Here is a 57,671-nt window from a genome sequence, read left to right as displayed (position 1 = left end):
GCTGCTTTTTTTATGCCATTTTTTGGTTAACTCAATAATTTTATAGATTTATCGCTAATGTTATCCATTCAATAATGCGCCCTTCTTCGCTCATCTTCAAGCGTTACCCGCCACTTTCCCGGCCTTTCTCACAATTAAGCGGCATTGACAAAATGTGACATTTCAATGTGATCTAGATCACACATTTTCTTAATATCCGCGGTATGCTGGTCCTACCCAGACGGAAATGACAGAGAGGTTTAACTATGATTCTGAACATTACCAGCAAACAAATGGAAATCACCGAGGCCATCCGTAATCACGTTGAAGAGCGTCTCGCCAAGCTGGAAAAATGGCAAACACATCTGATAAACCCTCACATTGTGTTATCGAAAGAGCCGAAGGAGTTTGTGGCAGATGCCACTATTAATACGCCTAACGGAACGCTGGTTGCCAGCGCGAAACATGATGATATGTATACGGCCATCAATGACTTGATTGCCAAGCTGGAGCGACAACTCAATAAAGCGCAACATAAACCCGAAGCCCGTCGCGCCAACAGCAGTGTGAAAGATTTCATGCCAACGGAATAAAAATACATCTTCAGTAACGCGCCTTCGGGCGCGTTTTTTATTGACAGCTTTAAATCACTGCGGTTACTCTCAAACCACCTCATCTATGGAAACAACCATGAAACATCTACCGTTCTTCTTCGCATTCTTTTTTACCTTCCCCTGATTGGGAGGCGATTCGTCATGTGAAAATGAATGCGAAGACGAACAACAAAGCCTCCCAAATGGGAGGCTTTTTTATTGGACATTTTACAGGTGAGCCCTATGAATCCCGAAAATCCACTACTGGCGTTACGCGACAAAATCAGCGCAGTTGATGAAAAACTATTAGCGCTATTGTCGGAGCGTCGCACCCTGGCCGTTGAAGTCGCACAAGCCAAACTTGCCACACATCGCCCTATCCGCGACGTTGAACGTGAACGTGCTTTACTGGAAAACCTGATTTCTCTGGGAAAAAAACATCAGCTTGATGCGCACTACATTACCCGTTTATTCCAACTGGTAATTGAAGATTCCGTTCTTACCCAACAGGCTTTACTGCAGAAAAACCTTAATCATCCACATGCGCACGCTCCGCGTATTGCATTCCTGGGCCCGAAAGGTTCTTACTCGCATCTTGCAGCGCGTAAATATGCCACACGTCACTTTGACTCCATGGTGGAGATCGGCTGCCTGAAGTTTCATGACATCATTCATCAGGTGGAAAGTGGTCAGGCAGATTACGCGGTGATGCCCATCGAAAATACCAGCTCTGGCTCTATCAACGACGTTTACGATCTGCTCCAGCAAACCACTTTATCAATTGTTGGCGAACTGACCATTCCCATTGAGCACTGTGTATTGGTAAATGGCACCACCGATCTGCAGCAGATAGAAACGGTTTACAGCCATCCACAGCCGTTCCAGCAATGCAGCCAATTTATTAATCGCTTCCCGCAGTGGAAAATTGAATACACCGAAAGTACTGCTGCTGCGATGGAAAAGGTTGCAGCGTTGAATTCACCGAAGGTTGCCGCATTAGGCAGTGAAGCGGGCGGTGAACTGTATGGATTGCAGGTTTTAGAGCGTAATCTGGCCAATCAACAGCAGAACCATACGCGTTTCATCGTGCTGGCTCGTAAAGCGATTGAAGTATCCAATCAGGTACCGGCGAAAACTACGCTGATTATGGCGACTGGCCAACAAGCCGGTGCACTGGTTGAAGCACTGATGGTGCTACGCAATCATGGTCTGATTATGAGTAAACTTGAGAACCGTCCAATCAACGGTAATCCATGGGAAGAGATGTTTTACATTGATGTGCAGGGCAATCTGCAATCTGAAAGTATGCAGTTAGCGTTGGCTGAGTTAAGCGGCTTAACCCGTTCATTAAAAGTACTCGGCTGTTATCCGGGCGAGAATGTGGTGCCAGTAGAACCACGTCTCTAAGTAAAAAAGGCATCCATCTGGATGCCTTCTGTTTTACTGACGGCTGTCGTTAGCCGATCGCAGCATGCTTCTACTTTCAACCAGGAAACGCTTAGCGTAATCACCAAACCAATGCTCGACACGCTGGAAGCTGTCGATGAAAGCTTGTTTATCGCCTTGCTCCAACAGTTTGATGGCATCGCCAAAGCGCTGATAGTAACGTTTAATCAGTGCCAGATTGCTCTCAGACGACATAATAATGTCAGCATAAAGCTGCGGATCCTGTGCAAACAGACGTCCAACCATTGCCAATTCGAGGCGATAGATGGGCGAAGACAGCGCTAATAGCTGATCCAGATTGACATTCTCTTCGGCCAGATGCAGGCCATAAGCGAAGGTCGCAAAGTGACGCAACGCCTGGATAAACGCCATATTCTGATCATGCTCCACCGCACTGATGCGGTGTAAACGCGCGCCCCAGACCTGAATCTGCTCAAGAAACCACTGATACGCCTCCGGCTGACGACCATCACACCAAACCACAACCTGCTTCGCCAGGCTGCCGCTATCCGGACCAAACATCGGATGCAGGCCAAGTACCGGCCCAGTGTGCGCGGCAAGCATGGCCTGCAACGGCCGATTTTTCACCGAGGCCAAATCGACCAGAATGCAGTCTTCTGGCAACTTCGGTAATTCACCGATAATTTGTTCTGTGAGATGGATCGGCACACTGATGATCACCATGCCTGCATCTCGCAGCAACGCGTCTGATCGATCCCAATCGCCTTTGTCCAGAATGCGCACCTGATAACCAGACAGCGTAAGCATCTTTTCGAACAGACGTCCCATCTGGCCACGACCACCGACGATCACCACTGGACGCAATGTTGGGCAGAGTGTTTTGAAGCCTTTATCATTCTCATGCGCGTAGGATTCGCGCATTAAACGACGCAGCACATCTTCAATCAAATCCGGCGATACGCCGAGTGCCTCAGCTTCCTGACGGCGTGAAGCCAACATGCTAGCCTCACGCTCAGGAACATAGATTGGCAAACCGTAGCGGCTTTTGACTTCCCCTACTTCGGCAACCAGCTCTAGTCTTTTTGCCAGTAAGCCAAGCAGGGCTTTATCTACTTCATCAATTTGATCGCGTAGCGCGGTCAGTTCAGCCACCATGACTCATTACACCTCGTGTGACAGACGCGCCGACAGCACTCCCTGCAGATCCTGATGGATTTCACGCAGCAAGGTTTCAGTGGTTTCCCAGTTAATGCAGGCATCAGTGACGGACACACCGTATTTCATGTCACTGCGTGGCTGCTCGGAGGACTGGTTACCTTCATGAATATTGCTTTCCAGCATCAGGCCAATGATGGAACGGTTGCCATCTTTAATCTGCGCGATAGCCGATTCGGCTACGCCAGGCTGGCGGCGATAGTCTTTGTTAGAATTACCATGGCTGCAATCTATCATTAAGGCCGGACGCAGTCCCGCTTTCAGCATCTCTTTTTCACACTGAGCGACATCTTCTGGGCCATAGTTTGGCGCTTTTCCGCCGCGCAGAATCACGTGTCCGTCAGGATTACCCTGCGTTTGCAACAGACAAACCTGCCCGGCTTGATTGATACCGACAAAACGGTGCGGCATCGCGGCGGCGCGCATCGCGTTAATAGCGGTGCCGAGGCTGCCATCCGTGCCATTCTTAAAACCAACTGGCATAGAAAGGCCCGATGCCATCTCTCGGTGGGTTTGTGATTCGGTGGTACGCGCACCGATAGCCGACCAGCTGAACAGATCGCCAAGATATTGCGGGCTGTTTGGATCCAGCGCTTCAGTCGCCAACGGTAAACCCATTTCCACCAGGTTGACCAGCAGCTGACGCGCAATGTGCAGCCCGGCTTCCATATCAAACGAGTTATTCATATAAGGATCGTTGATTAACCCCTTCCAGCCGACGGTGGTACGAGGTTTTTCAAAATAAACGCGCATAACGATGTACAGCTGATCCTTCAACTGTGCAGAGAGAGATTGCAACTGACGGGCATAGGCAAGTGCAGCTTCGGTATCGTGAATCGAACAAGGACCACAAACCACCAACAGGCGCGGATCGCGGCCCGCAATAATGTCAGCAATGGTTTGGCGAGAAGACGCAATTTGCGCTTCCTGCGCCGCAGTGAGCGGGAATTTTGCTTTCAGCTCTTGCGGAGTGATTAAAATCTGTTCGTCGGCGATATGCACATTGTTCAGCGCGTCTTTTTGCATGATTGCGATCCTTTTTTACTCGTTTATGCGGTTTGGGATCCTCACTGAGGATGGCGCTCACTTTATCACACTCTGTACATCATGCAATCCATATATGTACAGTTTTGTTACCACCAAAAATACATAATCATGATTCAACATAAATGATTATATATATCAGCAACATATAAATGCGCGCGCAACGCAGCAGTGTAAACCAATGGTTACACAAACCTTTTTACCAACTGTATTTATTATTCAACGTGTAGCTAACATTTTGTTATTCTGACATTTTTCAGGAGCCGTACGATGCCTATTCCCATTGTGAAATTACGTCCCTTTACCCTGCAAGATATCGATGCTTTTACTGAGGCCGTTAATGAATCCTTGAGCACTCTTAAGCCCTGGTTGGCGTGGGCGCATGATGATTATCTTTTAGAGGAAGCGGTTAGTTGGATCAATTTCACGCACATCCAGCGAACCAAGGGTGAGGCTGAAGAGTTCGCCATTGTCGATGGCAAGGATCGGTTATTGGGTGGCGCCGGTATACGCTTCGCCAGGCATCCGGGCGAATTTAGCGCATTAGGATATTGGGTACGAAGTGATGCTCAGCGGCAAAGCGTAGCAACCCGCGCGGTAGCGCAGTTAGTCGAGTTTGGCTTTCAGCATCCACATATTAATCAGCTTGAGATTCTGGCTGCAGAAGAGAACCACGCGAGTCGTGCAGTGGCATTGCGTAGCGGCTTTTCGTTTGTCGATTATCGCTACGGATTGATCGTATTAGCCAATGGCGCGGTCAATACGGCGATTTATCATTTAAAACGACCATAAAAAAGGGGCTGACCAAATGGCCAACCCCTTGTTTGCTATTAACTTTGAGAAGTCGCTTACGCGCCAAGACGCTCTTTGATACGAGCAGACTTACCGGTACGCTCACGCAGGTAGTACAGTTTGGCTTTACGCACAGCACCACGACGTTTAACAGCAATGCTGTCAATTACTGGTGAGTGAGTCTGGAATACACGCTCAACACCTTCGCCGTTAGAAATCTTACGAACAGTGAATGCAGAATGCAGACCGCGGTTACGAATAGCGATAACCACGCCCTCGAATGCCTGCAGACGCTTCTTAGAACCTTCTACGACCCATACTTTCACTTCCACGGAATCACCCGGACGGAATGAAGGTACGTCCTGCTTCATCTGCTCTTGTTCAAGTTGCTTGATAATGTTGCTCATAATTAAATCTCTTATCCTGGGTAAACTGATAGTGAGGGAAGATTACTCTCCCGCCTCATCGTTTTGTTGCTGCTGATGTTCACGCTGGAACTCATTTAGCAACCGTGCTTGCTCTTCAGTCAGAGCCAGGTTTTCCAGAAGTTCAGGTCTTCTTAGCCAGGTACGGCCTAACGACTGTTTCAGACGCCAGCGGCGAATATCGGCATGGTTGCCCGACAGTAGAACTGGCGGAACCTCCATCCCTTCTAACACTTCAGGTCGGGTGTAGTGCGGGCAATCCAGCAAACCGTCCGAGAACGAATCCTCATCGGCTGACGCCTGTTTCCCCAATACGCCGGGAATAAACCTGGCGACTGAGTCAATCAACGTCATGGCTGGTAGCTCACCGCCACTGAGAACGTAATCACCGATTGACCATTCTTCGTCAATCTCAGTGTGAATTACGCGCTCATCTATCCCTTCGTAGCGACCACAAACCAGAATCAACTTCTGATTCGTCGCCAGTTCGCAAACGCCCTGTTGGTCCAGTTTGCGACCCTGAGGTGAAAGATAAATCACCTTAGCGCCTTCTCCCGCCGCCGCTTTCGCTGCGGAGATGGCGTCCCGTAAGGGTTGCACCATCATCAACATTCCCGGTCCGCCGCCGTAAGGACGGTCGTCCACGGTACGGTGCCGGTCATGCGTGAAGTCACGAGGACTCCAGCTTTGAATGTTGAGCAGGCCATTTTTTACTGCCCGGCCAGTTACCCCGTACTCGGTAATAGCGCGAAACATCTCTGGAAACAGGCTAATAACACCAATCCACATCGCGTTCGCCGTTACGTTACCGGATTGTCCGGAGATCAAAAACCAGGATCCCAATCTACTTCAATAAGGCCAGTAGAGAGATCGACTTTCTTGATAACCTGTTCATCAAGAAACGGAATTAACCGCTCTTGCGCACCGAATGCATCCTTCAGGTTTGCCTTAACGACGAGAACGTCGTTCGATCCGGTTTCCATCAAATCAATGACTTTGCCCATCTCGTAGCCTTCGAGGTTAACGACTTTCATACCCATAAGGTCTTTCCAGTAGTAATCACCTGCTTCCAGCGCTGGCAGCTGCGTGGAGTCAACCGTAATTTCGCAATTGGTCAACTGCGTTGCAGCGTCCCGATCGTCAATGCCTTTAACTTTGATGATCAGGTCCTGATTGTGGTGCTTCCAGCCCTCGAGTTCGACCTGCTGCCATTTACCGGCGCGCTGGATAAACCAGGGTTGGTAGTCGAAGATGCTTTCAGCGTCTTCAGTGGAGGAAAACACTTTGAGCCAACCTCGAATGCCGTAAGCCGCGCCCATTTTTCCCAATACGATCGGGTTAACGGGAGGCTGCCCGGCAGGTTTAATGCTCATGCTCACCACCGTGACAGATTAAGCTGCTTTTTTTGCTTCTTTGATCAGCGCGTTAACGCGATCAGAAAGCGTTGCGCCCTGGCCAACCCAGTGCTCAATACGGTCCAGATCCAGACGCAGACCTTCAGCCTGACCAGAAGCGATCGGGTTGAAGAAACCTACGCGCTCGATGAAACGACCGTTACGAGCATTGCGGCTGTCAGTAACGACGACCTGATAGAACGGACGCTTTTTAGCGCCGTGACGTGCCAAACGAATTGTTACCATAACATCCTCATTAGTTAATAAAGCGCTCGGGCCCCATCGAGGAACGGGGCCCGAGCGCGATATAAAAAGCCCGAAAATTTTACTCATTTTGGCGCAAAAAGCAACCTAAGCGTGCCAAATTTCCGGCTTTTTGACGGCCGCATTAGCGACCAGGGAATCCAGGTGGCATCATGCCTTTCATGCCACGCATCATTTTGGCCATGCCACCTTTCTTCATTTTCTTCATCATGCGCTGCATATCATCGAACTGTTTCAGCAGTCGATTGACGTCTTGCACCTGCATGCCCGAGCCCAGCGCAATACGACGTTTGCGCGAACCCTTGATAATTTCTGGCTTCTCACGCTCTTTACGCGTCATCGAATTGATGATGGCTTCCATGCGAACCAGCACTTTGTCATCCATCTGCGACTTCACGTTATCAGGCAGTTGACCCATGCCCGGCAGTTTGCCCATCAGGCTCGCCATACCGCCCATGTTGCGCATCTGCTTCAACTGCTCAAGAAAATCATTGAGGTCAAAACCGTCGCCGGTTTTCAGTTTTTTCGCCAGCTTCTCAGCCTGATCGCGGTCAACTTTGCTCTCGATATCTTCGATCAGCGACAGAACATCGCCCATGCCGAGAATGCGCGAGGCGATACGTTCTGGATAGAAAGCTTCCAGCGCTTCGGTCTTCTCGCCCATCCCCATGAATTTAATCGGCTTGCCGGTAATGTGACGAATCGACAGCGCCGCACCACCGCGCGCATCACCGTCGACTTTCGTCAGTATTACACCGGTCAGCGGCAGCGCTTCATTGAAGGCTTTTGCCGTATTCGCGGCATCCTGACCGGTCATGGCGTCGACCACAAACAGGGTTTCCACCGGATTAATCGCGGCGTGCACCTGTTTGATTTCGTCCATCATCGCTTCATCGACGTGTAAACGACCGGCGGTATCCACCAGCAGCACATCGTAGAATTTCACTTTGGCTTCTTTCAGCGCGTTCTGAACAATATCGACCGGCTTTTGGCTCAGATCGGACGGGCAGAAATCGACGCCAACCTGCTGTGCCAGGGTTTCCAGCTGCTTGATCGCCGCAGGGCGATAGACGTCAGCAGAAACAACCAAAACTTTCTTTTTGTGCTTTTCGCGTAAAAACTTACCCAGCTTCGCGACGCTGGTGGTTTTACCGGCACCTTGCAAACCCGCCATCAACACCACGGCCGGTGGTTGCGCATTCAGATTGAGCGCATTATTTTCAGCCCCCATCGCTGCAACCAGTTCATTGCGAACGATTTTGATGAACTCCTGACCTGGCGTCAGGCTTTTGTTCACATCGTGGCCAACTGCAGCTTCTTTCACGCGATTAATAAAATCACGCACTACCGGCAGCGCAACGTCAGCTTCCAGCAGCGCCATGCGCACTTCGCGCAGCGTGTCTTTAATGTTGTCTTCGGTCAGCCTTCCGCGGCCACTGATATTGCGCAGGGTTTGCGACAAACGATCGGTTAAATTATCAAACATGCTCTCTCACTTAGAACCGTAGCGAGGCCGCCCCAGGCGACACAATGCGGCGGATTATAACACGAAGACGGAGCGATCTCTGCAATTGACCTTCAGATCGTTTGGAGCCTGCTGCTGCTGGCGCTATACTGCTTTTTTCCTTATCTGACCGATACCTGAAAGGATCTATGTTCGTTTTCGCGATCGTGGCGCTGTTCGCCTACTCCCTCAGTCTTGCACTCATCATTCCCAGCCTGCTTAAACGCAACGGTGGCTGGCGCCGTTTTGCCGTGCTTTCTGCCTGCGTGGCGCTGATTGCGCACGCCGTTGCCCTGCAGCAGCGCATTTTTGCCGTGGATAACGGGCAAAATCTCAGTCTGCTCAATATCGGTTCGCTAGTTAGCCTGCTGATCTGCGCCATCATGACGATTGTTGCCTCACGTAATCGTGGCTGGCTGCTGCTGCCCATTGTGTACGGCTTCGCATTGATTAACCTGGCCTTCGCCACTTTTGTGCCGAATGCCTTTATTACGCATCTTGAAACCACGCCGGGCATGATGGTTCACATTGGTCTGTCGCTGTTTGCCTATGCCACGCTGATTATTGCCGCGCTCTATGCGTTACAACTGGCGTGGATTGATTACCAGTTGAAAAACAAGAAGCTGGCTTTCACTCAGGATATGCCACCGCTGCTGAGCATTGAGCGCAAAATGTTTCACATCACGCAAATTGGTGTCGTGCTACTGACGCTGGTGCTGTGCACCGGACTGTTCTTCATGCATAACCTGTTTAGCGCGGAGAATGTAGATAAAGCGGTTCTCTCCATCATTGCCTGGTTTGTCTACATTGTTTTGCTCTGGGGGCACTATCACGAAGGCTGGCGCGGACGCCGCGTCGTGTGGTTCAACTGTGGCGGTGCGCTGCTGCTAACCATGGCCTACTTCGGCAGTCGCGTACTTCAGCACCTGCTCACATCTCACTAAGGATTTTGTGTTGGAACACGTTTCAACCACCACGCTGATCATTACGCTGGTCATCATGGTGCTGGTCTCTGCTTATTTCTCCGGTTCAGAGACCGGCATGATGACGCTCAATCGTTACAAACTGCGCCATAAAGCCAAAAGCGGTAATCGCGGTGCGCGTCGGGTGGAAAAACTTCTGCGTCGGCCGGATCGCTTGATCAGCCTGGTTTTAATCGGCAATAACCTCGTTAATATTCTCGCCTCCGCACTCGGCACCATTGTTGGCATGCGCCTGTATGGCGATGCCGGCGTCGCGATTGCCACCGGTATTCTGACATTTGTGGTGCTGGTCTTTGCCGAAGTATTGCCCAAAACGGTCGCTGCGCTCTATCCCGAAAAGGTAGCGTATCCCAGCAGCGTGTTATTGGCTCCGCTGCAATATGTGATGCTGCCGCTGGTGTGGCTGCTGAATACCATCACAAGAATTTTGATGCGCATGGTGGGCATTAAAACCGATGGTTCTATCAGCTCAGCATTAAGCAAAGAAGAGCTACGCACCATCGTTCATGAATCACGCTCACTGATGTCACGCCGTAATCAGGACATGCTGCTGTCAGTGCTCGATCTGGAAAAAGTTAGCGTGGATGACATCATGGTGCCGCGCAATGAGATCGTCGGCATCAACGTCAATGACGACTGGAAATCCATCGAGCGCCAGCTCAGCCATTCTCCACATGGACGCATCGTTCTGTTCCGTGATTCATTGGATGATTGCGTCGGTATGCTGCGCGTACGCGAAGCCTGGCGCATGATGACCGAGAAGAAAGAGTTCAACAAAGATCGTCTGTTGCGTGCTGCCGATGAAATTTACTATGTGCCTGAAGGTACGCCGCTAAACGTACAGCTGGTAAAATTTCAGCGTAATAAAAAGAAAGTCGGTTTGGTGGTCGATGAGTATGGCGATATCAAAGGGTTAGTGACCATTGAAGATATTCTGGAAGAGATTGTGGGTGATTTCACCACCTCAATGTCACCGTCGCTGGCAGAAGAAGTCATGCCGCAGAATGATGGTTCGGTACTGATTGAAGGCAGCGCCAACGTGCGTGAAATCAATAAAGCCTTTAACTGGACGCTGCCGGAAGAGGATGCGCGCACCATTAACGGCATGCTGCTTGAAGCTCTGGAGGAAATTCCGCTGGTCGATACCCGCATAACGCTCGGCGCCTATGATATCGATATTCTCGATGTGCAGGATAATATGGTGAAGCAGGTGCGTATCACGCCGCATCACGCGCTGAAATCTTCTATCGGCTCCTGAAGCCTGTAAACAAAAACGCCGCGATGATCGCGGCGTTTTTTTATGGTGCCTAAGCAACAACTAACTAGATATGCAGCTCTTTCAGCTTTTCAGCAGGGAGCTTCAGATCTTCGTTGCGGTTCACGCCAATGTCGTGAGCCAGCACATTACGCGCGATCTGCTGCGCTTCATCCAGTGAGTGCAGCTTGTAGCTACCGCACTGATACTCGTTCAGCTCTGGAATCTGGCCCTGCTCTTTCACTTTCAGCACATCTTCCATCGCGCCTTTCCAGGCTTTCGCCACGCGCTGCTCGTCAGGCGTGCCAATCAAGCTCATATAGAAGCCGGTACGGCAACCCATCGGCGAGATGTCGACGATTTCTACGCCATCACCATTCAGGTGATTGCGCATGAAGCCGGCAAACAGGTGCTCCAGCGTATGAATGCCACGCTCAGTCAGAATTTCAATATTCGGACGGCAGAAACGCAGGTCGAAGACGGTGATGGTATCGCCATGCGGAGTCTTCATGGTTTTTGCTACGCGCACTGCAGGCGCGCCCATGATGGTGTGATCAACAGTAAAACTATCCAGTAGTGGCATACGTCACCTCCTGTTTTGAGATTTTTTTTAAAACAATGAAACTTTTCTGTTCGCCCAACGTCTGAATATATGAAAGACGCGCATTTGTTATCATCATCCCTGACAACAGAGATGTTTATTTTGGCCACATTGATGTGGCCATTTTCTTTTCTAACCTTCGCGACCTGCAAGGTAGCTTTCGAAATCCAGCGTATCGCTCTGTTCCAGCTGCTCTTGCGCTTGCAGCGACTCACGCGCCTGACGACTAAAATCATCTTCAGTCAGAATCTCTAACGACTCCTCGCACAGCAGATGACGATATTGCTCCGCTAATGCCACGCCTGCGCCGGTCAAACCATTTTCTTTAATGGCATGAAGGATGCGCGCCGAATAGGTTAGCTCAGGATCGTCAAAGGATGCCACCAGTTGATCGCAAACCTGTTGATATTGCGTATTGCCGTGATTACTGTCGAGCACCTCGGCCACGCGACGCAGATCGGCAAACAGCGCTTTACCCACTTCAACCAACGTATGCTCAGTTTCGCTACAACCCACCGCAATAACCTGCCCCGGCTTACGTCCTTCCATCACCACACGGTTCCAGTTTTTACGCGTACACAACAGCTCATCGGCGCTCATTTCAGGCGCATCAGCCAGCGTACACCAAATCAGGAACAGGTCGAGGAAGCGAGCCTGATCGGCATCAACACCAATCGCCGAGAACGGGTTGATATCCAGTGAGCGCACTTCAATGTATTCGATACCACCGCGCAGCAGCGCATCGGATGGCGCTTCGCCTGAACGCGTAACACGCTTAGGACGAATGGGCGCATACAGCTCATTTTCAATCTGCAGAACGTTGGTATTCAGCTGTAGCCAATTGCCATCGGTATCTTTAGTGCCCATTGCCGCATACTCTTCCGACGGCGTTTTGATTGCCGCTTTAAGCGCCGCAACGTAGCCTTCCAGCGAGTTAAAGGTAATCCCTAATCCACTCTGCGATTTATTGGTGTAACCAAGATCGCTCAGGCGCAACGACGTGGCGTGCGGCAGCCACAGCGTGCCTTTACCGTCAGTTTCAAACGGCAACTTGCTCTCTTCGCGCCCTTGCAGGAATGAGGAACAGATAGCAGGTGATGCTCCGAACAGATAAGGAATTACCCAGCCAAAGCGATAATAATTTCGAATCAAACGCAGATAGCCGGCGGATATGGTCTCTTTGCCGCTTTCCAAATCTTTCACATCTGCCCACTCTTGCCAAAATGACAAAGGCAGCGAGAAATTGTAATGCACGCCTGAAATAATCTGCATCAGCGCGCTATAACGATTTTTGAGGCCCTGACGATACAGGGTTTTCATTTTACCGATATTGGAGCTGCCGTACTGCGCTAGCTCAATACTATCAACGTCATCGATATAGCCAGGCATGCTAAAGGGCCACAAACGCTCTTCGCCCAACTCTCGCGCGACATGGCGGTGAATGTCACGCAGGAACGCCAGTGAACGATCGATGCTCTGATCAACAGGCGTGATGAACTCCATCAGCGTTTCGGCAAAATCGGTAGTAATCCAATCATGCTTGAGTGCTGAACCCAAAGACTCGGGGTGCCCTGTGGTTGCCAGGTGACCATCGGGTTTAACGCGTAATGATTCGCGCTCAATACCACGGCCGATACCCTTTAACGCGTCAGGATGCGCTTCCAGCCAGGAAAGTGCCTTAGATACGTCCGGGATCACATTAACCTCCCGCTGTGTGAATAATTTATTTTTGTTCAGCATAATGTTAACCGTAGCCTCGAATCTGTGCGAATCAATGCCACCATTGCAATGTTTGTAATGTGGCGGTCGCGATAACGATATAACGCAGCGTTTTACCTATGGCGAGGAACAGCACCGAGGGCAGCCAGGCAAAGCGCAACCAACCCGCGAGCACGCAGAGTAAGTCGCCCACTACCGGCAGCCAGCTAAAGATCAGTGCTGCAGGTCCCAATCGATGTAACCACGTCATTGCTGTGTCGTGCCATCGCCCTTGCCTTTTCAGCGGCATCAGGCGACCAAGAAGAATGTTGGTCAGGCCACCCAGCGTGTTTCCCACTGATGCAGCCAATAACAATCCATAAACCGAACCCTTTTGGGCGATCAGCAGTGCAATCAGCACCGCCTCCGAGCTCCCCGGTAACAGGGTTGCACTCAGGAAGCTACTGCCGAATAACGAACCATAGGTCAGAAATTCATTCACAGTAAACGGACATCAACCACGTCCATGCCTGCTGCTTTTGCCGCTTGTACGCCAAATTCAGCATCCTCAAACACCACACAGCGCTCGGGCGCAATCCCCATCATTTCAGCGCAGCGTAAAAAGGTATCCGGTTGCGGTTTATGACGCTGTACGTCATCAGCCCCGACAACCGCATCAAACAGGTGGTAAACGCCCAACTCTTCGAGCAGTGCTTTCGCCAGGCTATGTTCACTGCCGGTGCCCACCGCCATCGGACGGCGACCATGATATGCTTTGACGACGTCCATTAGCGGCAGCGGACGTACGTCATCCAGCAGCATCACCTTTAGAGCCGCGGTTTTTTCTGCTGCCAACAGATGCGGATCATGCGTGGCATTGTTTTGCTCAAGAATAAACTGCGCCAGCTGCCAGGTGGGTGCGCCGTTGAAGCCCACCATTTTTTCTTCATCCATGGTGAAACCGTAGCGGCTAAGCACCTGCTGCCAGGCTTTTCGATGTGTCGGCTCAGTATCGAGAATTGTGCCGTCCATATCGAAAATCAGGGCATCATATTGGTCGTACATTGTCACTCCGTCGAGTACCACAAAATGAGCCATTACTTTAGCGTAATGCGCTCAGGTTGTCGCCAGGCGCGCTTAACCGCAAATGCTTTGAAAGCATTAGCATTTTTCGTTTTAGGAAAAAGGTCATAGCGTAATACCGGTGATAAACGGCGGTAATTACAACGTTTTTTAGTGGATGTAGAGATTGTCGTTGGAGGATTCAGAAACTAAGTGTCAAAAACTGAGAGATATCGAAGAAGAGATGGTGCATCCAGGAGGATTACTCGGCTTTCGCCTCGCCCTGCGGGCTGTTGCTAAGGCAACGTTATCCTCCTTAGTGCGGCCTGTACGTTTTTCACGACATGACACACTGAGGCATTTTCCATATTTAAGAATATGGTGCATCCAGGAGGATTCGAACCTCCGACCGCTCGGTTCGTAGCCGAGTACTCTATCCAGCTGAGCTATGGATGCATCGAGTTACTGCTGAGGTAAATTTTGAGAAGTTTGAAGAGGAATGGTGCATCCAGGAGGATTCGAACCTCCGACCGCTCGGTTCGTAGCCGAGTACTCTATCCAGCTGAGCTATGGATGCAATGAGGTTTTCTTACGATGGACTAACTGAAACAACCTGAGGATGATACGAAGAATGGTGCATCCAGGAGGATTCGAACCTCCGACCGCTCGGTTCGTAGCCGAGTACTCTATCCAGCTGAGCTATGGATGCATCGAGTTAATTCTTGTACAACGCAGGGTGCTAACAACTCACCATGAAAGGAACTGCTCGTTCACTCTTACTTCAACTTTCCGAATGGTGCATCCAGGAGGATTCGAACCTCCGACCGCTCGGTTCGTAGCCGAGTACTCTATCCAGCTGAGCTATGGATGCATCGGAAATGGCGGTGAGGCGGGGATTCGAACCCCGGATGCAGCTTTTGACCGCATACTCCCTTAGCAGGGGAGCGCCTTCAGCCTCTCGGCCACCTCACCTTACGCGTTCTTCCGAACCGTGCTTCTGAACTTTGTTTCTGCTCATCGGCACTGCGTGGCGCACATATTACTTTCCCGGACTTATAAGTCAAACATTTATTTCCAGCCTTTTGTTTGATTGCACAAATGACGCTCAATTCGGCTGCTTTAGCGACAAAAAGAGTGATTAATCAACAAAGAAAGCCTGCCAGAGAACACAAATAGGCGTTAAAGGAATTGAGGAAATGAGAAAGAAAAACAGGAGATGGGCGTTACAGGAGGAGAAAAACCGGTAGCGCCTCGCTGGAGAGCGAGGCGCTGAATCCGTTAGTAACTCGTTTGCTGAGTTTTTTCGGCTTGAATACGCTGATAGATCTCTTCGCGATGTACCGAAACTTCTTTAGGCGCGTTAACACCAATGCGGACCTGGTTACCTTTAACACCCAGCACCGTTACAGTCACCTCATCGCCAATCATGAGGGTTTCACCAACTCGACGAGTTAGAATAAGCATTCTTTGCTCCTTGAAAGATTAAAAGAGTCGGGCTTCTTTGTTCTCCCGGCCGTATCCATCATATAACGCTGAACAATGCCTATGACAAATACACCATTGTGCTTCGCCATGCCAATACATTCTGCTGATAGTTAGTTTAGCCGAAATACACTACATCAACCGGACTTTGTCATTACCTGGTGTGCACCGCGTTAAAAAAGCGCCAGAAAACGGGCTTCTGGCGCTTATCACAATGCGAAGTTTTATACGTTACAGTCGGTTACTGACCCATTCCTGCACGCCTTCCAGCGCGCCAGCCAGCGCCTGCGGATTTGTACCGCCGGCCTGAGCCATGTCTGGACGACCACCGCCTTTACCGCCAACCTGAGAGGCGAGTTCGCCAATCAGTTCACCGGCTTTTACGCGGTCAGTGAGATCTTTGGTCACGCCAGCAATCAGTGAAACTTTTCCTGCCTCAATGGTTGCCAGCACAATGATGGCAGAACCGAGTTGGTTCTTCAGGTCATCAACCATGGTACGCAACATTTTTGGCTCAACGTTGCTCAGCTCACTCACCAGTAACTTGGTGCCTTTCACTTCAACGGCTTTGCTGCTCAGGGATGCACTCTCCTGCGCAGCTTGCTGATCGCGAAGTTGTTGCAACTCTTTTTCCAGTGCACGAACGTGATCAACCAGACCGCGCACCTTCTCATTAAGATTACTGCTGTTGGCTTTCACCAATTGCGCTACATCCAGCAGCTGCTGGCTCTGTGCGTTAACTTGCGCCAACGCACCTTCACCGGTTACGGCTTCAATACGACGAACACCTGCTGCCGTACCAGACTCAGACTGAATACGGAACAGGCCGATATCTCCGGTACGTACTGCATGGATACCACCACACAGCTCGGTGGAGAAGTCACCCATGGTCAACACGCGAACACGCTGATCATATTTCTCGCCAAACAGCGCCATTGCGCCCTTTTCTTTTGCATCATCGAGATCCATGATTTCGGTCTCAACGGCAAGGTTACGGCGAATCTGCGCGTTAACAATATCCTCAACCTGACGGATTTCCTGCGGTTTCATGGCTTCAAAATGAGAGAAGTCGAAACGCAGATATTTATCGTTAACCAGCGAGCCTTTCTGTCCTACGTGATCACCCAACACCTGACGCAGTGCGGCATGCAGCAGGTGCGTGGCTGAGTGGTTTAAACGGATACGCGCACGACGAGTTTCATCCACCTGCGCATGCAAACGATCGCCAACGCGTAACTGGCCGCTGCTCAGCTTACCGATATGACCAATCGCTTTACCATACTTCTGAGTATCCTGAACGCTAAATTCAGCATTCTGCCCAGCCAGCACACCGGTATCGCCAACCTGTCCACCTGACTCACCATAGAACGGCGTTTCGTCAAGAACCACAACCGCGTCCTGACCTGCGCTAATCTGCTCAACCTGCTGACCGTCTACAAATAGCGCCTGCACAACCGCGTTCAGTTCCAGATGGTCGTAGCCTTTAAAGTCGGTTGCGGCATCAATGCGAATGACATTGTTATAGTCGGCGCCAAAACCACTGGCTTCACGCGCGCGTTGACGCTGCTGTTCCATCGCGGCTTCAAAGCCCGCTTCATCAATCTTTAAATTGCGCTCACGGCACACGTCAGCCGTCAGATCCGCCGGGAAACCGAAGGTATCGTACAGACGGAAGACTGTTTCGCCATCAAGCGTATCGCCCTGCAGCTTTGCCAGCTCTTCATCCAGTAGCGCAAGTCCACGCTCCAGAGTTTTAGCAAACTGCTCTTCTTCGTTTTTCAGCGCGTTTTCAACATGCTTCTGCTGACGCTTCAGATCTTCACCTGCAGCACCCATCACATCAATCAGTGGCGCAACCAGCTTATAGAAGAATGCCTCTTTCGCACCCAGCATGTTGCCGTGACGCACTGCACGACGAATGATGCGACGCAATACATAGCCACGGTTTTCATTCGAAGGAATCACACCATCTGCAATCAGGAAGGCGCAAGAGCGAATATGGTCAGCGATAACGCGCAACGATTTATTATTCAGATCGGTCGCACCGGTTACCTGAGCAACGGATTGAATCAATTTGGCAAACAAATCGATTTCGTAGTTGGAGTTTACGTGCTGCAATACGGCTGCAATACGCTCGAGGCCCATACCGGTATCCACGGAGGGTTTGGGCAGCGGCTGCATAGTACCGTCAGCCTGACGGTTGAATTGCATGAAGACGATGTTCCAGATCTCAATGTAACGGTCGCCATCCTCTTCCGGGCTGCCCGGAGGGCCACCCCAGATATGATCGCCGTGATCGAAGAAAATCTCGGTGCAAGGGCCGCAAGGACCGGTATCGCCCATCTGCCAGAAGTTATCTGATGCGAAAGCGCTGCCTTTGTTGTCACCAATACGGATAATGCGCTCACGCGGCACACCAATATCGTTGGCCCAAATTTCGAAGGCTTCATCGTCAGTTTCATAGACGGTCACCCACAAACGCTCTTTTGGCAGCTTAAACCACTGCTCACCCGTCAGCAGTTCCCATGCATAAGCGATCGCTTCTTTCTTGAAGTAATCACCAAAGCTGAAGTTGCCCAACATTTCAAAGAAGGTGTGGTGACGTGCCGTGTAGCCCACGTTTTCGAGGTCATTATGCTTGCCGCCGGCACGCACACAGCGTTGAGACGTGGTTGCGCGCGCATAGTCGCGCTTATCCTGACCAAGGAATACGTCTTTAAACTGGACCATTCCGGCATTGGTAAACAGCAATGTCGGATCGTTGTTCGGTACGAGGGAGCTGCTGGCTACAACCTGATGTCCCTTGCTATGAAAAAAGTCGAGAAACGCTTGACGGATCTCAGCAGTGCTCTTGCTCATAAAATTCCCGGAATCACGCTAACGAACGTTCCCTTTCGCTGGCAAACCACATCCATCCGGCCTGCCGCTGACTGAGGAACAAAAAGTGGGAATAAGATAAATTTTCTTCAGTGGGAAGTAAAATCACATCGCCTTTCAGTCGTCACTATTTCTGAAAACAGCCTGAATATCTTCCATCATAAAGCCTTTCGACATTAAAAAACGCTGTACCTTACTTTTCTCGGCCCAGGTTTGCGGTAAGGGCTCGCCAAATTTGCGTTTGGCAAGATCGGCGGCGCATAAGCTCCAGTTAACGTCGGTATCGAACAGCGCCTGATTTATCTCATCGCGGCCAATGCCTTTTTGTTGCAACTCCATACGCACGCGCTGTGGGCCATATCCCTTCCGGGCACGGCTCTGAATAAAGCGTTCGGTAAAGCGTTCATCGTTGAGCCAACCGCTCTCCTGACACCAGTCGAGCACTTTTTCCAGCAGCTCATCGGGAATGGGCGTGTTTTCCTGCTGCTGCAAATAGGCTGCACGCTGTGCAGAGAGCTGCAATTTACGTTTCAGCTCTTCGCGACTGTGATCGCGCTGCGTAAGGATACGCATGGCGCGGTCCAGCAAACGAGAATATGTTGGCACGGGTGCCACAGATGGTGACGATGACATATGATCAACCTTGTTCTAACAGTCGTGCAGGGTCGCAGGGTAAAGCAAGAAGGCGAGGAGGAAAAGCGCTGGCGGGTAAAAGCAAAACGGGAGCATCTCTGCTCCCGTTAATATTTTAGAAATCTTCGTTAGTTTCGCTGGCTTCTTCGCGATCTTCAGCCGAGATTTTCGCGGTGTCTGCTGCTACTGCATCACCGCTCAACAGCAAGTCACGCAGCTTTTTGTCGATCTCATTCGCAATCGCTGGATTCTCTTTAAGGAAGTTGGTTGAGTTAGCTTTACCCTGACCAATCTTCTCACCGTTGTAGCTGTACCAGGCACCGGCTTTCTCAACCAGCTTGTGCTTCACGCCAAGGTCCACCAGCTCGCCAAAGGTGTTAATGCCTTCGCCGTACATGATCTGGAATTCAGCCTGCTTAAACGGTGCAGCAATTTTGTTCTTCACTACCTTCACGCGAGTTTCGCTACCTACTACTTCGTCGCCCTCTTTGATCGCACCGATACGGCGGATGTCCAGACGAACAGAAGCGTAAAATTTCAGCGCGTTACCACCGGTCGTGGTTTCCGGGTTACCGAACATCACGCCAATCTTCATACGAATCTGGTTGATGAAGATCAGCAGCGTATTGGACTGCTTCAGGTTACCTGCGAGCTTACGCATTGCCTGGCTCATCATACGCGCGGCCAGCCCCATATGCGAATCACCGATCTCACCCTCAATTTCCGCTTTCGGCGTCAGAGCCGCCACGGAGTCAACGATGATAACGTCAACTGCGCCCGAACGCGCCAAGGCATCACAGATCTCAAGCGCTTGTTCGCCGGTATCCGGCTGTGAGCACAGCAGGTTATCAATATCAACGCCCAGTTTTTTCGCGTATACCGGATCCAATGCGTGCTCAGCATCGATAAAGGCACAGGTTTTACCTTTGCGCTGTGCTGAAGCAATAACCTGCAGAGTCAGGGTGGTTTTACCTGAAGATTCCGGTCCGTAAATCTCAACGATACGTCCCATCGGCAAGCCACCCGCGCCGAGCGCGATATCCAGTGACAGTGAGCCGGTAGAGATGGTTTCGACATCCATTGAGCGGTCTTCACCCAAGCGCATGATGGAGCCTTTACCAAATTGCTTCTCAATCTGGCCCAGTGCGGCAGCTAAAGCCTTCTGTTTATTCTCGTCGATCGCCATTTCCACTCCTAATCATGCTGGGTGAGCCGACACCAAATATGTCGCTCGTTCTGTTGCTGCTAATTATACTGTATGGTCATACAGTATCAAGTTTAATTTGTTAGAAATTCATCAAGCAGCGTTTGTAGCGCCCAGGCCACAGACTGTCGGCGTACCGCATCACGGTCGCCGGCAAAAACCTTGCGCTGCGCTAATACGCGGCCCTCAGGGCCCGCGATAGCAAACCACACGGTGCCAACCGGTTTATCTGGCGTGCCGCCATCCGGCCCCGCAATACCGCTCACGGCAATGGCATATTCTGCCGCGGCCGCTTTCCCCGCACCGACTGCCATCTCACGTACGGTTGGTTCGCTCACCGCACCATGCTGCTCCAGCGTGCTACTCTGCACACCGACCATTTGCTGTTTGGCTTGATTACTGTATGTCACGAAACCGCGCTCAAACCAGGCGGAGCTACCGCTGATATCGGTAAGTACCTTCGCAATCCAGCCACCGGTGCAGGATTCCGCTGCGGTGATTGTTGCCTGACGAATTTTTAGCTGTTCGCCAATGCGGTAACTCAACTGCTGCAATTGTTCATCGTTCATCGCCTTCTCCCGTTATGGCGCCTCACGTTAGCAGTAAATGGTGCGCTGAAAAGCCCTTTTCAACCTTCAGCGACCCATTCTGCGTACTTGCTTCCAGTTACCTCAGCCTGTTTTCACTGCAACCATGAACAAACGTGGGAAAGCTAACAAAACCTTGCCATTGCTACGAGCGGGATAAGCCGGAATGAGCGCCTGGTGATAATCATGGAGAAAGGCCGCTTGCTGCGTATCATTCAGCTCCGCGAGGAAAGGACGCAGTCCTGTCGCACGTAACCAGGTAATAACGCCCTGCGCATCGGTCATGGGATGATAATAGGTGGTGCGCCAGATATCGACCTGACAACCCGCATCGCTTAACAGATCGTAATACTGGTCGGTGGTCAACAGACGCTTGCGATCTGCCGCCTGCGGCGAAATCAGTCCCTGCCAGTTTTCACGCTCCGCCACGTCTCGCATTAAACGGTGCGACGGCTCTTCAAGATTGTCCGGCATCTGAATCGCTAATGCGCCACCCACAGCCAATTGACTCACCAGATGCGGCAGCAATGTGTGGTGTTCAGTCAACCATTGCAGCGAGGCGTTTGCATAAATCACCTGTTGCGGCTGCTCGGCCTGCCAGGTGCGAATATCCGCCTGCTGAAAGCGGCAAGAAGGCAGTCGTTCTCGGGCCTGCTGTAACATCGCTTCAGAACTATCAATCCCGGTTATCTGCGCATTCGGCCACGCTTGCACCAACAGCTCCGTGCTGTTGCCTGGCCCGCAGCCAAGATCAGTGGCAAAGCGCACATCAGCTTGTGGAATGCGCTCCAATAACTCTCGCGCCGGACGCGTACGCTCCGATTCGAATTGACGATACAGCTGGGGATTCCAGTCTTGCATGGCAAAGCTCCTGTCTTGGCTGAAGAGCCACACACTACCTGTTTTTGCCGTCTTCACAGAAAGAGAATAGTGCGATACCTCACCTTTTTGTCTTTGGTGACTGGTGAGTATTCGCAGTTACCACTAACTTAAAACAACGTTTCATTTTTTATAAATTAAGGAACCTGGCATGTCTGCAAAACCGCTATTGTCCGGCGTATGGTGTCCCTCAGTAACGCCTTTTGATAATAAGAATAATTTGGACATTGAAGCACTTGGACGCCATTTTTCACGCCTGAGTCAATCGGGCATTGATACCCTGCTGTTAATGGGCAGTATTGGTGAGTTTGCATCGCTTACTCAACAGGAAAGACTACTGCTCATCCGCGAAGCACGCCAACTTTCGCCACTGACTATGGTGGCAAATGTCTCCAGTACCTGCATTCCCGATATGCTGCAGCTGGCGGACGCCGCCTGGCAGAACGGCTTTGATGCGGTGATGGTGCTGCCTCCTTATTATTACGGGCAGACACAGAAGCAACTGCTGAACTATTTCAAAACGCTGGATAAACAGCTAGGCGGCAAGTGGTTCGCCTATAATTTTCCGGCACGCACCGGTTGCGATTTAACGCCAGCGCTAGTAGCGGAACTGGCAGCCGAGTTGCCCAATTTTATTGGCATCAAAGACACCATGGATTGTTTGTCGCACAACCGCGCGATGATTGATGAAACAAGGAGCGTTCGCGCTGATTTTACCGTGCTTTCTGGCTACGACGAATATCTGCTGCCCAATTTACTGGCTGGTGGTTCAGGTGTGATTTCTGGATTGAACAATATTGTGCCGGAGCTTTTTGCCCGCGCGATGCAGGCATGGCGTGCTGGGGATGTAACGCAGCTCGCCGAGATTCAACAGCGCATCGGAAAGCTGATGGCGATTTACACTATTGGCGATGATTTTGTTACCACCATTAAAACGGCTGTCGCCCGCCGATTTGATTCGATGAGCAGCTACTCGCGTAATTACGGCGGCGAGCTGACAGCGGAACAGTGCGCGGAAGTGGATCGTTTGCTGAGTTAAAACAGGCAGGACGGCGCGGTGCCGTCCCGTCATTAGTTTTAGTTCTTTTTTACAAATTCAGATTTGAGTTTCATCGGACCAAAACCCTCGATCTTGCAATCAATATTGTGATCACCTTCGACTAAACGAATGCTTTTTACCTTTGTGCCGATTTTTAACGTGGAAGAACTGCCTTTAACCTTGAGATCTTTGATAACAGTGACGCTATCGCCATCCACCAATAAATTACCGTTGGCGTCGCGTACAACTAAATCATTCACTGCATCATCGGCACTTGCCGTCCAGATATGACCACAAGATGGGCAATTCAGATTATCGCCATCTTGCCAGGTGTAATCGGCCTGGCATACTGGACAGGCAGGTAAGGTACTCATAAGCGCTCCTCAGAAGTAGGATGCGGTGAAGATGGCACCGCAAAAGGGCCGCCATCTTATACCCTCACACTTTACAAGGACAGCATTAAAAGACACTGCCCTGACGCGCTTTAGCGACGGCTTCACCCAGTTGCCACACCGCCATTGCGTAGTGCGTGCTGTGGTTATAGCGGGTAATTGCATAGAAATTTGGCAGGCCATACCAATACTGGTAGCTGGTGCCGAGGTCCAGACGCAATAAACTTACCTGATTATTACCGTCCAGCGATCCTTGCGGCGTCAAGCCACTTGCCGCTAAGGTGCTGACGGGATATTTAGTTTTGAAGCCATTCTCTAATGCTGGAGCCTGACCGCTCGCAGGAACCGCAACATTTTCTCCAGCACGCCAGCCGTGTTCTTTAAAGTAATTGGCTACGCTGCCAATCGCATCAACCGGATCCCACAGGTTAATGTGGCCATCCCCATTAAAATCAACCGCATATTGCTTGTAAGAGGATGGCATGAACTGCCCATAACCCATAGCACCGGCAAAGGACCCGCGTAGATCCAGCGGATCATCTTGTTCTGTACGCGCCATCAGGAGGAAGGTCTCCAGCTCACCGCTGAAGTAGGCCGAACGACGTGGATAGCTAAATGACAGCGTTGCCAGCGCATCCAGCAAGCGCGTTTTGCCCATCACCCGGCCCCAACGCGTTTCGACACCGATAATACCAACAATGATTTCCGGCGGCACACCGTAGACCTGCTGCGCACGCTGCAGTGCATCCTGATACTGATTCCAGAATGCCACGCCGTTCTGCACGTTATCCGGCGTAATAAACTTATTGCGATAGCGAATCCACGCGCCATTCGGTCCGGTTGGCGGCGTATAGCTTGGAGCTTGCTGGTCCATTAAACGCAGTACGTAATCGAGACGCTTCGCCTGGCCAATGACCGCGTGCAGCTGCTCACGATTAAAGCCGTGCTTTGCCACCATTTGGTCAATGAACTGCTCAGCAACTGGATTACCGGCAAAATCGCCAAACATAGGCTGAATCGCGTGGGAAGGCTCCAGTAAAAAACCGCCTTTAGGTGCAGGAACAACGGCGGGTTGCTGATGAGATGCAGGCTTACTGCTGCAAGCAGCAAGCAGAGTGATAAGCGGAAGAAGAGCAACCTTAAAACGCATTGGATATCCATAAGCCAGGTGAAACCGGAAGCACTCATGGTAATCGTTCATTGAAGTGACATACAGAGCAATATCTTAAAATTTAGCCCTTTGCCGCCGGTTTCAGCCAGTTACAGGGTGAATTTGCGAAACGGCTCCACACTTTACCTTTTTCGTTAAAATTTGCTTTTTACCGCTTAAGGCAATTTGTTATGGTCGGCAGCCAGAAAGCCCTACTGGCGGATGAAGGTATTGTGGCAAAAATGGTAATATCCCGCTTTCGTTATTTATCCACGATAACGGGACTTCCAGGCTGCATTGACCCAGCCTCAGGCAATTAAAAGAATGAATGTTGAGTGAGAATACGATGAAAGGAGCAGAGCAAATGGACTTTAGTGGCCATACGCCGATGATGCAGCAATACCTGCGCCTGAAGGCCGATCATCCTGACATCCTGCTGTTTTACCGCATGGGCGATTTCTACGAGCTGTTTTACGATGACGCGAAACGCGCCTCGCAGCTGCTGGAAATATCTCTGACTAAGCGTGGCGCATCCGCGGGAGAACCCATCCCGATGGCGGGTGTGCCCTATCATGCGGTTGAAGGTTATCTGGCGAAACTGGTCCAGCTCGGCGAATCAGTCGCGATCTGCGAGCAGATTGGCGATCCCGCCTTGAGCAAAGGCCCGGTTGAGCGCAAAGTCGTGCGTATCGTTACACCGGGCACCATCAGCGATGAAGCTTTACTGCAAGAGCGCCAGGATAATCTTCTGGCCGCTATCTTTCAGAGCCAGCGCGGCTTTGGTTACGCGACGTTAGATATCAGCTCTGGTCGATTCCGCCTGAGTGAACCGGGCGATGTGGAAACAATGGCGGCGGAACTGCAGCGTACCAATCCCGCTGAGCTACTCTATCCCGAAGATTTCCAGGCGATGACGCTGATTGATCAACGTCGTGGTCTGCGTCGCCGTCCGCTGTGGGAATATGAAATCGATACGGCGCGCCAACAGCTCAATCTGCAGTTTGGCACCCGCGATCTGAGCGGCTTTGGTGTCGAGCAGGCCCACCTGGCACTGCGTGCCGCCGGATGTTTACTGCAATATGTCAAGGATACGCAACGCACCTCGCTGCCGCATATCCGCTCGCTGAGCATGGATCGTCAGCAGGATAGCGTGATTATGGATGCCGCCACACGCCGAAATCTGGAGATCACTCAGAATCTGGCGGGTGGAATCGAGAATACGCTGGCGGCAATACTGGATAAAACCGTCACGCCTATGGGCAGCCGTATGCTTAAACGGTGGCTACATATGCCACTGCGTGATGTCTCTACTATTGCTCGTCGCCAGGAATCTATCGCTGAGCTGCAATCACTCAGCCAGGAATTGCAGCCGGTGCTGCGGCAGGTGGGCGATCTGGAACGTATTCTGGCGCGCCTCGCGCTGCGTACTGCTCGCCCCCGCGATTTGGCGCGCATGCGTCACGCCTTCCAACAATTGCCAGAGTTAAACCAGCAGCTTGCAGGCGTTGAGGCTACGCAGCTAATTAACCTGCGGTCTCAGATGGGTGAGTTCAACGAGCTGCGTGAGCTGCTCGAGCAAGCCATTATTGATTCACCGCCGGTGCTAGTGCGCGACGGTGGCGTGATTGCCCCGGGATACAATGCTGAGCTCGACGAATGGCGCGCCCTGGCAGATGGCGCCACCGATTATCTTGATCGCCTGGAGATTCGCGAGCGTGAAAAACTCGGGCTGGATACGCTGAAAGTCGGCTTTAATGCGATTCACGGCTATTACATTCAGGTAAGTCGCGGGCAAAGTCATCTGGTACCCATTCACTATGTTCGCCGTCAGACATTGAAAAATGCTGAGCGTTACATCATCCCCGAACTGAAAGAGTATGAAGACAAAGTTCTGACATCAAAAGGGAAAGCGTTAGCCCTTGAGAAAGGCCTCTATGAGGACCTTTTCGACCGTTTGCTGCCGCACCTTGAAGCGCTGCAAATCAGCGCAGCCGCGCTATCAGAACTGGATGTATTAGCCAATCTGGCCGAGCGCGCCTGGACGCTAAACTACTGCCGTCCGGTGCTGCAAGAAAAAGCGGGGATTCGCATTACCGCAGGACGCCATCCGGTGGTTGAACAGGTGCTGAAAGAACCCTTTATCGCCAACCCGCTGTCGCTCTCTCCGCAACGGCGCATGCTGATTATTACCGGCCCCAATATGGGCGGTAAAAGTACCTATATGCGCCAGACCGCCTTGATCGCTTTGATGGCGTGGATTGGTAGCTATGTGCCCGCAGAAGAAACGGTCATCGGCCCGATCGATCGTATATTCACTCGCGTCGGTGCTGCAGATGACCTGGCTTCCGGCCGCTCTACCTTCATGGTTGAGATGACGGAAACCGCCAATATCCTGCATAACGCCACCGAAAACAGTCTGGTGCTAATGGATGAAATTGGTCGCGGTACCTCAACTTACGATGGGCTGTCGCTGGCATGGGCTTGTGCAGAGAGCCTGGCGAATCGTATTAAAGCCATGACGCTGTTCGCTACCCACTATTTCGAGTTGACTACGCTGCCAGAGAAAATGGAAGGTGTGGTGAATGTGCATCTGGATGCGGTGGAACATGGCGATACTATCGCCTTTATGCATAGCGTACAGGATGGCGCGGCGAGCAAAAGCTATGGTCTCGCGGTAGCTGCGCTGGCGGGCGTGCCGAAAGAGGTGATCAAGCGTGCACGTAACAAGCTGAAGGAGTTAGAAGCACTGTCCGGTAGCTCTGCAGCATCAACGGTGGAAGGTTCGCAAATGCAGTTGCTGGTGGCAGAAACCTCACCAGCGATGGATGCGCTGGAAGCACTGGATCCTGATAGCCTCACACCTAAGCAGGCGCTGGAATGGATTTATCGCCTCAAGACGCTGGTCTGAAGTCACTAAATGACTGCTGGCAGCAACTATATTGCAAGCAGTCAGAAAACCTGACCTGCAGGCGAAAAAAAACGGTGACCATCAGGTCACCGTTTTTCATTATCGGTAAAAATTATTCGCGAAACAGTGCTTCAATGTTCAGGCCCTGTGTCTGCAGAATCTCACGCAGACGGCGCAGCCCTTCCACCTGGATTTGACGTACGCGTTCACGGGTCAACCCGATTTCACGACCTACATCTTCCAGCGTTGCCGCTTCATAGCCTAACAGGCCAAAACGACGCGCCAGCACTTCACGCTGCTTGGCATTCAATTCAAACAACCACTTAACGATGCTTTGTTTCATATCATCATCTTGCGTGGTGTCTTCCGGACCGTTGTCTTTCTCATCGGCCAGGATATCCAGCAGCGCTTTTTCGGAATCGCCACCCAAAGGTGTATCAACCGAGGTAATGCGCTCATTGAGACGCAGCATACGGCTTACGTCATCAACTGGCTTGTCTAACTGCTCGGCAATCTCTTCAGCACTCGGCTCATGATCAAGCTTGTGCGAAAGTTCACGCGCGGTACGCAGATAAACGTTTAACTCTTTAACGATGTGGATTGGCAAACGAATGGTACGGGTTTGATTCATGATCGCCCGTTCAATAGTCTGTCGAATCCACCACGTGGCGTAAGTTGAGAAACGGAACCCACGTTCTGGGTCAAACTTCTCTACGGCGCGAATCAAGCCGAGATTACCCTCTTCAATCAGATCCAGCAGCGCCAGACCACGATTGCTGTAACGGCGGGCAATCTTTACTACCAAGCGTAAGTTACTTTCAATCATGCGGCGGCGAGAAGGAATATCACCCCGCAATGCACGGCGTGCAAAGAAGACTTCTTCTTCTGCCGTCAGCAGTGGTGAGTAACCAATCTCTCCGAGGTAAAGCTGCGTCGCATCCAAAACGCGTTGCGTCGCACCCTGTGACAACAGCTCTTCTTCCGCTACGTCGTTGTTATCACCAGGTTCGTTCTCAACGAGAGCCTTCTCATCAAAAACCTCAGCTCCGTTGTTTTCCTCGAATTCCGCATCTTCATGTAAATCGTTAACTTTCAGCGTATTCTGGTTCATTAGCGGCTCCTACCCGTGATCCAAGGGCAGAACCAAGGTTCTGCCGGATTATCGCTGCGGTAAATAACGCAACGGGTTTACGGATTTCCCCTTGTAACGAATTTCAAAGTGCAATCTTACTGAACTGGTACCGGTGCTACCCATGGTAGCGATTTTTTGCCCCGCCTTAACTTCCTGTTGTTCCCGGACCAGCATAGAGTCGTTGTGGGCGTAGGCGCTCAGGTAGTCATCATTGTGTTTGATGATGATTAAATTACCGTACCCACGGAGCGCGTTGCCAGCGTACACCACTCTTCCCGAAGCTGTGGCGACAACAGGTTGTCCACGCGAACCGGCGATATCGATACCTTTATTTCCGCCTTCCGCAGCGGAGAAGTTATCGATGATCTTCCCATCAGTCGGCCAACGCCAGCTTCCCACTGGAGTTGTGCTATTAGTCGTGCTGCTGACTGTAGGTGGTGCGACAACCGGAGCTGTGGTCGTTGCCACATTATTTGCTCCTTTCGACGGCAGCAATTTGCTACCCGACGAATTACCCGAATCATCAGAATACGTAATAACAGGTTGCTGTGCAACAGGGGTCGATTTAATTTGCGTTTGACTCGGTGTAACAGGTACGCCGCCCTGTGTTGCATCCGCTACGGTTATCGCATTACCACCGGTGATGGTCTGGCCGTTGCCGTTGCCAACCTGCAGCGTTTGCCCGGCGTTCAAGCCATACGGCGCTGCGATGTTGTTGCGTTGCGCCAGATCGCGGAAATCGTTGCCGGTAATCCAGGCAATATAGAACAGGGTGTCGCCACGTTTCACGGTGTAGGTCTCGCCGCCGTAGCTGCCTTTCGGAATATTCCCATAGTTGCGATTGTACACAATGCGACCATTTTCCGTGGCCACATTATTATTACCACTAACCATTCCGCCGGACGGTTGCGCTGAAGAAGTGCTGCCGCTTAACATACCGCCACTCGGCATCGCAGGCACACCGCTACTTTGCGAGGAGATCATGCCGCCACTTGGGGCTGAAGCCATTCCACTGTCGCCGCTGTTACTACCAACCTGGCTAATGGGTGCCTGCGTGTTATCGCTTGAACTACAGCCCGCCAGCCAAAAACCTACCAAAGAAAGTGCCGCCAAACGGCGTAATTGAAATGCTGTGCTTCCCATGCTCACTGATCCCCCGTGATGGCAACCCTGAATATAAATGTGTAACGGCGTTAACCGCATTATCCACTGCGCGTAACGTTAAAAACGGTTTTTAGCATTGATAAACAAGGATAGTAACAATATCAACTGTGCCGTGCCATGTAACAGTTGTGAAGAATTGCGTAGTGACGGTTCAGGCAAGATCGCCCTGAACCAACGGCACAAAACGGACGGGCTCGATGATTTCTTCTATCAATTCATCGCCCTGACGACGCAAACGCTTTAACACCTGTTGATCCTCACCTACCGGCAGCACCATTTTGCCGCCCTCGCCCAATTGCGCTATCAGCGAAGTCGGAATTTCAGGTGGCGCTGCGGTGACAATAATGGCATCGAACGGACCACGCGCCGCCCATCCCTGCCAGCCATCGCCGTGACGCGTTGAGATATTGTGCAAATCGAGTTGCTTGAGGCGGCGCTTAGCCTGCCACTGCAAACCTTTGATACGTTCTACGGAGTAAACATGATTGACCAGATGCGCCAGAATGGCAGTCTGATAGCCAGAACCGGTGCCAATTTCCAGCACGCGCGATTCTGGAGTGAGCTCCAACAAGGCGGTCATCCGCGCCACCATGTAGGGCTGTGAAATGGTCTGCCCCATGCCAATCGGCAACGCGACGTTTTCCCACGCTTTGTGCTCAAACGCCTCATCGATAAAACGCTCGCGAGGCACATCAGCAATGGCTTTCAGCAGAAATTCATCATGAATGCCCTGCGCACGTAGCTGCTCCAAAAGCGTTTCGATGCGGCGGTTTATCATGCCAGCTTTACCTCAGCCTGGAGCAGCCAGTCACTTAATACTTCTTGTGCGGCATGCGCGGTCAAATCAACATGCAACGCGGTTAGCGAAACATAGCCCGCATCCACCGCTGCGAAGTCGGTATCCGGGCCCGCATCCAGCTTTTTCCCCGGCGGACCAATCCAGTAAAGCGGCTGGCCACGCGGATCTTCAGTGCAGATCACCTGGTCGGCTGGATGGCGGCTGCCACAGCGCGTAACACGAAGCCCTTTGATTTCTGCTAAGGGCAAATCTGGCACATTGATATTGAGGATACGCCCGGTACGCAGCGGTGCACGTGATAGCGCACGCAACAGCGTACAGGTTATGGATGCGGCAGTATCGTAATGGTGATGCCCATTGAGCGAAACGGCGAGCGCCGGCAGCCCAAGATGACGCCCTTCCATCGCTGCAGCCACCGTGCCTGAGTAGATGACATCGTCGCCCAGGTTCGGCCCGGCGTTGATGCCCGAAACCACGATATCGGGACGCGGCTGCATAAGCTTGTTCACGCCGAGGAACACACAGTCTGTCGGCGTTCCCATTTGCACCGCAATATCGCCATTTTCATGGGTAAAAGTGCGCAGTGGCGTTTCTAATGTCAGAGAGTTTGATGCGCCGCTACGATTGCGATCGGGCGCAACCACCTGCACCTCAGCAAACTCACGCAGTGCGCGAGCCAGCGTCTGGATGCCGGGAGCATGAATTCCATCATCATTGCTAAGCAATATCCGCATCTATTTCTGACCTTTGTTCATTCAACTGGTCCTCGACCTGTTTGCCGAACGCAATTTTGGCGCCGCAAAAGAGGCGTCTGGCGGGACAAGGATGTTTGCATTCTAGCGGCGAGGCGCTGGAAGTGGTAGGCGAAAATCAAGGAACTGGCGGTGTTTGCCGTAACAATATGCAATTTGAGATGACGCACAAAATAAATATGCCCGGCACCAAAGCCGGGCAACAGCGAGGACTATTGGCGATCTGGCAAGCTCACCGCGTACAAATACCAGGCCGAATGAGGCAGCCAACCTTCCGCCCAGCGCCAGTCATCATCTTTCCGCGTGACGGCATAACCTTCATCGAAGGCGATACCCTCAGCGACCTGGTTGGATGCTCCGGTAATGCCGTTAACAATGCCGCCTGGCAGCGTGGTGTATTTCCATGAATTAAAGAACAGATAGCTGATATGGCGGTAACCACTGCCGGTCAGCATGCTGACATCATAAGGATTGTTGCCCAAAATCCAGTTCAGCTGATTCCAGGCGTAACCCTGCAGCTGCTGGGTGAAGGTTTTATCATCGGCAAACAACGGCATGGCCTGACGTGCAGCCGCCGCCAGCGAGGCGATACGCGCATTCTCACCCTGCCACCACGGCGCAGCTTCGCTGTCATGCGGGAAGAAGAAACTGGTACGTTTATCACCATTTTTCAATTGAATCAGCTGGCGCGCGTAGCCAAACGGATTATTGGTTTCTTTGGTCACCGCCAGTTCAAAGCCCAGCGAGCGTTTCACCGTATCTTTGATTTTCGTCTGCTGCTCTTGCGGAGCAATGCGCGCATACTCCAGCAGCGCGATCACAGGCAGCCCGGCATCTGACGGATGGAAGAAGGGGCGCCGCTGCGTATCGGCGCGCCAGTAATCATGCCAGTTATCCAGCGAGGTCAATCGTGCCATCAGGCTTTGCGCGCGTTGTTGTGCCGCCGTCAAATAGACCGCTTTGTGCGAAGCGCGATACAGCTCTGTCGCCGCCAGCAGCGCGGTATAGTCATCAACGATATTCTCTTTACCGTCATTCACCATCTGCGCATTGTTTTTTTGCAAAAAAGCGAAGGCGTCTTCGGCCGTTTGCAAATACTGCTTGCGGCTGAAATTACCGTCATTTTCCATGGTGCTGGCCAATGCCAGCGCGGCAATCGACATACCCGCTCCAGAACGGAAACTCGCCTGCCATGCCAGCCGCCCAACGGCTTCCTCCTCGACAATAGTGGAATCTGACTCTTTCTCCTTAATCTGCGTACGCCAGTTTGGGTTAGCAATCACGCGATCCTGCGCCCGCTTCTCTTTACCGGGCGAAGAGATCGCCTGGAAGAAAGATTCGCCCGGACGTTTCATCCGCACCAGAAAATCGGCGCCGTACAGGCCTTCGTCCAGCATCCGGCGGCGATACTCATCAAAATTTTGATTTTGGCGCGCACCCAGGTTCTGATAACCGCGCAATAAGCTCCAGGCCACCAGCGGCGCCTGCTGTGGATTGAAATAGGAGGTCAGATTTTGATGCGAAAGATGCACACCGTAATCACCGGTGGCATCGTACCAGCCGCCGTGCACATCAACGGTGCCAGACCCTGTGCCAGCCGGCAGCGGCAGTTTGCGATCGGACTTATCAAACAGCCCGGTGACGCGCTGGCTTTTGAAGTAAGCAATCACATCGGAAAGCGTGTAGCGCTCCAGCAGATCGGCGCCGATGATAAATGGCCCGGAACGTACGTCGCCGTCGCTACTGGTGGTTTGCAGCACGTAGCGTCCCTGTTTTTTCCAAGCGGAAAAATCCGCGCGGTAGAAGGTGCGATCGCCCCAGCCCTGCACTTCGCCCTGCGGCTGTAAAGAGCCACTCAGCACCTGCTGATTGGTTTCACTGTCTAGCAGCACAAAGTTTACTGGTGGCTTAGCGCGTGACTCGCCGGTCAATTGAACAACGGCGGTTTTGGGTGCAGCAATGTCGTAACCCACCTGATTAATCAACACGTGAGTTTCAGCGTGTGCCAGTCCAGCCATCAGCAGCGCGGCGGTAAGTGCGGAGAAACGAATCCTCATGGTCATCATCCTTAGTATATTGAGTGATTAAAACAGGCTAAAAGGGGCAATCATCAGGAATTTGATGTCCTTTTCATCCTGGAAAACGTTGCCATAGCCACCGCCCCAGCTCGGGTTATCGCTATGATTATTGAACGCGGTGAGATGGAGTTTGAACACGGTGTTTTTGGCCCAGCCGGATTGCACCTGCCACACCAGATCGCCGTTAATGGCGGTTTCGGTCAGACGTTGATCCTGTGACCAATCGCCACCACGCGCCGGTTTGCCGTCCCAGCCCCAGGCAAAAGAGCCGCCGATACTGACGCCTGGCCAGACGATATCGCTAAGATCGACCATCATCCCGGCAAAGATTGCCTTCTCACCGTCGGCATTGAAGTCAGAGCGAGAATCCCACCACATATCAATACGGCCAGCCGAGTTCGGGTAAATCGGCGTCATCGCCACGGTGTAATAACCCTGCTTGCCCGGCGCGTGCACCACGCTGCCTTCCAGCCGGAACTGATAGCGATCAACCTGATAAGCCAGCGTTAATCCCTGTTGCCAGGCGAATTCGTCATACACATCGTGGCGCCCGGTACGATCCTGCGAGCCGTAAAACTGCCAGCTCAGACTTAGCGGATTGTCCCAAAGCGCAGTCTGACGGGCAGCCTTAGCAAAATATTTATCGAGGTAGTGCGGTGATTCGCCCCACGCCAGCTCCAGCGTGTTACCGTTTTTGAAGTCGTACTTGCCACCTAGCGAATGCAAATAGGGAATACGCGTCTGGCGATCGATTTCGCGAAATTCGTACATTTTGCGATACCACGGCGCCTTGTATTTGTTGGTGCCCATCCACGACAGCGATAGCGCACCAGCGGAGCCATAGTCATAAACCGCCCCCACTTCCAGGCCCTGATAGGTGCCTGGTAAGAATCCCCACTGTGTACCGAGCAGCGTTTGGCCACTCGGCTGGATGTAACCCGCTCGCAGCCAGTAATCACCCGCCTTCAGTTTCAGCGCCGCACGATAGAGATCGAGACCATTTTTTTCGCCCACGCCGCGGTCTTCCCACATCGATGGACCATGACTGAAGCTGATTTCATTGGGGTGCGCCGGGCTGCCCTCAAACAGATCCCAGGTGGCGAAGGCGGCGAGATCCACGCCGACAACATCCGCCAGATAGCCTGATTGATACTCCAGCGCGCCGGTCAGCGTGCTGTGATGCAGATTGGTTTGATAGTGTTGGTAATGGCTGCTGTCCGGATTGAGATCTTTGCGCTCGCGGTGACGTTGCCAGTAGTACAGCGTGCCATCTACTTTGCTGTCTTCAATGAAACCTGCCGCATCAGCCGCAGGCGGTGCTGCACACAGCATCAACGTTGCCAGTGGCAGCAGCGCCACTTTTTTTCCCTGAGTTAAAGCATTCATTGCATTTCCTTAAGGTGCACGCAGCCCTGCGATAGCAGCCGCATACCTGTTCCCTGTTAGTCAGTATTGAAAGTTGCGCGTCAGGCGCTGGGTTTAGTCACACCGGGCCGCGTCCAGCGGCCATAGATCAGTGTCAGGACAAAGGGGACGATGAAAGCCACCGCAATCGCCGCCACTTCATAAATCATTTTGGAATCGGGTCCTTCAAACAGACCGAGTTCGAAGACGTTGAGTACCGGAAGAAAACTGTAAGTTTTTACCTGTAACAGCCCGGTAATCGCACCGCCTAATGCGGCCCCGATACAGCCGAAGATGAACAACATGCGGAACTTGAGATTGACGCCATACAGCGCCGGTTCGGTGATGCCAAAGAACGCCGATAGCGACGCTGAGAGGGCAATTTGGCGGTCACGCAGATTGCGGGCGATAAAGATGGCGCCACTTACCGCGCCAAATTGCCCCATTACCGCCGACATGAACATCGCCATGATGGTGTCGTAGCCCTGTACCTGAATGTTAATCAGCGCAAGAGGAATAATGCCCCAGTGCACGCCAAACACCACGAACAGCTGGCCAATACCCGCCAGCAGCGCGCCGGAGATCATGGGACTGAGCTGATAGAGCGCGCTGTAGCCATTGGCAATGCCGACACCGGCATAATCCGCCAGTGGACCAATCAGTGTGAATACCACAAAGCCGCAGATAATCAGCGAAAGACACGGCACAAATACCAGCGCCGCGACGTCCGGAATCCACTGCTTCAGCTTGCGTTCAACGTTGCTCAGCAGCAGCACCGCCAGAATCGCTGGGATCACCGCGCCACCATATATTTTCAGGCTAATGTTCAGACCCAATACGGTGAAGTGCTGCGGCAAGTCAGGCTGCGTGAGTGGAAATACCATCGCTGCCGTTAATGCCAGTGCAGTGAAACGGCTGGCGCCAAAACGATCGGCGGCAGTCACCGCGATAAACAGCGGCAGGAAGACAAAAACGCCACTGGCGAGCGCATTAAACATGGCGAAAAGCAGATCATCGCTAGCCACCAGGCCCTGAGTTTGCAGCAGCACCATGATGCCTTTAATTACCCCGATGCCGGCCAGGACCCCAATATAGGGCGTAAAAATCGCACCAAGCGTTGCCAGCATTTTTCCCGCCAGACCACGTTCGTCAGAACCCGGTTTGACCGGTTCAGCAGCCGGTTGCGACCCGAGCTGCATCGCCTGATACAGCTGCTCCACCTGCGGGCCCACCACCACCTGCAACTGCCCGGATGCATTCACTACGCGGATCACCCCCGGCAAGCTGCTGATAGCCGGGATGTCCACGTTTGCCATATCGTGGATGGCCAGCCGCAGGCGGGTGGCGCAGTGCGAAATATGGCTGATGTTGTCATCCCCGCCGAGCTGCTCCCGGATAGCCTGGGCCAGCTTCACGTAATCGAGTTTCATTATGGTTATCCTTTTTCAACGCGCCCGGTGTTAGTCGTAATCGCCCGGTTTGGTTTTGCTCTTCATCGACACGCCAAAGTCGGTGAAGATGCGCTGCGGCAGATTGTTACCCTTCGCTTCCGCAATGTGATGCGCCAGAATCTGGAACGGAATCACCAGCAGCAGCGGCGCCATCCACTCGCTCACTTCCACCCCCAGCGCCAGCGTGCGTTCATCATCGCTTTCGCCGAGGCAAAGGCTCCAGACGTGTGGCGTAACGCGCTGTTCATAGTCGCGCAGCAGACGCAGGCGCTCGCGTACCGGCGCATCAACATCAACAAAGAACAGACGGTGTTGTGGGTTTATCTCGAAATACGGGCCGTGCATGAATGCTTCGAGCTCAATGCCTTGCGATGGCACGCGCACCGTTTCACTAAACTTGGTCTCCATCTCCTTGATCACGCCCAGTGCCGGTCCAAAGCCGATGGAGATAAAACGTGGTGCGGCGGTGAGCTCCGCCTGCCAGCGCTGCCAGAAAATTTCAGTACGTTCAATAATCTCTGGAATCGCCGTCGCGCCGCGCTGCAGCATCGCAAACTCCTGCTGCTCCTGTTGCGCGGTGATACGGCCGCTTTGACGCGCGCTGTGCAGGCCGATCAGCATCAGCGTCATTACGGTGGCTAAATAGCCTTTGGTGACGTAACCGACGCGCTCTTCGCCACTTTTAATCTCCACCGCATGATCCACCGCCTGCGCCAGCGGACTGGCCAGCTTGCCGGTGATGCCCCAGGTTGCCACGCCATGCTGTTGCTTGAGGGCGGCAATTGCTGCCAGGGTCGAAGTGCTCTCGCCGCTTTGTGAAATGGCGATCACCAGATCGATGGCCGGATCCCACTGCTCGTAATGCTGGAAATGAAATGGCTCCTGCACGCTAATCCGCACGCCTGTTAGACGCTCCACATAATATTTAGCGCTGAGCGCGGCATTGATGCTGGAACCCGTGGCGAGCACCAGCACCGATTTTGCTGCACCGAGCGCGGGCAAATCATCTGGATAGCATGCCAGCAGGTTGCTGAGCACCTCAGGCTGCTGGTGGATGTAAGTCATCATGGTGGGTTTCATTACTGCTCCTTAAACAGTTCTCCTGAAAACTGAAAACGTTTTCAGGTTGCAGGCAAACTTATTTAATGGCGCAGATTAAGTCAACGCAGGAATGGTGAAAATGAGATCGCGATTACAAAGCGTAACTTATTTAAAATTAAGGAATTAAGTTACTGGTTAAGCTGATTCGCCGAGCATTAATACCGGCGTTGGCGGGACAATTTGTTGATTTTCTTGAGATGATTTTCCGTCGAGCTGCGCCATCATCATAGTGATAATGTTCTGCCCAAGCTGCGGGTTCTGATGATCTACGCTAGTGAGGCGGGGAATGAAAAATTCGCTGCCGGGGAAACGTTCGCAGCTGATAACGGCCACCTGATCAGGTACCTGAATAGCGCGATCGCTAAGCGCACGAATGGCCCCCATCGCCACGCGATCGTTGATGGCGACCAGCGCCTGCGGCGGTTGTGGCAGATCCCACAGCGTTTCAATCGCTTGATAGCCATGTTGCGGATAGAAGTTATTCAAGCAAATCCACGCGTCGTTCGGCGTGATTCCCGCCTGCTGTAGAGCCGCACGGAAATGATTGACGCGTTCGCGTGTCACCCACACTTTGCGTGAGCCGCCGATAAAAGCGATGTCACGCAGGCCACGCGCAAGCAGGTGATTAACCGCTAGCTCAACACAATGCTGATGATCGCGCATTACGCATGGCCAGCGACGATCGGGATGGGGCTGGCCGACCACCACCACCGCCATTTTGCTCATCAGCGTCTCCAGCATCGTCAGATAATCTGGCGGAATCGGCGCAAAGTCGCTGTGGCCGCCAAGCACGATGACGCCATCAATTTGGCTATCAATGATCGATTGAAAAATTGCGCTTTCATCGCCTGACGTACCATCGCTGCGGTTGGCGGATTGTGTATCGTATAGCGTGATTTTATAGCCAATGGCCAGGCAGGCTTGCTGAATCTGCGCCACTAAGGTGACGAAGTAGGGATTGGTGATATCGGAAACGATCACCGCAAGGGTGTAACTCTGACGCGAAATCATGCCGCGCGCCATCAGGTTGGGGCTGAACTGATGCTCAGCAATCACTTTATCGACGCGCGCACGGGTCTTTTCAGACACCCATGCATGCTTGTTAAGCACGCGTGAAACGGTGGTAATAGAAACACCGGCGAGCAGCGCAATATCCTTAATGGTAAGATTTTTGCTCATGATCGCCGAATGTACCTATTCGTCGCCAATCGGTGCTGCTGCGCCGTTGCTTAGCAGCTCGCGCACCACGCTGGTGGCAAAACTGCCCGCCGGCAGCCAGAACTGCATCTCTAGCGTGACGTCGTCCCACCAGCTCCAGCGCAGATCTTTCGGCACCACCAGCGCCGCACGCCGCGAGGCATCAACGCGTTCACGATCGAGTAAAGCCAGCAGCTCGCCCGACGACGCCAGTTGCTCCCGCTCGAACGCCAGCACTTCGCCTTGGGTACCGAGCTCGCCGCGTCCGGCCAACGGTGCGGTGATACGCAGTTCATGGTTATCGACACGCTGCTGCAGTTCCGCTAACTCTTCCGCCTGCGCAACAAACCAGCTACCACGCCCTGCCAGCTGCAACGCATCTCCCGCCTGAACACGATCCAGTGCGCCATCGCGCTGTAAACGGGCGCTGGTGAGCTGGTTAAATAGCTGGCTGCGCGCTGCCGAGAGTAAAATGCCTTTCATGCTGCGATCGCGCGGGCGGAATTTATCTTCAGCCCACAATTTTGCCTGCGTCACGTTGTTACCGCCGCGACCAAAGCGCTGCTCGCCAAAATAGTTGGGTACGCCGCGCTGTTGAATCTGCTGCAGACGCGTTTCAACGTCGCTGCGATCGGAAATCTGGCGCACGATTAAACGGAAGGCATTGCCCGCCAGCGCGCCGGTGCGCAGTTTGCGCTTGTGACGGATCACCTGCAGGATTTCGACGCCTTCCAGCTGAAAACCGGCCAGATTCGGCATCGCATTGCCTGGCACACGGAAGCACAGCGTCTGCTCGGTGACCGCATGACGATCTTTCATGCCGGCATAGCTGAGATCGCGTACCGGCACCTTAAGAAATTTGGCGATGGCTTCGGCAACAAAGCGGGTGTTGCAGCCAATTTTACGAATGCGGACTAAAACCTGTTCTCCTTCGCCATCATAGGGATAGCCAAGATCTTCAATCACGACAAAATCTTCGGGATTGGCTTTAATCACGCCGCTGGCATTGGGCACGCCGTGCAGGTAATGCAGCTCACTCATGCCCTATCGGCCTTAATCAGCAGCGCAACCGCTTCACAGGCAATGCCTTCACCGCGACCGGTAAAGCCGAGCTTTTCGGTGGTGGTGGCTTTCACGTTGACGTCATCCATATGGCAACCGAGATCTTCGGCAATATTGACGCGCATCTGCGGCACGTGCGGCAACATTTTTGGTGCCTGCGCAATAATGGTCACATCAACGTTACCGATGCGATAGCCTTTTTGCTGAATACGACGCCAGGCTTCGCGCAGCAGGCCGCGGCTGTCCGCGCCCTTAAACGCCGGGTCGGTATCCGGGAATAGCTTGCCGATATCGCCCATCGCCACGGCACCGAGCAAGGCATCCGTCAACGCATGCAGCGCCACATCGCCGTCAGAATGGGCGATAAAACCGTGTTCGAAGGGAATACGCACCCCACCAATCACTAACGGACCTTCGCCGCCAAAAGCGTGAACGTCAAAACCGTGACCGATACGCATCATGCGCTCTCCTGTAACTGAATCTGAGTAAGATAGAAGGCCGCCAGCGCCAGATCTTCTGGTCGCGTTACCTTAATGTTGTCGCTGCGTCCGCTCACCAACTGCGGATGATAGCCGCAATACTCCAGTGCCGACGCTTCATCGGTAATGGTAGCGCCTTCATTGAGTGCGCGCGTCAGACACGCGGTGAGCAGTTGATGCGGGAAAAATTGTGGCGTCAACGCGTGCCATAAGTCTTCGCGTTCAACGGTATGAGCAATGACCGCTTTGCCTGGTTCGCCGCGCTTCATGGTGTCGCGCACCGGCGCCGCCAGAATCCCGCCGACGTTGCTGTACTCGCGTACCGCCAGCAGGCGCGCTAAATCGTCCGGATGCAGGCACGGGCGCGCGGCATCATGCACCAGCACCCATTGGTGATGCTGAATGGCCTTTAATCCCGCCAGCACCGATTCAGCGCGCGTGTCGCCACCGGTCACTCTTACCACGCGGGAATCCTGCGCCAGCGGCAGTGAATCGAACCAGCCATCATCGCTGCTTACCGGCACAATGACCTGTTTTACCGCCGGATGAGCCAGCAAGCGCGCAACGCTATGTTCAAGAAGGGTAAATTGACCAATGGTCAGATACTGTTTTGGGCAGGCAGCTTGCATACGGCTGCCCACACCTGCGGCGGGCACCACGGCAATCACATCCGCAAGGATCGGGCGCTTGTTCATGGCTTATCGTTGTTGATTTTGCGCAGCTTGTTGCGCGTTACGTTTGTTCTGGTCTGGCACCAGACGATAGAAAGTCTCACCGGGCTTAATCATGCCCAGTTCATTGCGTGCGCGTTCCTCGATCGCTTCCGAGCCGCCATTGAGATCATCAATTTCGGCAAATAGCTGATCGTTACGCGCTTTAAGTTTGGCGTTATTCGCCTGTTGTGACGCGACGTCTTCGTTGACGCGCGTGTAGTCATGAATACCGTTCTTACCCAGCCACAGGGAATATTGAAGCCATCCCAGCAGCACGAGTAGCAGTAACGTCAGTTTTCCCATCCCCGCCCCCTGAAAAACGGCCCAATCATCCCATAACTTGGCGCTGGACTCCACTGCGGCGGCGAAAATGCCGCGCACCAGCAGTTATAGGCGCAAATAATGACAGAGAGAGGCGCGAGACGGCAGGTAAAGTTTTGTAACCAGCCGATGCGTTTGCACATCAGGTGGGCGTTACCAACCCGAGAGAAATGAGAACAGCAGCCAGAACAGGCACACCACCACGATCGCTGTGGCGATGCCGCTCCAGAATAAATGCGTACGAATCATCAGGCTCAGCACGATACCAATCAGCACTGAAACCGGTAACAGCGCGAGGAAGAACGGCCAGGTGTAGAGGAAAAAGAACAGCGTGTTGGAGCCGTAGAGCATGAACGGAATCGCCAGCGCGCACCAGTACGAGAGAAAGCCAAACACGCCGCCCGGCAGCGACGAGCGAGGCTCATCCGGGGTGCGTTCATCTTTACGGGCTAGCATGGGCGTTACGTTCTGCATAGAGATCCTGTTGACGCTAAGCGCGGCAAACCCGGGAGGATTTGCCGCTGTCGATTCAGGATTTGATGATATCGCGGTGACGCAGCAGGTCTAACAATTGGCCGGTCAGTTTTGTAACCAATTGTTCGCCATCCAGGTGGATTTCAGGGACTTCTGGCGCTTCATACACGCTGTCGATACCGGTAAAATTACGCAGTTCACCGGCACGGGCTTTTTTGTAGAGACCTTTGGGATCGCGCGCTTCACACACCGCTAACGGCGTATCGACAAACACCTCAACGAACTGCCCTTCGCCCAGCAGATCGCGCACCATTTGGCGCTCGGCACGATGCGGCGAGATAAAGGCGGTCAACACCACTAAACCGGCATCGACCATCAGCTTCGCCACTTCACCCACGCGACGGATATTCTCTTTACGATCGCTATCGCTGAAGCCGAGGTCACGGCACAGGCCGTGACGCACGTTATCGCCATCCAGCAGATAGGTATTCACACCCGCGCGATGCAGCGCCTGCTCCAGCGCGCCGGCCACGGTGGATTTGCCCGAGCCGGAAAGTCCGGTGAACCACAGCACCACGCCTTGATGGCCATGCTGCTGTTCGCGTTCCTCACGCGTTACCGGATGATCGTGCCACACCACGTTTTCATCGTGCTGCGCCATTACTGACCGCCCAGCAGATCGCGTGCGTTCCAGTGCGGGAAGTGACGGCGCACCAACGCATTCAGCTCCAGCTCGAAATCGCTGAACTGGCCCGCTTGCGCACGTACATCGCTCAGCGGCTGATTAATCATGCCCGCGCCGACCGTCACGTTGCTCAGACGATCGATAAAGATCATGCCGCCGGTAACCGGATTCTGCCGATAGGCATCCAGTACCATCGGTTCGTCAAAGGTCAGTTCGACCAGACCGATGCCGTTGAGCGGCAGGCTATCCACCGTGCGCTTCTCCAGCGAGTTAATCTCCACCTGATGGATGACTTTCTCCACGCGCGCGCGGGTTTTCTTACCGGCAATCTTCACTTCATAGCTTTGTCCCGGCTGCAGCGGCTGCTCAGCCATCCACACCACGTCCGCCGTCGCGGATTGCACCGCTTGCAGATCGGCGGCGGCATCCACCAGCAGATCGCCACGGCTGATGTCGATTTCATCTTTCAGCACCAGCGTAATCGCTTCACCAGCGCCCGCTTCCGGCAAGTCGCCATCAAAAGTGACGATGCGCGAGATAGTCGATTCCACGCCTGATGGCAGCACTTTTACGCGCTGGCCCACTTTCACTACGCCAGAGGCCAGCGTACCGGCATAACCGCGGAAGTCGAGGTTGGGACGATTGACATACTGCACCGGGAAACGCATCGGCTGATGATCCACCACGCGATTCAGCTCCACGGTTTCCAGTACGTCGAGCAGCGTTGGGCCGCTGTACCACGGCATGGTCACGCTCGGCGTCGCCACGTTATCGCCTTCCAGCGCTGACATCGGCACAAAGCGAATATCGAGGTCTTCCGGCAACTGCGCGGCGAAATCGAGATAATCCTGTTTGATCTGCTCGAAGGTCTCTTGCTTGTACTCCACCAGATCCATCTTGTTGATGGCGACCACTAGATGCTTGATGCCCAACAGCGTGGAGATAAAGCTGTGACGACGCGTCTGATCCAGCATGCCTTTACGCGCATCGATCAGCAGGATCGCTAAATCGCAGGTAGAGGCGCCGGTCGCCATATTGCGCGTGTACTGCTCGTGTCCCGGCGTATCAGCGATGATAAATTTGCGCTTCTCGGTAGAGAAGTAGCGATACGCCACATCAATGGTAATGCCCTGCTCGCGCTCGGCTTGTAAACCATCAACCAGTAAGGCGAGGTCAAGCTTCTCACCCTGAGTGCCGTGACGTTTGCTGTCATTGTGCAGCGATGACAGCTGGTCTTCATAGATTTGACGCGTATCGTGCAGCAGGCGACCAATCAGCGTACTTTTGCCGTCGTCAACGCTACCGCAGGTGAGGAAACGCAGCAGGCTTTTGTGTTGTTGCGCGGTCAGCCAGGCTTCTACGCCGCCCTGATCGGCAATCTGTTGTGCAATAACGGTATTCATCTGCGTCTCCTTAGAAATAACCCTGACGTTTCTTCATTTCCATCGAACCGGCCTGGTCGCGGTCAATCACGCGTCCCTGGCGTTCACTGGTGGTGGAGACCAGCATCTCTTCAATGATTTCCGGCAGCGTTTGCGCTTCCGATTCCACCGCGCCAGTCAGCGGCCAGCAGCCGAGGGTACGGAAACGCACCATACGCTGTTTGATCACTTCGCCTGGCTGCAGATCGATACGATCGTCATCAATCATCATCAGCATGCCGTCACGCTCCAGCACCGGGCGCGGCGCGGCGAGGTACAGCGGCACAATTTCGATATTTTCCAGGAAGATGTACTGCCAGATATCCAGCTCGGTCCAGTTGGAGAGCGGGAACACGCGGATGCTTTCGCCTTTGTTAATCTGGCCGTTGTAGTTGTGCCACAGCTCAGGACGCTGATTTTTCGGGTCCCAGCGGTGGAAGCGATCGCGGAATGAGTAGATGCGCTCTTTGGCGCGCGACTTCTCTTCATCACGCCGTGCGCCACCAAAGGCTGCATCAAAGCCGTATTTGTTCAGCGCCTGCTTCAGGCCTTCGGTTTTCATGATGTCGGTATGCTTGGCACTGCCGTGCACGAACGGGTTGATGCCCATCGCCACACCTTCCGGATTTCGGTGCACCAGCAGCTCCGCGCCCATCGCTTTTACGGTGCGATCGCGGAACTCGTACATTTCCCGGAATTTCCAGCCGGTATCAACGTGCAGCAGCGGAAATGGCAGCGTGCCCGGATAGAAGGCTTTGCGCGCCAGATGCAGCATCACCGAGGAGTCTTTGCCGATGGAGTACATCATCACCGGATTGCTGAACTCGGCCGCCACCTCGCGGATGATATGGATACTCTCTGCCTCCAGCTGGCGCAGATGAGTAAGACGATTTTGGTCCATAATTTTTCCTCAAGCCAAATTGACAACGGCGGACTCGCGAGCCCCCTGCTGTGCCGAATGTTGGAACCAGGCCAATTGCCCGTGCAAATTCACTACTTCGCCAATCACTAACAGTGCTGGCGTGGGCGCGGCCGCAGCCAGCGCTTCCAGTTGATCTAATGTACCGGTCAGCACCTGCTGATCCTGACGCGTGCCGCGGCCAATCACCGCTACCGGCGTAGAGGCCGCGCGCCCATGTTCGATAAGCCCGGCGGCGATTTCCGCTGCTTTCACCGTGCCCATATAAATCGCTAAGGTTTGACGCGCGCGTGCCAGCGACGGCCAATCGATGCCGTTGCCGTCGGCCTGGCAGTGACCGGTGATAAACAGCACGCTCTGCGCGTAGTCACGATGGGTAAGCGGAATTCCGGCATAGGCGGTTGCGCCCGCTGCCGCGGTGATGCCCGGCACTACCTGGAAGGGAATTCCGGCGGCCTGCGCCGCCTGCAACTCTTCACCGCCGCGACCAAAAATAAACGGATCGCCGCCTTTTAGACGCACCACGCGTTTACCCTGCTGCGCGAGGCTCACCAGCATCTGATTAGTCTCTTCCTGCGGCACCGAATGCGCACCGGCGCGTTTGCCAACGCAGATGCGATCGGCGTCGCGGCGCACCAGTTCTAACACTTCGTCGCTGACCAGATGGTCATACAGCACCACATCGGCCAGCTGCATCACCTGCAAGCCACGCAGCGTCAGCAAACCGCTGTCGCCCGGACCGGCGCCCACCAGCGTGATTTCGCCCTGATTATCGCTGTCGTTATCCAGTTCGCGATCCAGCGTACGACGCGCTTCATTCACATTGCCCGCCGCCATCTGGCTGGCGAACAGCCCGTTAAAGGCACGCTCCCAGAAACGACGACGTTCAGACATGCGGTGATAGCGCTGTTTTACCTTGTCGCGCCACTGCCCGGCCACTTCGGCCATCTGCCCAAGATTGGCTGGTAGTAACGCTTCAATTTTTTCACGCAGCAGACGCGCCAGCACCGGCGCGGTGCCGCTGGAGGAGATGGCGACGACCAGCGGCGAGCGATCGACAATCGATGGGAAGATAAAGCTGCATTTCGGCTGATCGTCTACCACGTTCACCAGCTTGTGGCGCGCGTTGGCCGCCTCAAATACCTGTGCATTGAGCGCGTTGTCATCGGTGGCAGCAATCACGAGGAATACGCCGTCCAGCTGTGCCGGATCAAAGCTGTGGGCGATCCATTCAATCGCCTTAATATCCAGCAGCGCCTGCAGCTCATGGCCGAGTTCGCGCGCCGCGACCAACACGCGCGCACCCGCACGCCGCAGCAGTTCAATTTTGCGCGCAGCAATTTCGCCACCGCCAACAACCAGCACTGGACGGCTTTTGAGATCGGCAAAGAGGGGCAGATAATCCACGTTAACCTTGCTAGTTTTACAATAAGTTAACGCGACTATACGTCCCGCCCTTCCGACAGATGAAATTACGAATTGGAATGAGTAGTTACCGAATGGAATAACGACCCAGGATTGCTGATAACATTTTGTGCTTAACAAATGATATTGCTGGTGTTTCGGTGCAATTCAAATTGTGCAAGCGTCATCACAGTTTCATACTATCTCGGATTTTTTTTAGCATGACGGGATGTCAGAAAAGGACCCTAACTATGTTTGCTAATTTCCGCCGCACTGTGCTGGCTGCACTGCTCGCGGGCGGTTTGCCTCTCTTTGTTCAGGCTGCGAGCATCAGCGCGCCTGGACACTTTGCCGAACAGCAACTTCGCCACATCGCTACCTATTTCCCCGGCCGCATGAGCGGCAGCCCAGCCGAGTTGCTCACCGCCGATTATTTGCATCAGCAATTCAGCCAGCTGGGTTATCAGAGTAATACCCGCCAGTTCAATACCCGCTATGAATGGCTAGAGAAAAAGGGTGAAAGCCGCACACATAAAGTCACCGCCACCTCGGTGATTGCTGCGCGCGCAGGTGCGGTGCCGCAGGAGATCCTGATTGTGACGCATCTGGATACCTGGACGCCGCTCAGCCGCCATGAAGCCGATAACAATCTCGGCGGCCTGCGTTTGCAGGGCGTGGATGACAATGCGTCCGGACTTGGCGTGATGCTGGAGCTGGCGCAGGCGTTGAGCAAAACGCCGCTGCACTACGGCGTGCGCTTTGTCGCGCTGAGCGCCGGTGAAGCGGGCCTGCACGGCATGGATGATTATCTGGCACGCATGAGCGAGCAGGAGAAGAAGAACACGCTGCTGGTGATCGATCTCAACAGTCTGATCGTCGGCGATCATCTCTACTTTAATAGCGGCATCAATACGCCCTCGGCGGTGCGCAAGCAGACCAGCGCACGCGCCGTGCAGCTGGCACACCGTTACGGTATCTCCGCAGCCAGCCACGCTATGACCGCGCGCGATTATCCGGGCGTGAATCCGTTTGATAAGGCTGGCATGCCGTTAATGGATGTCACCGCCGCTAACTGGACGCTGGGCAACAAAGATGGACAGCAGCAGCGCGCGCGTTCCCACCATTTTCCGGAGGGCAACGTGCGCCATCAAACCGAGCGCGATAACCTCAACTATCTCGATCGTTGGCTGCCTGGCCGCATCACCCAACGCACGCGTGACAGCGTGAAGATCTTGCTGCCGCTGCTGACCGAGCTGGCTAATCCGACAACCTAAGGATCTATTATGTACGTGGTATTTCTGAACTATTTTCGTCCGGTAGAGGAAGTGGAAGCGTTACTGGCGCCGCATATCGAATGGCTGGATCGCTACTTTGCTAATGGCGTATTTATCGCGGCGGGACGTAAAGATCCGCGCACCGGCGGCATGATTATGGTGAAAGATATCGATCGCGCCCGGCTGGATACCCTCCTCGCGGAGGATCCCTTTGTCACGGTGGCGCATTATGAGGTGACGAAGGTGAATGTGACGCGTGCGGCGGAAGAGTTTGCGGGGCTGCAGGGGATTTGATGGTGCCCGCTGTCCCCCATCCCGGCCTTCCCCCGCTAGCGGGGGAAGGAGACGCTGCCGCATGCCCCTTCAGAACTCACATATGGCACATCTTCCTCCCCCGCTCGCGGGGGAGGACCGAGGAGGGGGACTGCGAGCACGGACCGAGGAGGGGAACAGCCAGCGCTGACCTAATCACCCTTCATGCAACCCGCACTCGCGCTTCAGGCCGAAGAAGCGTGTCTCCTCTTCTGCCATGCCCGGCTCCCACTTTCTGGTGGTGTGCGTATCGCCCACGGATAGATAACCTTCATCCCACAGCGGATGGTATTTCAGTCCATGCTGCTGCAGGTATTGATGCACCTGACGGTTATCCCAATCAATAATCGGCAGAATTTTCAACACGCCGCGCTGCACCGCCAGCACCGGCAAACTGGCGCGGCTGCCGGATTGATCGCGGCGCAGGCCAGCAAACCAGGTTTGCGCGCCCAAGGTTTCCAGCGCGCGGTTCATCGGTTCCACTTTGTTGATCTGGTTGTACTGCTCAATCCCTTCAACGCCCTGCTCCCACAGTTTGCCGTAACGCGCTTCCTGCCATGCTGCTGAGGTCTCAGCGCGGAAGATTTGCAGGTTGAGATTGAGCTTGTCGGTCAGCTCATCAATAAAGCGATAGGTTTCCGGGAACAGATAGCCGGTATCGGTGAGGATCACCGGAATGTCCGGTTTCTGCTGCGTCACCATATGCAGCAAAACCGCCGCCTGAATACCAAAGCTGGATGACAGCACAAACGCGCCAGGCAGATGCTCCAGCGCCCAGCTGACGCGCTCTTCAGCCGAGCGCTTCTCCAGCTGCACGTTGCTTTCTGCCAACGCCATAATGCGATCAACTTTTGATGAACCATTCAGTGCTGCGAGATCGAGTACCGTCATACTGCCTCCGAGTCCCAAAAATCACGGGCGGGATCAACCACGGCTTTGATGATGCCAGTGCGAATCACGAAGTCGCCGAAGCCTTCATTGGCCTGACGCTCGGTTGCCCAGCGCGCCACCAGCTCGTCGATGCTGGCGAGGATTTCGCCTTCGTTGATATTCTCGCGGTACATGCGTGGAATGCGCGTACCTTCGCGGTTGCCGCCAATGTGTAAGTTGTAACGGCCCGGCGCTTTACCCACCAGACCCAACTCAGCCAGCAAAGCACGGCCACAGCCATTCGGGCAACCGGTAACGCGTAACACTATGTGCTCTTCACCCACGCCATGCTTATGCATGATCTCTTCCACTTTGGTGACGAACGATGGCAGGAAGCGTTCGGCTTCGGCCATCGCCAGCGGACAGGTCGGGAAGGCCACGCACGCCATCGAGTTTTCACGCTGCGCCGTTACCGCTTCCATCAAACCGTGTTCACGGGCGATGGCTTCGATCTGCGCTTTTTGCTTCTCAGGCACGCCAGCCACAATCAGGTTCTGGTTGGCGGTCAAACGGAAATCGCCCTGATGAACTTTGGCGATTTCGGCGATGCCGCGCTTCAACGGACGACCCGGATAATCCAGCAGACGACCATTCTCGATGAACAGCGTCAGGTGCCACTTCTTATCGATGCCTTTCACCCAGCCAACGCGGTCGCCGCGCGAGGTGAACGCATAGGGACGAATCGGTTCAAACGTCAGGCCGGCACGTTTTTCCACTTCCGCTTTGAAGGTTTCGACACCGACGCGTTCCAGCGTGTACTTGGTCTTGGCATTTTTACGATCGGTACGGTTACCCCAATCGCGCTGCGTGGTCACCACCGCGGCGGCCACGTCGAGAATCTTCTCTACCGGCAGGAAGCCAAACTCGCTGGCGGTGCGTGCGTAGGTGGCTTTGTTACCGTGATCAATCGACAAACCACCGCCAACCAGCAGGTTAAAGCCAATCAGCTTGCCGTTCTCAGCAATAGCGATGAAGTTCAAATCATTGGCGTGCAGATCGACATCGTTATGCGGCGGCACCACTACCGTGGTTTTGAATTTACGCGGCAGATAAGTCTCACCGAGGATCGGCTCTTTATCCGTGGTGGCAACTTTCTCTTTGTCCCACCAGATCTCAGCGTACGCACGGGTTTGCGGCAGCAGATGTTCGGAGAGCTTTTTCGCCCACTCGTACGCTTCCTGATGCAGCTCTGATTCCACCGGATTCGAGGTGCATAACACGTTACGGTTAACGTCGTTGGCGGTCGCCAGCGCGTCGAGTCCGACTTCGTGCAGCATCTGGTGCGTCGGCTTCACGTTCTTCTTCAGAATGCCGTGAAACTGGAAGGTCTGACGGTTAGTCAAACGGATGCTGCCGTAAATGGTTTTTTCGCTGGCAAATTTATCAATCGCCAGCCACTGCGTTGGCGTGATGATGCCGCCCGGCAGACGGCAGCGCAGCATCATGGCGTGACGCGGCTCGAGTTTCTGCGCCGCGCGCTCGGCACGAATGTCGCGGTCATCCTGTTGGTACATACCGTGAAAACGGATCAGCAGGAAGTTATCGCCGGTGAAGCCGCCGGTCAGGCCATCGTCGAGATCGTCGAGGATGGTGCCGCGCAGGTAGTTACTCTGTTTTTTTAGACGCTCAGCGTCAACCAGCTTGCCTTCAACGACCAGCGGTCCAGGATGTTTTTCGCTCATTAGTAAACGTCTCGCTGATAACGGCGCTCAATGCGCAGCTCACTTAAAAATTCATCAGCCGTTTCACGATCCATGCCGCCGTGTTCGACCACCACATCCAGTAATGCTTGCTCAACGTCTTTTGCCATGCGATTGGCATCGCCGCAGACGTAAAGGTGCGCGCCTTCCTGTAACCAGCTCCACACCTCCGCACCTTTGGCGCGGATTTTATCTTGTACGTAAATTTTCTCGGCCTGATCGCGCGACCATGCCAGATCAATATTAGTCAGCAAGCCATCTTTGACGTACTTCTGCCACTCCACCTGATAGAGGAAATCATCGGTGAAGTGCGGATTGCCGAAGAACAGCCAGTTTTTGCCGCCTGCGCCATCGTTATCGCGCTGCTGCATAAAGGAGCGGAACGGCGCGATGCCGGTGCCCGGACCAATCATAATTACCGGGGTTTCCGGATTAGCAGGCAGGCGGAAATTGTCGTTATGCTCGATGAAGACGCGAATTTCGCCCTCTTCTTCAATGCGATCCGCCAGCCAGGTAGATGCACCGCCACCGCGCTGGCGACCGTCGATCTCAAAGCGCACCGCACCGACGGTAATATGCACTTCGGTTTCGTTTTCTGCCTGCGAAGAAGCAATCGAGTAGAGGCGCGGCGTCAGCGGACGCAGCAGGCTGGTTAATTGCTCTGGATTCAGTTCAGTCGGCGCCTGACGCACCATATCGACAATCGGGAAGCTCTGCGCATAGCTCTGCAGCTTTGGCTTGTCACCCGCTAATGCCAGCAGCGCATCGTTGCGCGACAGGGCGGCATATTGTTCAACGATTTGTGGCGTATTAACCGTCAGTTCGAAGTGTTTTTGCAGCGCCTCAGTGAGCGCCAGCATTTTGCCCTGCACCTCAACCTGCTCGTCGCCTTTCAGCCACACCAGCTGCAGCAGTTCCTGCACCAGTTCAGCATCGTTTTCAAACCACACGCCCAGCGCGTCACCCGGCTGGTAACGCAGGCCAGAATCGCCGAGATCGATTTCAATGTGGCGCACATCTTTATCCGAGTCGCGTCCGGTGATTTTCTGGTTTGCAGCAAAGCTGGCCAGCAGCGGCTCTTCTTTAGTGTACGGGCTGCTGTCGACCAGGTTGACGCTGCCTGCCGCTGTGATGGCGGCCTGGGCTGGCGATTCGCTCGGCACGCGCGCTTTTAATATCTCGGTGATCTGCTGACGCCAGGCCGTTGCCTGCTCTTTGTATTCAACGTCCGCATCCACACGATCCAGTAGACGTTCGGCACCGAGTTCCGCCAGACGCTCATCAAAGTCTTTACCGGCTTTGCTGAAAAACTCATAAGAGGTATCGCCAAGACCGAACACCGCAAAGGCGGTGCCGGTAAACTTCGGCGCCTTCTTCGACAGCAGGAACTTGTGCAGCGCCACGGCTTCTTCCGGCGGCTCGCCTTCACCTTGGGTGGAGGTCACCACCACCAGCAGCTTTTCCTGGCCGATCTGTTTGAATTTGTAATCGCCGGCGTTAACCAGATTGACGCTCAGCTTCGCTGCCAGCAGGTCATCACGCAGCTGTTCAGCCAGGCGACGCGCATTGCCGGTCTGCGAGGCGGAGATCAGCGTGATGGTCGGTGTTTCAGCCTGAACAGGCGCTGGCGCGGCAGCCGCACCCGGCGTCTGGTTGACCATGCCCCAGAAATAGCCGGAAAGCCAGGCCATCTGCGTGGTGTTGAAATCCGTGGTCGCCGCCTGTAAGCGCGCGAGTTGCTCCGGGGATAACGGAAGCAGTGAACCTGGTGCCTGAGTCGTCATTGCGTTAAAAATTCCAGTGTCAGAAGTCCGGATCAATATGTTGCGAAAGAGTGCGTAGGTTACCGGGCTGTATATTAACGATTAAATACGCCTTCGACATATTAAATAACCAAAATGACTAAGTGGTTTTTCGGGTAAAGTTAACCAGCAAAAGTGGTAAATGAAGGCGATATGATTCAATGAGTTAATTAGGCGTTTTAGCAGGATTGCGTCGTTTAATGCCCTTTTCATGGCGAGCGGGTGCGAAAAATCTGCAATTCAGGTAGACTTCAGCGGTTTTTAAGTCTGAGAGCCATTATGTCTACCACGTTATTTAAAGAGTTCCAGTTTGAATCTGCCCATCGCTTACCTCACGTGCCGGAAGGCCATAAGTGTGGGCGTTTGCACGGCCATTCGTTCCTGGTGCGATTAGAAATCACCGGCGAAGTGGATGCGCATACCGGTTGGGTAATGGATTTTGCCGAGCTGAAGGCAGCGTTTAAGCCTCTGTACGATCGCCTCGATCATCACTATCTGAATGACATCCCAGGTTTAGAAAATCCCACCAGCGAAGTGCTGGCAAAGTGGATTTGGGATCAGATGAAGCCGATTCTGCCTGAGTTGAGTGCGGTGATGATTAAAGAGACCTGTACCGCTGGTTGTGTTTATCGCGGTTGAGACCAGGCAAGTGAAGCCGTAATCGTTGAGTGAGGTCGCCATGAGTGGCGACCCTACGCATCTAAAGTGCGCACCGTGCCAAATCAGGCAATATTCAAATACTTGTGCGTCTGCATTGAAAGCCGCCAGTTGCGGGCGATACAGGTTTCAATACAGAGTTTGGTGGCAGCATCGCCACGGCTGATCGGCTGTAACGCCACAATACGCTTTTTCTCGTCATGCAGGCCCGACAACAACGTATCCAACGCTTCGACATCACGCTCACGCGCCACCGGATGTTTTATCTCATCCGCGCGTTGCAATGCCTGCGGCAATACGTCATAACCGCCGCGCATATTCACCTTCGGTGAAACCGTCACCCAAGTGGCTTCTGAGCACTGCACTTCGTGCGTGCCGCTGGTTTCGATTTGGCACGCAAAGCCCGCCGCTTCTAATGCTTGCGTCAGCGGACGCAGATCGAAAATCGCCGGTTCACCGCCGGTAATCACCACGTGACGTGCGGTCCAGCCCTGGCGCTGAATAGAGTCGAGAAGCATTGCGGCATCGGCGTTGCCCCAGGCATCGCTCTCCACGGTTTTCACCAAAATATCGCCCAGCGAGGTCTCCCGATCTGCCCGCGTTTCCCAGGTATGTTTGGTATCACACCAGCTACAGCCCACCGGACATCCTTGTAAGCGGATGAACAGCGCCGGAACGCCGGTGTAGAAACCTTCGCCCTGCAGCGTCTGGAACATTTCGTTAATCGGGTAGAACATTTTTCACTCACGTCTAAAATTTGAGGCGCAGATTATGGCAGATCTTGCGCGCCGAATAACAGCTGCTTCGTGCCAAATAAAAGCAAAAGCCCCGCACAAGGCGGGGCTTCATTCGGACGATGCTGCCCGCAGGCAGCATACTCAGGCGATTACGCCTGGCCTTTAACTTCTTTCAGACCGTTGAACGGTGCTTTGCTGCCCAGCGCTTCTTCGATACGAATCAGCTGGTTGTACTTAGCAACGCGGTCAGAACGGCTCATAGAACCGGTTTTGATCTGGCCTGCTGCAGTACCTACTGCCAGGTCTGCGATGGTTGCATCTTCGGTTTCACCTGAACGGTGTGAAATCACCGCGGTGTAGCCAGCATCTTTCGCCATCTTGATTGCAGCCAGGGTTTCGGTCAGTGAACCGATCTGGTTGAATTTGATCAGGATGGAGTTAGCGATGCCTTTCTCGATACCTTCTTTCAGGATCTTGGTGTTGGTTACGAACAGATCGTCACCCACCAGCTGGATTTTGTCGCCCAGCACTTTGGTCTGGTATGCGAAGCCAGCCCAGTCAGATTCGTCCAGACCATCTTCGATAGAGACGATTGGGTACTGTTTGGTCAGGTCTTCCAGGAAGTGCGTGAACTCTTCTGAAGTGAAGGCTTTGTTACCTTCGCCCGCCAGCACATATTTGCCGTCTTTGTAGAATTCAGATGCTGCGCAGTCCATCGCCAGAGTGATGTCTTTGCCCAGCTCGTAGCCTGCTGCTTTTACCGCTTCAGCGATAACAGCCAGCGCTTCGGCGTTAGAACCCAGGTTTGGCGCGTAGCCACCTTCGTCACCGACTGCAGTGCCCATACCTTTTGACTTCAGCACTTTTGCCAGGTGATGGAAGACTTCAGAACCCATGCGAATGGCTTCTTTCAGGGTTGGCGCGCCAACCGGCTGAATCATGAATTCCTGGATGTCGACGTTGTTATCGGCATGCTCGCCACCGTTGATGATGTTCATCATTGGCAGTGGCATAGAGTATTTGCCCGGGGTGCCGTTCAGTTCAGCGATGTGCGCATACAGCGGCAGGCCTTTAGAGGCAGCAGCCGCTTTAGCAGCAGCCAGTGAAACGGCCAGAATGGCGTTAGCACCGAAGTTAGATTTGTTCTCAGTACCGTCCAGCTCGATCATGATCTTATCGATGTTCGCCTGGTCTTTGGCATCTTTACCGGTTACCGCGTTAGCGATTGGACCGTTAACCGCTGCAACCGCTTTGGTTACACCTTTGCCCAGGAAACGAGATTTGTCACCGTCACGCAGCTCCAGTGCTTCGCGAGAACCGGTAGATGCACCTGATGGCGCAGCAGCCAGACCAACGAAACCGCCTTCCAGATGCACTTCTGCTTCTACAGTTGGGTTGCCACGGGAGTCGATGATTTCGCGACCGATGACTTTTACGATTTTGGACATTCGATTTTCCTCAGTACAAGTTAGTCAATCCTAAGACAAACAACGCGCGAAAAGTTCGCGCGTTGCTCGTGAAACTTACTTCGCTAAACGCTTCTGGTGCTCCTGCGCGGCTTTCACAAAGCCAGCGAACAGCGGATGACCATCACGCGGGGTCGATGTGAATTCCGGGTGGAACTGACAGGCAACAAACCACGGGTGATTCGGGATCTCAATGATCTCAACCAGCTGATCGTCGCCGGAACGACCGGCAATATGCAGACCTGCCGCTTCAATCGGCTTCAACAGCATATTGTTTACTTCGTAACGATGACGGTGACGTTCGGTAATGATTTCAGAACCGTACAACTGACGCACCTTGCTTTCCGGCGTCAACTGGCACTGCTGGCTACCCAGACGCATGGTGCCGCCCAGATCGCTCTGCTCAGTACGCTGCTCAACGTTGCCCTCTTCGTCACGCCATTCGGTGATAAGCGCAACCACCGGATACTTACAGTCTGGCACAAATTCAGTAGAGTTCGCGCCTTCCATACCGGCAACGTTGCGGGCAAATTCCATCAGCGCAACCTGCATACCGAGGCAAATTCCCAGATATGGCACGTTGTTCTCACGGGCGTATTGCGCCGTCATCATTTTGCCTTCCACACCGCGGTAGCCGAAGCCGCCGGGGATCAGAATAGCATCCAGATCTTTCAGTAATTCGACACCGCGCGTTTCCACATCCTGCGAGTCAATCAACTTGATGTTCACGGTCACGCGATTTTTCAGGCCGCCGTGTTTCAGCGCTTCAATCACAGATTTGTACGCATCTGGCAGTTCGACGTATTTGCCGACCATACCAATGGTCACTTCGCCGCCCGGATTGGCTTCTTCGTAAATAACCTGTTCCCATTCGGCCAGGTTCGCTTCCGGCGCGTTCAGATTGAAACGCTTGCAGATGTAATCATCCAGACCTTGCGACTTCAGCATGCCTGGAATTTTGTAGATGGAATCCACATCTTTCAGGGAAATAACCGCTTTTTCCGGCACGTTACAGAACAGCGCGATTTTGGCGCGTTCGTTCGCAGGCACCGCGCGGTCAGAACGGCAGATCAGCACATCCGGCTGAATCCCGATCGACAACAGCTCTTTCACTGAATGCTGGGTTGGCTTGGTTTTCACTTCGCCTGCGGCCGCCATATACGGCACCAGCGTCAGGTGCATATACATGGTGTGTTCACGACCGACATCGACCGCCATCTGGCGAATCGCTTCGAGGAACGGCAAAGATTCGATATCACCCACCGTACCGCCGATCTCAACCAGAACGACGTCATGACCTTCACCGCCTTCAATAATGCGCTCTTTGATCGCATTGGTGATGTGCGGGATGACCTGAATCGTGGCGCCCAGATAGTCGCCACGACGCTCTTTGCGCAGCACTTCTGAGTAAATACGACCGGTAGTAAAGTTGTTGCGGCGCGACATTTTAGTGCGGATGAAGCGCTCGTAGTGACCTAAATCCAGATCGGTTTCGGCCCCATCATCGGTAACAAACACTTCACCGTGCTGCGTAGGGCTCATGGTACCCGGATCGACGTTGATGTACGGATCGAGTTTCATGATGGTCACATTAAGACCACGTGCTTCAAGGATAGCTGCGAGGGAGGCTGCGGCAATGCCTTTGCCCAGAGAGGAAACGACCCCGCCGGTCACAAAAATATAATTCGTTGTCATGCTGAACCTGAGAGTTTAGGTTTAAAGACGATGGAATAACCAAGACGGGAAAATAGTATACTTGAAGTCGTCTTCAGCCACAATTGATGAATCACACCATCGTCCTCCACAGGTCAGCCGGTAACATAGCGGATAGCAGGGGGTGAAATGTTGATGTACGTCACAAAGTCACCGCAAGGCTGAATCGAGTAAGCTCAAGCGGTGAAATTATGCGCAGCGCTGGAATAATCGCCAGATTGGCTTAGCTCTTGTTCTCGCTGGCTTTCACCTGCTGCCAGGCCTCTTCCATCTGATCCAACGTGGCATCACTCATCGCTAAACCTCGTGAGGCGATGATATTCTCAACCTGGCGGAAGCGGCGCTCAAATTTATCGTTGGCTTTCTGCAGGGCGGTTTCCGCTTTGCTGCCTAAATGGCGCGACAAATTGACGGTGGCGAAGAGTAAATCGCCGATTTCCTCTTCCAGCTTGTCGTTATCGACCACCGCTTGCTGCGCTTCATGCATCACTTCATCAATCTCTTCATGCACTTTATCCAGCACCGGTCCGAGATTGTTCCAATCGAAACCGACCGTGCTGCAACGCTTCTGAATTTTGTGCGCGCGCATTAAGGCGGGCAACGCTTTGGGAATGTCATCTAAAACTGAATGCTGCGATTTTTCCGCGCGTTCATTGTGTTTGATCGCTTCCCAGTTTTTCAGCACTTCGTCGCTGGTCTCTGCCTTAACATCGCCAAAAATATGCGGATGGCGGCGCTCAAGTTTGTCGCTGATGGCGTTGCAGATGTCGTCAAAATTGAAACGCTGCTGTTCGTCGGCCATTTGAGCGTAGAACACCACCTGAAACAGCAGATCGCCCAGCTCACCGCGCAGATCGTCAAAATCTTCGCGCTGAATGGCATCGATGACTTCGTAGGTTTCTTCCAGTGTGTAAGGCGCGATGGAGGAGAAAGTTTGCTGACGATCCCACGGACAGCCACGTTGCGGATCGCGCAAGGTTTGCATGATGGTGAGCAGGCGGTTTAAGGCGGTCATGAGATGATCCTTTGGGGCTGGTATGTAAAAAGGTCGCCATGAAGGTACGACCGGGCACATAGGTAACAGATCAGACCGGGCACATAGGTAACACATTTGTGCTCAGTCTATCCGGATAATACGTTTTTCTGCCTGGTCATAA

The 57,671-nt window shown here is 53.4% G+C and carries 55 protein-coding genes, 5 tRNA genes and 1 other annotated feature; of the genes, 11 read left to right on the top strand and 49 right to left on the bottom strand.

What is annotated here, in order from left to right; translation table 11 throughout:
* Positions 1-245: 245 nt before the first annotated feature.
* The 3 genes from raiA to pheA all read left to right on the top strand — a co-directional run bounded on the left by raiA (position 246) and on the right by pheA (position 1,979).
* Entirely contained in the window at positions 246-572 is a 327-nt protein-coding gene (gene raiA / locus WFL93_RS23275) for a ribosome-associated translation inhibitor RaiA (RefSeq protein WP_007893325.1), read from the top strand.
* A gap of 96 nt (positions 573-668) precedes the next feature.
* Positions 669-793 (top strand) — a sequence feature (Phe leader region).
* Positions 670-717: a pheA operon leader peptide PheL gene (pheL, locus tag WFL93_RS23270; protein ID WP_100703679.1), complete on the top strand. Its 48-nt coding sequence runs from the start codon at positions 670-672 to the stop codon at positions 715-717. (Overlaps the previous feature by 48 nt.)
* A gap of 22 nt (positions 794-815) precedes the next feature.
* Entirely contained in the window at positions 816-1,979 is a 1,164-nt protein-coding gene (gene pheA / locus WFL93_RS23265) for a bifunctional chorismate mutase/prephenate dehydratase (protein ID WP_007893323.1), read from the top strand.
* Positions 1,980-2,012: 33 nt separating this feature from the next.
* Here pheA and tyrA read toward each other — a convergent pair whose 3' ends face one another.
* Both tyrA and WFL93_RS23255 read right to left on the bottom strand, forming a co-directional pair.
* On the bottom strand, positions 2,013-3,134 hold the full coding sequence (gene tyrA, locus WFL93_RS23260; protein WP_007893321.1) for a bifunctional chorismate mutase/prephenate dehydrogenase: 1,122 nt from the start codon (positions 3,132-3,134) through the stop codon (positions 2,013-2,015).
* A gap of 6 nt (positions 3,135-3,140) precedes the next feature.
* Positions 3,141-4,220, bottom strand: coding sequence for a 3-deoxy-7-phosphoheptulonate synthase (locus WFL93_RS23255; protein ID WP_007893319.1), 1,080 nt, complete (start codon positions 4,218-4,220; stop codon positions 3,141-3,143).
* A gap of 288 nt (positions 4,221-4,508) precedes the next feature.
* On the opposite strand from WFL93_RS23255, the gene WFL93_RS23250 reads away from it, so the two are divergent.
* Positions 4,509-5,030, top strand: a complete 522-nt coding sequence (locus tag WFL93_RS23250; RefSeq protein ID WP_336779131.1) for a GNAT family N-acetyltransferase — start codon at positions 4,509-4,511, stop codon at positions 5,028-5,030.
* A gap of 56 nt (positions 5,031-5,086) precedes the next feature.
* On the opposite strand, the gene rplS is transcribed toward WFL93_RS23250, so the two are convergent.
* From rplS to ffh, 5 genes are all read right to left on the bottom strand, one after another.
* A complete protein-coding gene (gene rplS / locus WFL93_RS23245) occupies positions 5,087-5,437 on the bottom strand; it encodes a 50S ribosomal protein L19 (protein WP_007893316.1) in 351 nt (116 codons plus the stop codon).
* A gap of 42 nt (positions 5,438-5,479) precedes the next feature.
* Positions 5,480-6,244: a tRNA (guanosine(37)-N1)-methyltransferase TrmD gene (gene trmD / locus WFL93_RS23240; protein WP_049852675.1), complete on the bottom strand. Its 765-nt coding sequence runs from the start codon at positions 6,242-6,244 to the stop codon at positions 5,480-5,482.
* Between the two features lie 35 nt (positions 6,245-6,279).
* The gene (rimM, locus tag WFL93_RS23235) at positions 6,280-6,828 is read right to left on the bottom strand and encodes a ribosome maturation factor RimM (protein WP_007893314.1); all 549 of its coding nucleotides are present in this window, start codon (positions 6,826-6,828) and stop codon (positions 6,280-6,282) included.
* Positions 6,829-6,846: 18 nt separating this feature from the next.
* Complete coding sequence (rpsP, locus tag WFL93_RS23230; RefSeq protein WP_007893313.1) at positions 6,847-7,095, bottom strand: 30S ribosomal protein S16; 249 nt, start codon at positions 7,093-7,095, stop codon at positions 6,847-6,849.
* A gap of 142 nt (positions 7,096-7,237) precedes the next feature.
* Positions 7,238-8,599 carry a signal recognition particle protein gene (gene ffh, locus WFL93_RS23225; RefSeq protein WP_007893312.1) on the bottom strand — a complete coding sequence of 454 codons (1,362 nt, stop codon included), beginning with the start codon at positions 8,597-8,599 and terminating at the stop codon, positions 7,238-7,240.
* Between the two features lie 167 nt (positions 8,600-8,766).
* Between ffh and WFL93_RS23220 the strand changes: the two genes are divergently transcribed.
* Together WFL93_RS23220 and WFL93_RS23215 are read left to right on the top strand one after the other, a co-directional pair.
* Complete coding sequence (locus tag WFL93_RS23220) at positions 8,767-9,561, top strand: cytochrome C assembly family protein (protein ID WP_007893311.1); 795 nt, start codon at positions 8,767-8,769, stop codon at positions 9,559-9,561.
* Positions 9,562-9,571: 10 nt separating this feature from the next.
* The gene (locus WFL93_RS23215) at positions 9,572-10,858 is read left to right on the top strand and encodes an HlyC/CorC family transporter (RefSeq protein WP_336779134.1); all 1,287 of its coding nucleotides are present in this window, start codon (positions 9,572-9,574) and stop codon (positions 10,856-10,858) included.
* A 64-nt stretch (positions 10,859-10,922) separates the two neighbouring features.
* On the opposite strand, the gene luxS is transcribed toward WFL93_RS23215, so the two are convergent.
* From luxS to tam, 15 genes are all read right to left on the bottom strand, one after another.
* On the bottom strand, positions 10,923-11,438 hold the full coding sequence (luxS, locus tag WFL93_RS23210; RefSeq protein ID WP_007893307.1) for an S-ribosylhomocysteine lyase: 516 nt from the start codon (positions 11,436-11,438) through the stop codon (positions 10,923-10,925).
* Positions 11,439-11,588: 150 nt separating this feature from the next.
* On the bottom strand, positions 11,589-13,196 hold the full coding sequence (gene gshA / locus WFL93_RS23205; RefSeq protein ID WP_336779130.1) for a glutamate--cysteine ligase: 1,608 nt from the start codon (positions 13,194-13,196) through the stop codon (positions 11,589-11,591).
* A 31-nt stretch (positions 13,197-13,227) separates the two neighbouring features.
* Complete coding sequence (locus WFL93_RS23200; RefSeq protein WP_007893302.1) at positions 13,228-13,656, bottom strand: YqaA family protein; 429 nt, start codon at positions 13,654-13,656, stop codon at positions 13,228-13,230.
* Positions 13,653-14,219, bottom strand: a complete 567-nt coding sequence (gene yqaB, locus WFL93_RS23195) for a fructose-1-phosphate/6-phosphogluconate phosphatase (protein WP_336779129.1) — start codon at positions 14,217-14,219, stop codon at positions 13,653-13,655. The genes WFL93_RS23200 and yqaB overlap by 4 nt, the downstream gene beginning before the upstream one ends.
* Before the next feature lie 376 nt (positions 14,220-14,595).
* Positions 14,596-14,672 (bottom strand) — tRNA-Arg (locus tag WFL93_RS23190).
* A 44-nt stretch (positions 14,673-14,716) separates the two neighbouring features.
* A tRNA-Arg gene (locus tag WFL93_RS23185) sits at positions 14,717-14,793 on the bottom strand.
* Positions 14,794-14,848: 55 nt separating this feature from the next.
* Positions 14,849-14,925, bottom strand: a tRNA-Arg gene (locus WFL93_RS23180).
* 85 nt (positions 14,926-15,010) lie between these two features.
* A tRNA-Arg gene (locus tag WFL93_RS23175) sits at positions 15,011-15,087 on the bottom strand.
* A gap of 8 nt (positions 15,088-15,095) precedes the next feature.
* Positions 15,096-15,188 (bottom strand) — tRNA-Ser (locus WFL93_RS23170).
* A 306-nt stretch (positions 15,189-15,494) separates the two neighbouring features.
* Positions 15,495-15,680: a carbon storage regulator CsrA gene (gene csrA, locus WFL93_RS23165; protein WP_004155916.1), complete on the bottom strand. Its 186-nt coding sequence runs from the start codon at positions 15,678-15,680 to the stop codon at positions 15,495-15,497.
* A gap of 249 nt (positions 15,681-15,929) precedes the next feature.
* A complete protein-coding gene (gene alaS, locus WFL93_RS23160) occupies positions 15,930-18,557 on the bottom strand; it encodes an alanine--tRNA ligase (protein WP_336779128.1) in 2,628 nt (875 codons plus the stop codon).
* Positions 18,558-18,692: 135 nt separating this feature from the next.
* Entirely contained in the window at positions 18,693-19,148 is a 456-nt protein-coding gene (locus WFL93_RS23155; protein ID WP_007893275.1) for a regulatory protein RecX, read from the bottom strand.
* Positions 19,149-19,323: 175 nt separating this feature from the next.
* Positions 19,324-20,394: a recombinase RecA gene (gene recA / locus WFL93_RS23150; RefSeq protein ID WP_007893274.1), complete on the bottom strand. Its 1,071-nt coding sequence runs from the start codon at positions 20,392-20,394 to the stop codon at positions 19,324-19,326.
* Between the two features lie 92 nt (positions 20,395-20,486).
* Entirely contained in the window at positions 20,487-20,981 is a 495-nt protein-coding gene (pncC, locus tag WFL93_RS23145) for a nicotinamide-nucleotide amidase (protein ID WP_336779127.1), read from the bottom strand.
* A 102-nt stretch (positions 20,982-21,083) separates the two neighbouring features.
* The gene (gene tam / locus WFL93_RS23140; protein WP_336779126.1) at positions 21,084-21,860 is read right to left on the bottom strand and encodes a trans-aconitate 2-methyltransferase; all 777 of its coding nucleotides are present in this window, start codon (positions 21,858-21,860) and stop codon (positions 21,084-21,086) included.
* 169 nt (positions 21,861-22,029) lie between these two features.
* Between tam and WFL93_RS23135 the strand changes: the two genes are divergently transcribed.
* Positions 22,030-22,917 (top strand): dihydrodipicolinate synthase family protein, encoded by an 888-nt coding sequence (locus WFL93_RS23135; protein ID WP_336779125.1) that lies wholly within the window; start codon positions 22,030-22,032, stop codon positions 22,915-22,917.
* A gap of 38 nt (positions 22,918-22,955) precedes the next feature.
* On the opposite strand, the gene WFL93_RS23130 is transcribed toward WFL93_RS23135, so the two are convergent.
* Positions 22,956-23,291: a zinc ribbon domain-containing protein YjdM gene (locus tag WFL93_RS23130; protein WP_336779124.1), complete on the bottom strand. Its 336-nt coding sequence runs from the start codon at positions 23,289-23,291 to the stop codon at positions 22,956-22,958.
* 85 nt (positions 23,292-23,376) lie between these two features.
* The gene (mltB, locus tag WFL93_RS23125) at positions 23,377-24,459 is read right to left on the bottom strand and encodes a lytic murein transglycosylase B (RefSeq protein ID WP_007893263.1); all 1,083 of its coding nucleotides are present in this window, start codon (positions 24,457-24,459) and stop codon (positions 23,377-23,379) included.
* 364 nt (positions 24,460-24,823) lie between these two features.
* Between mltB and mutS the strand changes: the two genes are divergently transcribed.
* A complete protein-coding gene (gene mutS, locus WFL93_RS23120) occupies positions 24,824-27,367 on the top strand; it encodes a DNA mismatch repair protein MutS (protein ID WP_336779123.1) in 2,544 nt (847 codons plus the stop codon).
* Positions 27,368-27,479: 112 nt separating this feature from the next.
* On the opposite strand, the gene rpoS is transcribed toward mutS, so the two are convergent.
* The 18 genes from rpoS to cysG form a co-directional block, all read right to left on the bottom strand.
* Complete coding sequence (gene rpoS / locus WFL93_RS23115) at positions 27,480-28,478, bottom strand: RNA polymerase sigma factor RpoS (RefSeq protein ID WP_007893257.1); 999 nt, start codon at positions 28,476-28,478, stop codon at positions 27,480-27,482.
* Between the two features lie 48 nt (positions 28,479-28,526).
* Positions 28,527-29,642 (bottom strand): murein hydrolase activator NlpD, encoded by a 1,116-nt coding sequence (gene nlpD / locus WFL93_RS23110; RefSeq protein WP_336779122.1) that lies wholly within the window; start codon positions 29,640-29,642, stop codon positions 28,527-28,529.
* 172 nt (positions 29,643-29,814) lie between these two features.
* Positions 29,815-30,441, bottom strand: coding sequence for a protein-L-isoaspartate(D-aspartate) O-methyltransferase (locus WFL93_RS23105; protein ID WP_007893253.1), 627 nt, complete (start codon positions 30,439-30,441; stop codon positions 29,815-29,817).
* Positions 30,438-31,196: a 5'/3'-nucleotidase SurE gene (surE, locus tag WFL93_RS23100; protein ID WP_336779121.1), complete on the bottom strand. Its 759-nt coding sequence runs from the start codon at positions 31,194-31,196 to the stop codon at positions 30,438-30,440. Before surE ends, WFL93_RS23105 begins: the two co-directional genes overlap by 4 nt.
* Before the next feature lie 230 nt (positions 31,197-31,426).
* A complete protein-coding gene (locus WFL93_RS23095) occupies positions 31,427-33,271 on the bottom strand; it encodes a glycoside hydrolase family 9 protein (RefSeq protein ID WP_336779120.1) in 1,845 nt (614 codons plus the stop codon).
* Between the two features lie 27 nt (positions 33,272-33,298).
* On the bottom strand, positions 33,299-34,678 hold the full coding sequence (locus WFL93_RS23090) for an OprD family outer membrane porin (RefSeq protein ID WP_336779119.1): 1,380 nt from the start codon (positions 34,676-34,678) through the stop codon (positions 33,299-33,301).
* Between the two features lie 80 nt (positions 34,679-34,758).
* A complete protein-coding gene (locus WFL93_RS23085; RefSeq protein WP_336779118.1) occupies positions 34,759-36,126 on the bottom strand; it encodes a PTS transporter subunit EIIC in 1,368 nt (455 codons plus the stop codon).
* Positions 36,127-36,156: 30 nt separating this feature from the next.
* A complete protein-coding gene (locus WFL93_RS23080) occupies positions 36,157-37,227 on the bottom strand; it encodes an SIS domain-containing protein (RefSeq protein WP_336779117.1) in 1,071 nt (356 codons plus the stop codon).
* 156 nt (positions 37,228-37,383) lie between these two features.
* Positions 37,384-38,427 (bottom strand): LacI family DNA-binding transcriptional regulator, encoded by a 1,044-nt coding sequence (locus WFL93_RS23075; RefSeq protein ID WP_336779116.1) that lies wholly within the window; start codon positions 38,425-38,427, stop codon positions 37,384-37,386.
* 15 nt (positions 38,428-38,442) lie between these two features.
* Complete coding sequence (gene truD, locus WFL93_RS23070; RefSeq protein ID WP_336779115.1) at positions 38,443-39,486, bottom strand: tRNA pseudouridine(13) synthase TruD; 1,044 nt, start codon at positions 39,484-39,486, stop codon at positions 38,443-38,445.
* A complete protein-coding gene (gene ispF / locus WFL93_RS23065; protein ID WP_049852682.1) occupies positions 39,483-39,965 on the bottom strand; it encodes a 2-C-methyl-D-erythritol 2,4-cyclodiphosphate synthase in 483 nt (160 codons plus the stop codon). Before ispF ends, truD begins: the two co-directional genes overlap by 4 nt.
* On the bottom strand, positions 39,965-40,681 hold the full coding sequence (gene ispD / locus WFL93_RS23060; protein WP_049852660.1) for a 2-C-methyl-D-erythritol 4-phosphate cytidylyltransferase: 717 nt from the start codon (positions 40,679-40,681) through the stop codon (positions 39,965-39,967). Before ispD ends, ispF begins: the two co-directional genes overlap by 1 nt.
* Positions 40,682-40,684: 3 nt before the next feature.
* Positions 40,685-41,002: a cell division protein FtsB gene (ftsB, locus tag WFL93_RS23055; RefSeq protein WP_007893240.1), complete on the bottom strand. Its 318-nt coding sequence runs from the start codon at positions 41,000-41,002 to the stop codon at positions 40,685-40,687.
* Positions 41,003-41,173: 171 nt separating this feature from the next.
* Positions 41,174-41,494, bottom strand: a complete 321-nt coding sequence (locus WFL93_RS23050) for a DUF3561 family protein (protein ID WP_176973536.1) — start codon at positions 41,492-41,494, stop codon at positions 41,174-41,176.
* 55 nt (positions 41,495-41,549) lie between these two features.
* Positions 41,550-42,155, bottom strand: coding sequence for an adenylyl-sulfate kinase (gene cysC, locus WFL93_RS23045; RefSeq protein WP_336779114.1), 606 nt, complete (start codon positions 42,153-42,155; stop codon positions 41,550-41,552).
* Complete coding sequence (gene cysN, locus WFL93_RS23040; RefSeq protein WP_336779113.1) at positions 42,155-43,582, bottom strand: sulfate adenylyltransferase subunit CysN; 1,428 nt, start codon at positions 43,580-43,582, stop codon at positions 42,155-42,157. The genes cysC and cysN overlap by 1 nt, the downstream gene beginning before the upstream one ends.
* A 10-nt stretch (positions 43,583-43,592) precedes the next feature.
* Positions 43,593-44,501 carry a sulfate adenylyltransferase subunit CysD gene (cysD, locus tag WFL93_RS23035; protein ID WP_007893231.1) on the bottom strand — a complete coding sequence of 303 codons (909 nt, stop codon included), beginning with the start codon at positions 44,499-44,501 and terminating at the stop codon, positions 43,593-43,595.
* A gap of 9 nt (positions 44,502-44,510) precedes the next feature.
* On the bottom strand, positions 44,511-45,926 hold the full coding sequence (gene cysG, locus WFL93_RS23030; RefSeq protein WP_336779112.1) for a siroheme synthase CysG: 1,416 nt from the start codon (positions 45,924-45,926) through the stop codon (positions 44,511-44,513).
* Between the two features lie 248 nt (positions 45,927-46,174).
* Between cysG and WFL93_RS23025 the strand changes: the two genes are divergently transcribed.
* Both WFL93_RS23025 and WFL93_RS23020 read left to right on the top strand, forming a co-directional pair.
* Positions 46,175-47,197 carry an aminopeptidase gene (locus WFL93_RS23025; protein ID WP_336779111.1) on the top strand — a complete coding sequence of 341 codons (1,023 nt, stop codon included), beginning with the start codon at positions 46,175-46,177 and terminating at the stop codon, positions 47,195-47,197.
* A gap of 9 nt (positions 47,198-47,206) precedes the next feature.
* Positions 47,207-47,491, top strand: coding sequence for a YciI family protein (locus tag WFL93_RS23020; protein WP_336779110.1), 285 nt, complete (start codon positions 47,207-47,209; stop codon positions 47,489-47,491).
* Between the two features lie 174 nt (positions 47,492-47,665).
* On the opposite strand, the gene WFL93_RS23015 is transcribed toward WFL93_RS23020, so the two are convergent.
* The 3 genes from WFL93_RS23015 to cysJ are packed head-to-tail and all read right to left on the bottom strand — an operon-like array spanning position 47,666 to position 51,923.
* The gene (locus WFL93_RS23015) at positions 47,666-48,400 is read right to left on the bottom strand and encodes a phosphoadenylyl-sulfate reductase (RefSeq protein ID WP_007893224.1); all 735 of its coding nucleotides are present in this window, start codon (positions 48,398-48,400) and stop codon (positions 47,666-47,668) included.
* Entirely contained in the window at positions 48,397-50,121 is a 1,725-nt protein-coding gene (cysI, locus tag WFL93_RS23010) for an assimilatory sulfite reductase (NADPH) hemoprotein subunit (RefSeq protein ID WP_007893223.1), read from the bottom strand. The genes WFL93_RS23015 and cysI overlap by 4 nt, the downstream gene beginning before the upstream one ends.
* Positions 50,121-51,923 carry an NADPH-dependent assimilatory sulfite reductase flavoprotein subunit gene (gene cysJ / locus WFL93_RS23005; protein WP_336779109.1) on the bottom strand — a complete coding sequence of 601 codons (1,803 nt, stop codon included), beginning with the start codon at positions 51,921-51,923 and terminating at the stop codon, positions 50,121-50,123. Before cysJ ends, cysI begins: the two co-directional genes overlap by 1 nt.
* A gap of 297 nt (positions 51,924-52,220) precedes the next feature.
* Between cysJ and queD the strand changes: the two genes are divergently transcribed.
* Positions 52,221-52,580, top strand: coding sequence for a 6-carboxytetrahydropterin synthase QueD (gene queD, locus WFL93_RS23000; RefSeq protein ID WP_007893219.1), 360 nt, complete (start codon positions 52,221-52,223; stop codon positions 52,578-52,580).
* Between the two features lie 83 nt (positions 52,581-52,663).
* On the opposite strand, the gene queE is transcribed toward queD, so the two are convergent.
* From queE to mazG, 4 genes are all read right to left on the bottom strand, one after another.
* Complete coding sequence (queE, locus tag WFL93_RS22995) at positions 52,664-53,335, bottom strand: 7-carboxy-7-deazaguanine synthase QueE (protein WP_336779108.1); 672 nt, start codon at positions 53,333-53,335, stop codon at positions 52,664-52,666.
* A 149-nt stretch (positions 53,336-53,484) separates the two neighbouring features.
* Complete coding sequence (eno, locus tag WFL93_RS22990; RefSeq protein WP_049852653.1) at positions 53,485-54,783, bottom strand: phosphopyruvate hydratase; 1,299 nt, start codon at positions 54,781-54,783, stop codon at positions 53,485-53,487.
* 75 nt (positions 54,784-54,858) lie between these two features.
* Entirely contained in the window at positions 54,859-56,496 is a 1,638-nt protein-coding gene (gene pyrG / locus WFL93_RS22985; RefSeq protein ID WP_007891723.1) for a glutamine hydrolyzing CTP synthase, read from the bottom strand.
* Positions 56,497-56,737: 241 nt separating this feature from the next.
* Positions 56,738-57,529: a nucleoside triphosphate pyrophosphohydrolase gene (gene mazG / locus WFL93_RS22980; RefSeq protein WP_180822366.1), complete on the bottom strand. Its 792-nt coding sequence runs from the start codon at positions 57,527-57,529 to the stop codon at positions 56,738-56,740.
* Positions 57,530-57,671: the final 142 nt, after the last annotated feature.

This window comes from Pantoea sp. USHLN256 (assembly GCF_037149875.1).
In the GTDB taxonomy this organism is placed as follows: Bacteria; Pseudomonadota; Gammaproteobacteria; order Enterobacterales; family Enterobacteriaceae; genus Pantoea; species Pantoea nemavictus.
This window is presented reverse-complemented; position numbering and strand designations above follow the sequence as displayed.

Bases quoted from the DNA above. Each gene is read 5' to 3' on its own strand.
- pheA (WP_007893323.1), top strand. From the start codon at position 816: ATGAATCCCGAAAATCCACTACTGGCGTTACGCGACAAAATCAGCGCA.
- WFL93_RS23015 (WP_007893224.1), bottom strand. From the start codon at position 48,400: ATGACGGTACTCGATCTCGCAGCACTGAATGGTTCATCAAAAGTTGAT.
- gshA (WP_336779130.1), bottom strand. From the start codon at position 13,196: ATGCTGAACAAAAATAAATTATTCACACAGCGGGAGGTTAATGTGATC.
- nlpD (WP_336779122.1), bottom strand. From the start codon at position 29,642: ATGGGAAGCACAGCATTTCAATTACGCCGTTTGGCGGCACTTTCTTTG.
- ispF (WP_049852682.1), bottom strand. From the start codon at position 39,965: ATGCGTATCGGTCACGGTTTTGACGTTCACGCTTTTGGCGGCGAAGGT.
- mazG (WP_180822366.1), bottom strand. From the start codon at position 57,529: ATGACCGCCTTAAACCGCCTGCTCACCATCATGCAAACCTTGCGCGAT.
- cysJ (WP_336779109.1), bottom strand. From the start codon at position 51,923: ATGACGACTCAGGCACCAGGTTCACTGCTTCCGTTATCCCCGGAGCAA.
- WFL93_RS23105 (WP_007893253.1), bottom strand. From the start codon at position 30,441: ATGATAAACCGCCGCATCGAAACGCTTTTGGAGCAGCTACGTGCGCAG.
- pyrG (WP_007891723.1), bottom strand. From the start codon at position 56,496: ATGACAACGAATTATATTTTTGTGACCGGCGGGGTCGTTTCCTCTCTG.
- recA (WP_007893274.1), bottom strand. From the start codon at position 20,394: ATGGCGATCGACGAGAATAAACAGAAGGCTTTAGCTGCCGCACTGGGC.
- cysI (WP_007893223.1), bottom strand. From the start codon at position 50,121: ATGAGCGAAAAACATCCTGGACCGCTGGTCGTTGAAGGCAAGCTGGTT.
- queE (WP_336779108.1), bottom strand. From the start codon at position 53,335: ATGTTCTACCCGATTAACGAAATGTTCCAGACGCTGCAGGGCGAAGGT.
- queD (WP_007893219.1), top strand. From the start codon at position 52,221: ATGTCTACCACGTTATTTAAAGAGTTCCAGTTTGAATCTGCCCATCGC.
- cysN (WP_336779113.1), bottom strand. From the start codon at position 43,582: ATGAATACCGTTATTGCACAACAGATTGCCGATCAGGGCGGCGTAGAA.
- WFL93_RS23025 (WP_336779111.1), top strand. From the start codon at position 46,175: ATGTTTGCTAATTTCCGCCGCACTGTGCTGGCTGCACTGCTCGCGGGC.
- cysC (WP_336779114.1), bottom strand. From the start codon at position 42,155: ATGGCGCAGCACGATGAAAACGTGGTGTGGCACGATCATCCGGTAACG.
- WFL93_RS23250 (WP_336779131.1), top strand. From the start codon at position 4,509: ATGCCTATTCCCATTGTGAAATTACGTCCCTTTACCCTGCAAGATATC.
- trmD (WP_049852675.1), bottom strand. From the start codon at position 6,244: ATGTGGATTGGTGTTATTAGCCTGTTTCCAGAGATGTTTCGCGCTATT.
- rpsP (WP_007893313.1), bottom strand. From the start codon at position 7,095: ATGGTAACAATTCGTTTGGCACGTCACGGCGCTAAAAAGCGTCCGTTC.
- WFL93_RS23090 (WP_336779119.1), bottom strand. From the start codon at position 34,678: ATGAATGCTTTAACTCAGGGAAAAAAAGTGGCGCTGCTGCCACTGGCA.
- WFL93_RS23075 (WP_336779116.1), bottom strand. From the start codon at position 38,427: ATGAGCAAAAATCTTACCATTAAGGATATTGCGCTGCTCGCCGGTGTT.
- WFL93_RS23255 (WP_007893319.1), bottom strand. From the start codon at position 4,220: ATGCAAAAAGACGCGCTGAACAATGTGCATATCGCCGACGAACAGATT.
- surE (WP_336779121.1), bottom strand. From the start codon at position 31,196: ATGCGGATATTGCTTAGCAATGATGATGGAATTCATGCTCCCGGCATC.
- rimM (WP_007893314.1), bottom strand. From the start codon at position 6,828: ATGAGCATTAAACCTGCCGGGCAGCCTCCCGTTAACCCGATCGTATTG.
- yqaB (WP_336779129.1), bottom strand. From the start codon at position 14,219: ATGTACGACCAATATGATGCCCTGATTTTCGATATGGACGGCACAATT.
- eno (WP_049852653.1), bottom strand. From the start codon at position 54,783: ATGTCCAAAATCGTAAAAGTCATCGGTCGCGAAATCATCGACTCCCGT.
- ffh (WP_007893312.1), bottom strand. From the start codon at position 8,599: ATGTTTGATAATTTAACCGATCGTTTGTCGCAAACCCTGCGCAATATC.
- tam (WP_336779126.1), bottom strand. From the start codon at position 21,860: ATGCAAGACTGGAATCCCCAGCTGTATCGTCAATTCGAATCGGAGCGT.
- tyrA (WP_007893321.1), bottom strand. From the start codon at position 3,134: ATGGTGGCTGAACTGACCGCGCTACGCGATCAAATTGATGAAGTAGAT.
- WFL93_RS23095 (WP_336779120.1), bottom strand. From the start codon at position 33,271: ATGAGGATTCGTTTCTCCGCACTTACCGCCGCGCTGCTGATGGCTGGA.
- alaS (WP_336779128.1), bottom strand. From the start codon at position 18,557: ATGAGCAAGAGCACTGCTGAGATCCGTCAAGCGTTTCTCGACTTTTTT.
- WFL93_RS23020 (WP_336779110.1), top strand. From the start codon at position 47,207: ATGTACGTGGTATTTCTGAACTATTTTCGTCCGGTAGAGGAAGTGGAA.
- WFL93_RS23085 (WP_336779118.1), bottom strand. From the start codon at position 36,126: ATGAAACTCGATTACGTGAAGCTGGCCCAGGCTATCCGGGAGCAGCTC.
- WFL93_RS23220 (WP_007893311.1), top strand. From the start codon at position 8,767: ATGTTCGTTTTCGCGATCGTGGCGCTGTTCGCCTACTCCCTCAGTCTT.
- raiA (WP_007893325.1), top strand. From the start codon at position 246: ATGATTCTGAACATTACCAGCAAACAAATGGAAATCACCGAGGCCATC.
- mltB (WP_007893263.1), bottom strand. From the start codon at position 24,459: ATGCGTTTTAAGGTTGCTCTTCTTCCGCTTATCACTCTGCTTGCTGCT.
- pncC (WP_336779127.1), bottom strand. From the start codon at position 20,981: ATGAACGATGAACAATTGCAGCAGTTGAGTTACCGCATTGGCGAACAG.
- WFL93_RS23155 (WP_007893275.1), bottom strand. From the start codon at position 19,148: ATGCGTATCCTTACGCAGCGCGATCACAGTCGCGAAGAGCTGAAACGT.
- cysD (WP_007893231.1), bottom strand. From the start codon at position 44,501: ATGGACCAAAATCGTCTTACTCATCTGCGCCAGCTGGAGGCAGAGAGT.
- ftsB (WP_007893240.1), bottom strand. From the start codon at position 41,002: ATGGGAAAACTGACGTTACTGCTACTCGTGCTGCTGGGATGGCTTCAA.
- luxS (WP_007893307.1), bottom strand. From the start codon at position 11,438: ATGCCACTACTGGATAGTTTTACTGTTGATCACACCATCATGGGCGCG.
- WFL93_RS23080 (WP_336779117.1), bottom strand. From the start codon at position 37,227: ATGAAACCCACCATGATGACTTACATCCACCAGCAGCCTGAGGTGCTC.
- csrA (WP_004155916.1), bottom strand. From the start codon at position 15,680: ATGCTTATTCTAACTCGTCGAGTTGGTGAAACCCTCATGATTGGCGAT.
- WFL93_RS23135 (WP_336779125.1), top strand. From the start codon at position 22,030: ATGTCTGCAAAACCGCTATTGTCCGGCGTATGGTGTCCCTCAGTAACG.
- WFL93_RS23050 (WP_176973536.1), bottom strand. From the start codon at position 41,494: ATGCAGAACGTAACGCCCATGCTAGCCCGTAAAGATGAACGCACCCCG.
- rplS (WP_007893316.1), bottom strand. From the start codon at position 5,437: ATGAGCAACATTATCAAGCAACTTGAACAAGAGCAGATGAAGCAGGAC.
- mutS (WP_336779123.1), top strand. From the start codon at position 24,824: ATGGACTTTAGTGGCCATACGCCGATGATGCAGCAATACCTGCGCCTG.
- truD (WP_336779115.1), bottom strand. From the start codon at position 39,486: ATGAGTGAGCTGCATTACCTGCACGGCGTGCCCAATGCCAGCGGCGTG.
- ispD (WP_049852660.1), bottom strand. From the start codon at position 40,681: ATGAACAAGCGCCCGATCCTTGCGGATGTGATTGCCGTGGTGCCCGCC.
- rpoS (WP_007893257.1), bottom strand. From the start codon at position 28,478: ATGAACCAGAATACGCTGAAAGTTAACGATTTACATGAAGATGCGGAA.
- WFL93_RS23130 (WP_336779124.1), bottom strand. From the start codon at position 23,291: ATGAGTACCTTACCTGCCTGTCCAGTATGCCAGGCCGATTACACCTGG.